The organism is Croceicoccus bisphenolivorans, assembly GCF_001634625.1.
Lineage (GTDB): Bacteria > Pseudomonadota > Alphaproteobacteria > Sphingomonadales > Sphingomonadaceae > Croceicoccus > Croceicoccus bisphenolivorans.
The window spans coordinates 1-57,312 of the sequence record NZ_LRSE01000008.1; the positions used below are offsets into that span (position 1 = coordinate 1).

52 protein-coding genes and 1 tRNA gene (1 of these 53 only partly in view) are annotated in these 57,312 nt (G+C 63.2%); 21 read left to right on the forward strand and 32 right to left on the reverse strand.

All coding sequences use genetic code 11. The annotated features are described in order from the left end of the window. Positions 1–13: 13 nt before the first annotated feature. From A7A77_RS10090 to A7A77_RS10120, 7 genes are all read right to left on the reverse strand, one after another. Positions 14–1,648: a TonB-dependent receptor gene (locus tag A7A77_RS10090; protein WP_082836048.1), complete on the reverse strand. Its 1,635-nt coding sequence runs from the start codon at positions 1,646–1,648 to the stop codon at positions 14–16. Between the two features lie 130 nt (positions 1,649–1,778). Beyond that, positions 1,779–2,204 (reverse strand): hypothetical protein, encoded by a 426-nt coding sequence (locus A7A77_RS10095; RefSeq protein ID WP_156500511.1) that lies wholly within the window; start codon positions 2,202–2,204, stop codon positions 1,779–1,781. Positions 2,205–2,260: 56 nt separating this feature from the next. Continuing rightward, complete coding sequence (locus A7A77_RS10100; protein ID WP_066557197.1) at positions 2,261–2,656, reverse strand: alpha/beta hydrolase; 396 nt, start codon at positions 2,654–2,656, stop codon at positions 2,261–2,263. Between the two features lie 236 nt (positions 2,657–2,892). Next, a complete protein-coding gene (locus A7A77_RS10105; RefSeq protein WP_066557199.1) occupies positions 2,893–4,665 on the reverse strand; it encodes an FAD-binding protein in 1,773 nt (590 codons plus the stop codon). A gap of 663 nt (positions 4,666–5,328) precedes the next feature. Next, positions 5,329–6,783: an alkaline phosphatase gene (locus A7A77_RS10110; RefSeq protein WP_066557201.1), complete on the reverse strand. Its 1,455-nt coding sequence runs from the start codon at positions 6,781–6,783 to the stop codon at positions 5,329–5,331. Positions 6,784–6,799: 16 nt separating this feature from the next. Next, complete coding sequence (locus tag A7A77_RS10115) at positions 6,800–8,485, reverse strand: alkaline phosphatase D family protein (protein ID WP_066557203.1); 1,686 nt, start codon at positions 8,483–8,485, stop codon at positions 6,800–6,802. A 133-nt stretch (positions 8,486–8,618) separates the two neighbouring features. Continuing rightward, positions 8,619–10,979, reverse strand: a complete 2,361-nt coding sequence (locus A7A77_RS10120) for a TonB-dependent receptor (RefSeq protein ID WP_066557206.1) — start codon at positions 10,977–10,979, stop codon at positions 8,619–8,621. Between the two features lie 230 nt (positions 10,980–11,209). Between A7A77_RS10120 and A7A77_RS17855 the strand changes: the two genes are divergently transcribed. Genes A7A77_RS17855 through A7A77_RS10130 form a run of 3 tightly spaced genes read left to right on the forward strand, consistent with a single transcriptional unit; the run spans position 11,210 to position 16,684 of the window. Beyond that, the gene (locus A7A77_RS17855; protein ID WP_156500512.1) at positions 11,210–11,971 is read left to right on the forward strand and encodes an ImuA family protein; all 762 of its coding nucleotides are present in this window, start codon (positions 11,210–11,212) and stop codon (positions 11,969–11,971) included. Then, on the forward strand, positions 11,862–13,451 hold the full coding sequence (locus A7A77_RS10125) for a Y-family DNA polymerase (protein ID WP_066557209.1): 1,590 nt from the start codon (positions 11,862–11,864) through the stop codon (positions 13,449–13,451). Before A7A77_RS17855 ends, A7A77_RS10125 begins: the two co-directional genes overlap by 110 nt. Further along, positions 13,448–16,684, forward strand: coding sequence for an error-prone DNA polymerase (locus A7A77_RS10130; protein WP_066557212.1), 3,237 nt, complete (start codon positions 13,448–13,450; stop codon positions 16,682–16,684). The genes A7A77_RS10125 and A7A77_RS10130 overlap by 4 nt, the downstream gene beginning before the upstream one ends. Before the next feature lie 669 nt (positions 16,685–17,353). Here the strand turns inward: A7A77_RS10130 and A7A77_RS10135 are convergent. Together A7A77_RS10135 and bcsS are read right to left on the reverse strand one after the other, a co-directional pair. Beyond that, entirely contained in the window at positions 17,354–17,659 is a 306-nt protein-coding gene (locus A7A77_RS10135) for an Hpt domain-containing protein (protein ID WP_066557216.1), read from the reverse strand. Between the two features lie 18 nt (positions 17,660–17,677). Further along, positions 17,678–18,394: a cellulose biosynthesis protein BcsS gene (gene bcsS / locus A7A77_RS10140; RefSeq protein WP_066557219.1), complete on the reverse strand. Its 717-nt coding sequence runs from the start codon at positions 18,392–18,394 to the stop codon at positions 17,678–17,680. A 127-nt stretch (positions 18,395–18,521) separates the two neighbouring features. Between bcsS and A7A77_RS10145 the strand changes: the two genes are divergently transcribed. The 3 genes from A7A77_RS10145 to A7A77_RS10155 are packed head-to-tail and all read left to right on the forward strand — an operon-like array spanning position 18,522 to position 20,465. Continuing rightward, the gene (locus A7A77_RS10145; RefSeq protein WP_216635576.1) at positions 18,522–19,748 is read left to right on the forward strand and encodes a PP2C family protein-serine/threonine phosphatase; all 1,227 of its coding nucleotides are present in this window, start codon (positions 18,522–18,524) and stop codon (positions 19,746–19,748) included. Further along, positions 19,745–20,062 (forward strand): STAS domain-containing protein, encoded by a 318-nt coding sequence (locus A7A77_RS10150; RefSeq protein ID WP_066557222.1) that lies wholly within the window; start codon positions 19,745–19,747, stop codon positions 20,060–20,062. Before A7A77_RS10145 ends, A7A77_RS10150 begins: the two co-directional genes overlap by 4 nt. Continuing rightward, complete coding sequence (locus A7A77_RS10155; protein ID WP_066557225.1) at positions 20,046–20,465, forward strand: ATP-binding protein; 420 nt, start codon at positions 20,046–20,048, stop codon at positions 20,463–20,465. Before A7A77_RS10150 ends, A7A77_RS10155 begins: the two co-directional genes overlap by 17 nt. Here A7A77_RS10155 and A7A77_RS17860 read toward each other — a convergent pair. From A7A77_RS17860 to cysD, 10 genes are all read right to left on the reverse strand, one after another. Next, positions 20,451–20,606, reverse strand: a complete 156-nt coding sequence (locus A7A77_RS17860; protein WP_156500514.1) for a hypothetical protein — start codon at positions 20,604–20,606, stop codon at positions 20,451–20,453. The two genes, A7A77_RS10155 and A7A77_RS17860, sit on opposite strands and share 15 nt — an antisense overlap. Next, complete coding sequence (locus tag A7A77_RS10160; RefSeq protein WP_066557605.1) at positions 20,603–22,441, reverse strand: glycosyltransferase; 1,839 nt, start codon at positions 22,439–22,441, stop codon at positions 20,603–20,605. Before A7A77_RS10160 ends, A7A77_RS17860 begins: the two co-directional genes overlap by 4 nt. 61 nt (positions 22,442–22,502) lie before the next feature. Beyond that, complete coding sequence (locus A7A77_RS10165; protein WP_066557228.1) at positions 22,503–22,868, reverse strand: response regulator; 366 nt, start codon at positions 22,866–22,868, stop codon at positions 22,503–22,505. Beyond that, complete coding sequence (locus tag A7A77_RS10170) at positions 22,868–24,973, reverse strand: ATP-binding protein (RefSeq protein ID WP_082836050.1); 2,106 nt, start codon at positions 24,971–24,973, stop codon at positions 22,868–22,870. Before A7A77_RS10170 ends, A7A77_RS10165 begins: the two co-directional genes overlap by 1 nt. Before the next feature lie 292 nt (positions 24,974–25,265). After that, positions 25,266–25,342: transfer RNA gene (locus tag A7A77_RS10175), tRNA-Met, on the reverse strand. Positions 25,343–25,414: 72 nt separating this feature from the next. Then, positions 25,415–25,954: a 2'-5' RNA ligase family protein gene (locus A7A77_RS10180; RefSeq protein WP_342668656.1), complete on the reverse strand. Its 540-nt coding sequence runs from the start codon at positions 25,952–25,954 to the stop codon at positions 25,415–25,417. Positions 25,955–25,973: 19 nt separating this feature from the next. Next, positions 25,974–26,705 carry a 3'(2'),5'-bisphosphate nucleotidase CysQ gene (locus A7A77_RS10185; RefSeq protein WP_066557236.1) on the reverse strand — a complete coding sequence of 244 codons (732 nt, stop codon included), beginning with the start codon at positions 26,703–26,705 and terminating at the stop codon, positions 25,974–25,976. Next, the gene (locus tag A7A77_RS10190; RefSeq protein WP_066557238.1) at positions 26,702–26,962 is read right to left on the reverse strand and encodes a DUF2061 domain-containing protein; all 261 of its coding nucleotides are present in this window, start codon (positions 26,960–26,962) and stop codon (positions 26,702–26,704) included. Before A7A77_RS10190 ends, A7A77_RS10185 begins: the two co-directional genes overlap by 4 nt. A gap of 34 nt (positions 26,963–26,996) precedes the next feature. Continuing rightward, positions 26,997–28,919 (reverse strand): sulfate adenylyltransferase subunit CysN, encoded by a 1,923-nt coding sequence (gene cysN / locus A7A77_RS10195; RefSeq protein ID WP_066557241.1) that lies wholly within the window; start codon positions 28,917–28,919, stop codon positions 26,997–26,999. Then, positions 28,919–29,830 carry a sulfate adenylyltransferase subunit CysD gene (gene cysD / locus A7A77_RS10200; protein WP_066557243.1) on the reverse strand — a complete coding sequence of 304 codons (912 nt, stop codon included), beginning with the start codon at positions 29,828–29,830 and terminating at the stop codon, positions 28,919–28,921. The genes cysN and cysD overlap by 1 nt, the downstream gene beginning before the upstream one ends. Before the next feature lie 96 nt (positions 29,831–29,926). Here cysD and A7A77_RS10205 point away from each other — a divergent pair, with 96 nt between their 5' ends. Then, positions 29,927–30,949, forward strand: a complete 1,023-nt coding sequence (locus A7A77_RS10205) for a helix-turn-helix transcriptional regulator (protein ID WP_066557244.1) — start codon at positions 29,927–29,929, stop codon at positions 30,947–30,949. A 65-nt stretch (positions 30,950–31,014) separates the two neighbouring features. On the opposite strand, the gene A7A77_RS10210 is transcribed toward A7A77_RS10205, so the two are convergent. Then, positions 31,015–31,257, reverse strand: coding sequence for a DUF2312 domain-containing protein (locus tag A7A77_RS10210; protein WP_066557611.1), 243 nt, complete (start codon positions 31,255–31,257; stop codon positions 31,015–31,017). 183 nt (positions 31,258–31,440) lie between these two features. Then, positions 31,441–31,752 carry a DUF1244 domain-containing protein gene (locus A7A77_RS10215; RefSeq protein ID WP_066557245.1) on the reverse strand — a complete coding sequence of 104 codons (312 nt, stop codon included), beginning with the start codon at positions 31,750–31,752 and terminating at the stop codon, positions 31,441–31,443. Positions 31,753–31,875: 123 nt separating this feature from the next. Here A7A77_RS10215 and pyk point away from each other — a divergent pair, with 123 nt between their 5' ends. The 3 genes from pyk to A7A77_RS10230 all read left to right on the forward strand — a co-directional run bounded on the left by pyk (position 31,876) and on the right by A7A77_RS10230 (position 35,336). Continuing rightward, positions 31,876–33,333, forward strand: a complete 1,458-nt coding sequence (gene pyk / locus A7A77_RS10220) for a pyruvate kinase (RefSeq protein ID WP_066557248.1) — start codon at positions 31,876–31,878, stop codon at positions 33,331–33,333. A gap of 75 nt (positions 33,334–33,408) precedes the next feature. Further along, positions 33,409–34,410: a threonine aldolase family protein gene (locus tag A7A77_RS10225; RefSeq protein WP_066557613.1), complete on the forward strand. Its 1,002-nt coding sequence runs from the start codon at positions 33,409–33,411 to the stop codon at positions 34,408–34,410. Then, entirely contained in the window at positions 34,407–35,336 is a 930-nt protein-coding gene (locus tag A7A77_RS10230; protein WP_082836051.1) for a DMT family transporter, read from the forward strand. Before A7A77_RS10225 ends, A7A77_RS10230 begins: the two co-directional genes overlap by 4 nt. On the opposite strand, the gene A7A77_RS10235 is transcribed toward A7A77_RS10230, so the two are convergent. Then, a complete protein-coding gene (locus tag A7A77_RS10235) occupies positions 35,289–36,095 on the reverse strand; it encodes a Rossmann-fold NAD(P)-binding domain-containing protein (protein WP_066557250.1) in 807 nt (268 codons plus the stop codon). The two genes, A7A77_RS10230 and A7A77_RS10235, sit on opposite strands and share 48 nt — an antisense overlap. A gap of 113 nt (positions 36,096–36,208) precedes the next feature. Between A7A77_RS10235 and pepN the strand changes: the two genes are divergently transcribed. Both pepN and pgeF read left to right on the forward strand, forming a co-directional pair. Continuing rightward, positions 36,209–38,860, forward strand: coding sequence for an aminopeptidase N (pepN, locus tag A7A77_RS10240; RefSeq protein WP_066557252.1), 2,652 nt, complete (start codon positions 36,209–36,211; stop codon positions 38,858–38,860). Next, positions 38,853–39,608 carry a peptidoglycan editing factor PgeF gene (pgeF, locus tag A7A77_RS10245; protein WP_066557255.1) on the forward strand — a complete coding sequence of 252 codons (756 nt, stop codon included), beginning with the start codon at positions 38,853–38,855 and terminating at the stop codon, positions 39,606–39,608. Before pepN ends, pgeF begins: the two co-directional genes overlap by 8 nt. Here pgeF and A7A77_RS10250 read toward each other — a convergent pair. The 4 genes from A7A77_RS10250 to A7A77_RS10265 all read right to left on the reverse strand — a co-directional run bounded on the left by A7A77_RS10250 (position 39,605) and on the right by A7A77_RS10265 (position 42,338). After that, positions 39,605–39,790: a hypothetical protein gene (locus A7A77_RS10250; RefSeq protein ID WP_156500515.1), complete on the reverse strand. Its 186-nt coding sequence runs from the start codon at positions 39,788–39,790 to the stop codon at positions 39,605–39,607. The two genes, pgeF and A7A77_RS10250, sit on opposite strands and share 4 nt — an antisense overlap. A gap of 117 nt (positions 39,791–39,907) precedes the next feature. Next, entirely contained in the window at positions 39,908–40,825 is a 918-nt protein-coding gene (locus A7A77_RS10255) for a dienelactone hydrolase family protein (RefSeq protein ID WP_066557259.1), read from the reverse strand. Positions 40,826–40,889: 64 nt separating this feature from the next. Continuing rightward, the gene (locus tag A7A77_RS10260; RefSeq protein ID WP_066557260.1) at positions 40,890–41,294 is read right to left on the reverse strand and encodes a VOC family protein; all 405 of its coding nucleotides are present in this window, start codon (positions 41,292–41,294) and stop codon (positions 40,890–40,892) included. A gap of 33 nt (positions 41,295–41,327) precedes the next feature. Continuing rightward, positions 41,328–42,338, reverse strand: a complete 1,011-nt coding sequence (locus A7A77_RS10265; protein ID WP_066557261.1) for an NAD(P)H-dependent flavin oxidoreductase — start codon at positions 42,336–42,338, stop codon at positions 41,328–41,330. Between the two features lie 229 nt (positions 42,339–42,567). Here A7A77_RS10265 and katG point away from each other — a divergent pair, with 229 nt between their 5' ends. The 3 genes from katG to A7A77_RS10275 all read left to right on the forward strand — a co-directional run bounded on the left by katG (position 42,568) and on the right by A7A77_RS10275 (position 47,447). Continuing rightward, a complete protein-coding gene (gene katG / locus A7A77_RS10270) occupies positions 42,568–44,769 on the forward strand; it encodes a catalase/peroxidase HPI (protein ID WP_066557262.1) in 2,202 nt (733 codons plus the stop codon). A gap of 224 nt (positions 44,770–44,993) precedes the next feature. Beyond that, entirely contained in the window at positions 44,994–45,164 is a 171-nt protein-coding gene (locus tag A7A77_RS17865; protein ID WP_156500516.1) for a hypothetical protein, read from the forward strand. A gap of 129 nt (positions 45,165–45,293) precedes the next feature. After that, complete coding sequence (locus A7A77_RS10275; RefSeq protein WP_066557265.1) at positions 45,294–47,447, forward strand: TonB-dependent receptor; 2,154 nt, start codon at positions 45,294–45,296, stop codon at positions 47,445–47,447. Positions 47,448–47,510: 63 nt separating this feature from the next. On the opposite strand, the gene A7A77_RS10280 is transcribed toward A7A77_RS10275, so the two are convergent. After that, positions 47,511–48,776, reverse strand: a complete 1,266-nt coding sequence (locus A7A77_RS10280; RefSeq protein WP_066557270.1) for an aspartate kinase — start codon at positions 48,774–48,776, stop codon at positions 47,511–47,513. A gap of 56 nt (positions 48,777–48,832) precedes the next feature. Between A7A77_RS10280 and ubiG the strand changes: the two genes are divergently transcribed. Together ubiG and A7A77_RS10290 are read left to right on the forward strand one after the other, a co-directional pair. Beyond that, positions 48,833–49,582 (forward strand): bifunctional 2-polyprenyl-6-hydroxyphenol methylase/3-demethylubiquinol 3-O-methyltransferase UbiG, encoded by a 750-nt coding sequence (gene ubiG, locus A7A77_RS10285; RefSeq protein WP_066557272.1) that lies wholly within the window; start codon positions 48,833–48,835, stop codon positions 49,580–49,582. A gap of 52 nt (positions 49,583–49,634) precedes the next feature. After that, entirely contained in the window at positions 49,635–50,264 is a 630-nt protein-coding gene (locus A7A77_RS10290) for a DUF4259 domain-containing protein (RefSeq protein ID WP_066557273.1), read from the forward strand. Positions 50,265–50,276: 12 nt separating this feature from the next. Here A7A77_RS10290 and A7A77_RS10295 read toward each other — a convergent pair whose 3' ends face one another. From A7A77_RS10295 to A7A77_RS10305, 3 genes are all read right to left on the reverse strand, one after another. Next, complete coding sequence (locus A7A77_RS10295; RefSeq protein WP_066557274.1) at positions 50,277–50,954, reverse strand: DUF2059 domain-containing protein; 678 nt, start codon at positions 50,952–50,954, stop codon at positions 50,277–50,279. 63 nt (positions 50,955–51,017) lie between these two features. Next, positions 51,018–51,827, reverse strand: coding sequence for a siderophore-interacting protein (locus A7A77_RS10300; RefSeq protein WP_066557278.1), 810 nt, complete (start codon positions 51,825–51,827; stop codon positions 51,018–51,020). A 50-nt stretch (positions 51,828–51,877) separates the two neighbouring features. After that, on the reverse strand, positions 51,878–52,225 hold the full coding sequence (locus A7A77_RS10305) for an ArsC family reductase (RefSeq protein WP_066557281.1): 348 nt from the start codon (positions 52,223–52,225) through the stop codon (positions 51,878–51,880). 106 nt (positions 52,226–52,331) lie between these two features. On the opposite strand from A7A77_RS10305, the gene aroC reads away from it, so the two are divergent. The 4 genes from aroC (at position 52,332) to A7A77_RS10325 (ending at position 56,588) form a co-directional block, all read left to right on the forward strand. Beyond that, positions 52,332–53,402: a chorismate synthase gene (gene aroC, locus A7A77_RS10310; protein WP_066557284.1), complete on the forward strand. Its 1,071-nt coding sequence runs from the start codon at positions 52,332–52,334 to the stop codon at positions 53,400–53,402. A 200-nt stretch (positions 53,403–53,602) separates the two neighbouring features. Next, positions 53,603–54,169 carry an alkyl hydroperoxide reductase subunit C gene (ahpC, locus tag A7A77_RS10315; protein WP_066557292.1) on the forward strand — a complete coding sequence of 189 codons (567 nt, stop codon included), beginning with the start codon at positions 53,603–53,605 and terminating at the stop codon, positions 54,167–54,169. Positions 54,170–54,275: 106 nt separating this feature from the next. Then, entirely contained in the window at positions 54,276–55,889 is a 1,614-nt protein-coding gene (gene ahpF, locus A7A77_RS10320) for an alkyl hydroperoxide reductase subunit F (protein ID WP_066557295.1), read from the forward strand. Between the two features lie 84 nt (positions 55,890–55,973). Next, positions 55,974–56,588 carry a Pr6Pr family membrane protein gene (locus A7A77_RS10325; protein WP_066557297.1) on the forward strand — a complete coding sequence of 205 codons (615 nt, stop codon included), beginning with the start codon at positions 55,974–55,976 and terminating at the stop codon, positions 56,586–56,588. Between the two features lie 10 nt (positions 56,589–56,598). On the opposite strand, the gene A7A77_RS10330 is transcribed toward A7A77_RS10325, so the two are convergent. Both A7A77_RS10330 and mltA read right to left on the reverse strand, forming a co-directional pair. Then, on the reverse strand, positions 56,599–57,195 hold the full coding sequence (locus tag A7A77_RS10330; protein ID WP_066557301.1) for a Smr/MutS family protein: 597 nt from the start codon (positions 57,193–57,195) through the stop codon (positions 56,599–56,601). After that, positions 57,192–57,312, reverse strand: partial view of a murein transglycosylase A gene (mltA, locus tag A7A77_RS10335; protein WP_066557304.1) — the final stretch only. Its footprint extends 1,019 nt past the window's final position; the window shows 121 of its 1,140 coding nt (coding positions 1,020–1,140); the start codon falls outside the window, past its right edge; it ends in the stop codon at positions 57,192–57,194. The genes A7A77_RS10330 and mltA overlap by 4 nt, the downstream gene beginning before the upstream one ends.

Here is a 57,312-nt window from a genome sequence, read left to right on the forward strand (position 1 = left end):
CAATGGACGACTTTTACGCCGCCGTTGACATCCGGGCCGGTACGCTTTCCGATCCGAAGATGAAACCGTCGTTGAACTGAAGCTGGAAGTCTTTGTAATCGTAGTAGAACAATTCCAGATTGGCCGTCAGCATACCATCAAAGAACCGGTTCTTCGAGCCAATTGTGTAAGACGTCAATTCAGACGGACTGAGCAGAAGGCCATTCTGGTCGAAACCTGCCGAGATATAGCCGGTCTGGACCGCCGCATAGAGCAGCGAGCTGGGCGTCACCTGATAGTTTGCACCAACCTTGAAGTCGAAACGCCCGCGGCTGTCCTCGGGGAATACGTCTTGCGGATCCTCCGCTGAATTCGGCGGCAGTTCGTTGTAATTACGGCCCTTGAACTTGTCGTGGGAATAGCGCCCGCCAACCGTCAACGTCAGCGCGTCGGCAGGCCGCAGGCGATATTCCGCGAAGGCCGCATAGGACGTAACGTCGTTTTCGATGATCGTGGTTCCCAAGAACGGAACCGCGCCGCGGAGATAGTGGTTCGGCGCACGCAGGAAATACAGGCCGGCCAGCCAGTCGTCTGCCCCTTGTTGCCCGGTTAGCCTCAATTCCTGAGTATATTGCGTAACATGATGATCGAAGATCGTACCAGGTATCAGTGTCAGGAAATACAGATCCTGCCGGTCTTTGACACGGGCAAACCCAGGAACGTACGTCAGTTGAAGATTGTCGGCGATGTCGAGGTTGAAGTCACCCGTCACCAACCAGCTGTCGAATTTGTAGTTCTGGCCATAGTTGGGGATGGCCGAGTTATAAAGGTCGTTCGGATCGGGGTAGGCAGGGTTCGGAACATCGCCGGTATAAGCGATCGCGGAATTCCCGGTGCCGCCCTCATGATGCCGCTGAACCGTGATCGTACCCGTGAACGATCCGCCGTCATCGTAACCCAGCGTCGCGCGGCCAGCCCACATGTCCTGATCGTTCAGGCCGTTCGACAGGTAACCGTCATGGACCTGCTTGACCCCCGCGACGCGCATCGCGAGGCCCGAACCCAGCGGCACGTTGAGTGCACCCGTCGCCTTCACAGCGTCGTAGTTGCCCGCCTCGACATTGAAATCGACGCCGTAGCGGTCGGTCGGTTTCTTGGTAATGAAGTTGATCGCGCCGCCGGCCGCGCTGAATCCGTAAAGGGTCCCTTGCGGTCCGGGCAGAACCTCGACCCGTTCCATATCGAACAGCGGCGTAAAACCGGACTCCGACGGCAAATATACGCCGTTGAGATGCAGCGCGACAGCGGACGGGTTGTTCGGCGCGGCCTGCGTCTGCCCCACGCCGCGCAGGAACGATATGGCAAACCCGGTTTGCGCACCGATCAGCAGCCCTGGCGCGACCTTGCCGAGAGACGCTTGATCGGTCACGCCCACGACGGCAAGATTTTCGCCAGACACCGCGGTGATCGCCGCAGGAATTTTCTGGACACTCTCGCCGCGCTTTTGTGCGGTGACGATGATTTCGCCAAGCCCGTCCGCTTGCCCGGAAGTGGAAGCGTCAGCTAGCGTCTCTGTGTCATCACCACCGGTCGATTGCGCGAGCGCCGACATTGGCAGCGAAGTGATTGCAAGAAAACTCACCCCGCAGGCCATGAAAACCTTAGGCATCTTCCCCTCCAACTATATTTTTTTAAAAATCATACCTTCAATTTAGATCACGTAATTTACTGATATTCGCATTATGCTGCAATAACGTACAAATTTGTTCGTGCATTTATTGTATTTACCGGCACGCAACCTAATTGTCTTTCGCCCCCTGTTTGATCCATCTGTCGATGAGATCGACTTGCAAGGGGGGTAAGGCCTGCCCCCAAGGCATCCCGAATCCTCCGCCCTCCACCTGCGCGTTCTGACCCGACGTCTTGAAATGGAGGTAACTGAGATCCGGACGGCCTGGCGTGACACGCGGCATGGACGAATTCATCGATGGGGTGCTTACCAGATTGGCATATGCGGCATCGGGGGTCAGATCGAGCGCACCCATCGGCATTGCCGGTTGATGGCACATGGTGCAGCTGTCTCGAAAGATCGGCACGATATCCCGTTCGAAACTGACAGTCGTCGGCGTCCCGCCTGCACGGTCGCCCGGTCCCGACTGTTCGGAGCCCGCTTCCTCAATATTGCCCGAGCCGTCTTGCGTACCGGCGATAACGGCACTCGTCATCAACATCAGGCATGTCGCAGCCCCGCATATGCTTCGAGCCAATATTCCTTGCATAATCATCTCCTGGAGTTCGCGGACAGCCACTGCCTGCAGGCATCGGCAAGTACGGGTCCGGCTTCGGCGGAGGCGATCTCGCTAACGGCCGCTCCCCTTTGCGTTAGACAATCGCTCAAACCATCCCATCCACCGGCCAGCAGAACGGGAGTTCGCGGCATTGCCAGATCGGGCGGTTGCCAACCCGGCACCTTCGGCCACATCGCGCCGATTGCGATCACAGCGGAAAACAGTTCCGGCCAGATGGCGGCAAGGACCAGCGCCATGGAACCGCCCTGTCCGACGCCGACCAGTACGCACCCTCCGGCCGGTTGCGCGCTGACTTCGTCCAGCGTCAAAGCTTCAAGCTGGATCAATGCGTCGCCGAAACCGACAGGCTCTACCGTCGGAGGGGACACACTGGAAAACCAGCTGTATCGCCCTCCACGTCCATGGGCAGACCATCGCGCCGATCGCGGGGCAACGATCCGTCGCCCACCCCCTATCAGCCGCAAAAAGGGCAATACCTCCGAAGCCGTAGAATGCGCATCGTGCAACCCTATCAGCACGCCTGACGACGGGTGCCCGCGGTCTTCGACTAATCGTTCCAACACGCAGACTGAGAGGCTTGCAGCCGCTGACATCGACGGCTGACCTAAATCGACCCGCCACGACCGCAGGCGTGCCTCGCCGCGATATAGCCGAAGGTCATGGCCGGGCCCAGCGTTCCGCCCATACCCCAATAGGCGTCGTGGCTTGGGCTGGCGATGCAGTTGCCAGCCCCATAGAGACCTGCAATCGGTTGTCCGTCGTGGCGCAGAACCTGTGCATCGGCGTTAACGACCGGGCCACCGTTGGTGTCGAGCACGCCCGGCGCGAGAATGACCGCGTAATACGGGCCTTTCGCCTGCATCGGGAACATCGACGGATTCTTGCCAATGGCCGCACCCCAGCGCGTATTCGTTCTGGGCAGGCCGTACATCGGTTCCGTCTCGATCTCGTAAGGCGAATTGCCGCGCTGGAAATCCTCGTCCTGTCCGGACTGTGCGAAACGGTTGAAGCGTTCCAGCGTGTTCGCCAGTTCGTTTTTGAAACCCGAATCCAGCCTGACACCTCCCGTATCGCCCGCAAGTTCGGCCAACCGCTCGTCCAGACGGTCCGCCAGTTCATCCCATGTCGCGCCGACGATGATCGAAGGCGCACCGGTCGGCAGGTCGGGTATCGGGTGTATCCCGGCCCACATGTCGGCGACACGCTGGTCGTAGAGCATGAACATCAACTGGTTCGGAAATTCCCAGCGATTGGCATCGTATCCCAGAGTGGCTCGCGTCCGATCCTGATAGTTGCGCTTTTCGTTGACAGCGCGGCGGCCATATTTGTTGACCATGACCATGCTGTCGCCCGGGGGGCTCCAGATATCGGCTGGAACCGTGACATACTGCAGCGCCTCCTCCAGCACGATCTGCGCGCGCCATGCACTCGCCATGTTGCCGAACTGGGCGCCCACCGTGCCCGCGATCCCGACAAAGTCGCCAGTGTTCGTCGGCACGCCGCATCCGCCAAAGACCGGCGCCAGGTGATGCCGGTTCAGCAGTTCGCGATTGTAGGCAAAGCCACCAGTGCCGAAAATCACGCCCTTTCTGCCGCGAAAGCGCAATTTCCGGTCGCCGCTCGTCGCTTCCACACCGATAATGCCGCCGTCGCTGTCAACGATTGCTGCGGTAACGCGATGCCCTGTCAGGCGCGGCAATTGAATTCGTTCGAACTTCACGTTGAACTGTCGGATCATTTCGGCACCGAAGCCGGGCGATCCATCCGGTTTGCGCACCCCCAGACAACGTCCGCGCGGCGCCTTGTTCCAGCCGTCCAGTGGACCGTAATCAGGGATTCCGTCACCGTCCTGCGACGGATCCATCACGAAGAACGGACCGATGTCGAGCGTACCAGAGCGGCGCAGGAAGTCGGTCATGTCTGCGCCGTTGGCATAGAATGCCTCAAGCAGGGCGAAATCGTTGGCCGGCAGCCCCATCGTTTTCGATGCCGGATTGAAAAGATGCGGGAAAGAATACGATGCGACGTATTGAAGGAACGGGATGCGTTCATCCACCAAGCCCTTTTCGCGCATTCGAAAATTGTTGGCGATCCAGAACCCGCCGCCCGATTTGGCAGTCGTACCCCCGAGGACGGGCGACTTTTCGAGCATCATTACTGATGCCCCCAGATCATGCGCCGTGATCGCAGCCGTCGATGCCGCGGCCCCGGAACCGATCACCAGGATGTCGGCTTCGCCGTCCCAGGTGGTAACCGACGAGCCACTGATTGCCGGCGTTGCGGCACCAGCCACCATCGAAACACCAACGCCAGCGCCACCCGCGATGACGAAATCACGCCTGGATAGCCGCGATGCCATTTTCGGCGCGTCGCCCATATTCAACCCCTCTTTCCAAACCAATCTTCTTACGGAAATAATACCATCGATAAGTATTTTTCATTTTATTGATTTATACATAATATTATTTTTATATTTATATCATAAAGGAATATTTCCCATATATAATATGCGAAATTATATGATATATCGATTTCATTATTTCAGATGAGAAGTTATCTCATGCAAATTCATCTGACAATAACGCACTTTTTTGTACGTGCCGTTGGTCGGCTCTGTCTTTCGTCGCAAGCGGACATGAGCAGCTTCCACTGGTATCGGGACACGAAGGTTGTCCGGATGAATTGCTCTAAAAACTGCCGAAGAACCAAAGCACCGCCCGCTACGCCATCGTTACCGACGGACTGCACTTACATCCAACGGCATTGAAAATGCCGGGTCGTATCGATCTGCCGCCCTTGCAGGATGGAATTCTACGTCAGTCGCCGGGACATAAGATTTCAGCTTCGGGCCCGGTCTCACCGCGCGTTGGTTACCCTGACAAGATCTGTGTCTGCTATTGCAGCGTGAAGTGACGTGTTCGGGCACTCGCAAGCCCACCGTCAATTGACGTGACGATATCCCGTCAACGAATGAAGTAACGGAGCGAGCTGGGCTTGCGGGCGCGCGCCATGGCGCCGCCCCTACCCACCCGGTCGCATTTCAATCAGATGATGTTGCTGGGGCAGCACCAATCGCGCCAAGCATGATCTCGTGGATGCGGTTCTGCTCGATCACGCCGTGCACCCCCTCTGCGCCCGGCCCTGTGGCATAGAGCGCAACATCCTCGCCACCGTGGGTTTCGGCGAGGTTGAGTGTGCCGTTGAAGATATCGCCAGTGGGCACCAGCGACTGTTGTGCCGCCTTTGGATCGGTAGGGGGAGCAGAGCGCGCGCCGCGCACGGCGCCCGGCCCGTTCTGATAGCCCAAAGTCGTGTAGGAAAAGCCATCGGCGGCCAGAGCCGGCGTGCCGGTCGGATCGCCGCGTTCGTCGTTGTTCATGACGAGACCGAGAATCGGATTACCGCGCGTGGCATAGCCGGCAATGGTCATCACATGGCTATGGTCCGCCGTGACCATGACCAGCGTATCGGCCGGATCGACCTTGTCCATCGCAACCTTGACGGCACGCGCGAATTCCTGCGTTTCGGAAAGGGCATAGGCGGCCTTTCCGTCGTGATGGCCGTGATCGATCCGCCCCCCCTCGACCATCAGGAAATAGCCGTTCTTTTCACTCGAAAGACGATCGATCGCCTCAGCGGTCATCACGCTCAATGTTGGTTCGCTCGTACCGGACGAACGATCAAGCATGTAGGTCATGTGGCTCGGCGAAAAGAGGCCAAGAACCGGCTTTCCGTCCCGCGGTACGGCGCCAAGCCCAGCAGCACTCGTCACGTAGTGCCCGCCCGTGGCCTCTTTCCATCCTGCCGTCAGGTCGGCGGCGGCGTCGAGCCGCTTGCCGCCATGGTCTGCGCCGAAGAATTCGCGCGAACCGCCGCCCATGGCGACATCGAACGGGAATGCGACGAGTTGCGCGGCGATGTCGCTGCACCCTGCGACACGTTGATCGGATGGAATATCGGAATCGGCCTCCCAGTCGCGTTCCGGCGTGTGGGCATAGACTGCCGCTGGCGTCGCATGGGTGATCCGGGTGGTTGTAACGATGCCGATGGCCTTACCGCGGTCGGCCAGTTCCTCAGCGATCAGCGGGAGGTGGTTCGCGAGACTTTCCGCGCAATCGCCACGGTGCGCAGCGGGGCCGATGCCGATCACGCCCGCACGCGTCTTGGTGCCGCTGTTCATCGCCGTCGCGGTACCCGCACTGTCGGGTACCTGCTGGTTTGTATTGTAAGTCTTGACCAACGCGACATTTGGGAAATGTTCGAACGAGAGCAGGTTTTCCTCACCCGTCTCGCCCTGCGACTGCCCGTCATAGATGCGCGCGGCAGTTACCGTCGACACGCCCATGCCGTCACCGATAAAGAGGATAACGTTCTTTGCGTGCGGGGCGGCGGTTTCGGCCTTCGGCGCGGCGGCGATCTGCGCCACAGGCAGGGTGCGCGCGCAGGCTCCACACGCAAGCAGAAGGGACAGGGCGGCAAGGCGAATGACGGTCATGAAATCGTCCTGTCCGTCACGCAAGGGTCAAGCCGTCATCGCTGCGCAGCATTGTCGCGCGGCGGATTTCGAAGGTGCGATAACGCGGGTCAAGCACCGTATCGACGCCGATGAAGACCGCCTCGCCACTCTGATGCGTCAGCTCCACGCGAACGTAACCCTGGTGCATATTGTCGGTCCACACGACCTGCGGGTTGTGATCGGCGAAGGCTTTATCGAGCCGGGGAGAAATCTTGGGGCCGAAGCCGCTTTCCATGAAGTCGCCGGGCGACGAAATGCCCGCAGTGCCGATCTCGATCCCGGCCGGTTGCCCTGCAGCATCGATAAGGTCGTTGAGCCAGAAGCTGTGGCTGTCGCCAGTCAGGAAAATGAGATCGCCCGCCCCGGCATCACGGCTTAGCTTGTACAGGCGCTCCTTGGCCCAGAGATAACCATCCCATGTGTCGGTATAGAACGGCAGGTTCCACTTGCCCTTCCACGCCAACGCCTTGGCAGCATCGGAAATGTCCGGATTGGCGACCGGATCGGGAACAAGACCAAGCGCCACGACATCGGGCACGCGCGTTTCGGCAATGGGCATCGGGTTGCCGATCAAGCGCCACGGCTGCCCGGCCTTCACCGAGGCGGAAAGCGCGGCGGACAAGTCGTCTTCCAACGCCGAAGCCAGCATCGTGCGGCCCGGTGCTCCGATCACGTTGTCGACCAAGTGCCGCGCGTCCGCATCGGTCTTCACCTTGTCGGCCCACGCCATATAGTCGATTTGCTCAGCCCGCGCGGTGTGCCGCGTTTCCAGCGTGTGCAACATCGCAAGATCGCCAAAGCTGTAGGCGCGCCAGAATTGCATCTGGTTGCGGCCCTTCACCGCCAGCCACTCCGGCTCGCGCACCGGCATCCATTCGTAATAGGCCCGGATCGAGGCGACACGGCGGGCGTTCCAGTCGCCCTCCGCCTCCGACTGGTGGTTCTGGGCCCCGCCGGTCCAAGGGTTGTTGGCGCTCTCGTGATCGTCCCAGCAGGCGAGCAGCGGATGCGCTGCCAGCATGGCTTGAGAACCATGATCCGTCTTGTACTGGGCGTGGCGCTGGCGATAATCGGACAGGCTGACGATCTCGTGCGCGGGTTGGTGAACCCGGCCGATCACCCTGGCGATTTCTGCCCCCCAGCCATCGGCGCCATATTCGTAGATGTAGTCGCCAGTGTGGAGTACGAAATCGATCGCCGGATCGCGCGCGATCGCTTCGTATGCATTGAAGAAGCCGAACGGATAGTTCGAGCAAGAGGCCAGCGCGATGCCCAGCCGTTCTACATGGCCGGTCGGCAAGGTGCGGGTCCGCCCGGTGGCCGACTTCGCGGCATCCATCGTAAAGCGGTAGTAATAGGTCTCTCCCGGCTTCAGCGCATCGGCCAGCACTTTGACCGTATGGTCGCGCTCCGGCCCGGTTTCGACCGTGCCTTCCTGTACGATTTCGGCGAAATCGATGTCGCGTGCCACTTCCCAGCCGACCTGCCGCTGCCCCTCAGCCGTAACGCGGGTCCACAAGACGACCGATGTCGCGTCGGGATCGCCGCTGGCCACACCATGGCGGAACGCAGGGTTGACCGCGATGTCGTGTGCGCGAACGCGAAACGGCATGGTGGCAAGCGCGCTTGATGCGGCAAGACCAGCAAGAACGCGGCGGCGGTTGGCGGTAAATGGACTCATGGGGAGACTCGCTCGAACAGGAAAAGGAAATGCCCGCCCTGACTGGCAGACCTGTGTTGCAGCGGTGCGAAGGGCGGCCCGGAATAATCCGGACCGCCCCCGCGAAGTGCTCATCCAAACGGGATGAACCCGATCAGAAGTCCATCGTTGCGGTAAACACCGCAGTACGCGGCGCGCCGATCCAGGCTCCGCCACCGGAGATGCCGCCAAGGTAATCCTCGTCGAACACGTTATTGATGACGATGCTGAGGTCCACGCCCTTCAACATGTCGCTCAACGCCTCGCCATGGACGCCAATATTGGCATCTACGGTGAAGTAGCCGTCGGCAACGAACGAATTGCCGATATCGACGAAGCGATCGTCCGTATACTTGCCGGAAATACCGGCACGGAAACGGCTGTCGTTATAATCGAGTGCGGCAACGAACATGTTCTTGGCGATGCCAGTCACCCGGTTGCCCGGAACGATACCCACCGCTTCGTCGACCAACGGATCACCGGTGCCTTTGTAGGTCGCATCGATGTAGGTATATGAAGCATAGGCCGACAGTGAGGGCAGGATGCGCGCATTGACGAGCAGTTCGAACCCTTCCGAATCGATGCCCCCGGCATTGAAGTAGGTACCGTTGGTGCCGATTAGGTAATCCGGCCCCGCATCGGTGTTCGCCGCGAGGAAGATGATCCGATTGTCGAACTTCGTGTTGAAGTAGACAGCCGAGGCCTGGATCGAATTGCGACTATAGCGCACGCCAGCTTCCCAGTTCTCGCTGGTTTCCGGCTCAAGCGTATCGAGATCGGCGTCGGGGCGTTCGAGAATCTCGTCGCCCAGTGCCTTGTAGTTCTCGGCATAGCCACCGAACACGTCGAGGCCCGGCAGCGGGGTGACCTGAATACCGCCCGAGAACAGCAAGTCCGAGGTGGTGTTGAGGGTCGCGCCCGTGCTGTCGTCGAAATTGTCCTTGCGCTCCAGCTCGTTGTGGAACTGCTTTACGCCGAAAGTGGCCTTCACGATCGAGAATTCGACCGAGTCCTCAATGAACCACTTGATGGTGCTCTGCGGATACTTGCGGCTGTACTGGACCCAGTAAGGCGGGCTCTCGTACTCATAGCCCACGCGGGTGTCGACGATCTGATGCCAGTCGCGCCATTCCTTGCGGGTCGTGTCTTCATACCACAGGCCACCACGCAGCGTATTGGTTACCATGCCAAACTGCGCTTCCCACGATCCGTCGGCTGTAAAGCCGAGGCGATCCTTGGCATAGTGCGTGTGGCGATAGGACTGTGCACCGATCGCACCAGCGGCATAGCAGGCCGGGTCGTAATCCGGACCGGCGCCGCCGTAGGGGAACGTGATCGACGAAACGCAACCGTCCGCAGCCGCAAGTGCCACGCCCGAACCGTCCACGAAGTAGATGCGACCCAGTGCTGGCCCACCGTAAACGGTGCCGTTGCCCACGATCTCGCTTTCCGGCCCGCCCATGTCGTCGGTCACGTTGACGATGTAGGGCGGCACCCAGTCACCGCGGCCATTGTTCTTGTGATAATAGGCCGCGCCACTCAGTTCGACCGAACCGAGGTCGGCGTCCGCCTTCAGGTAAGTGAAGAAGTTCTTGCGCAGGGTTGCCCAGCCCTTGCGGTAGCTCTGGTCGATGTAGGGGATGCCCGACCATTCGGCGGTCAGCTGATCCCATTCGGGATAAGCGGCGAAATCCGCGGCGCTGAAGACGCGCTGATAGTTGTTTTCGTGCGTGTCGTCATAGCTGGCATAGCCTGTGATACGCAGCAGGCCGGGCTCGGCCACGAACTTGGCGGCGACATGGTCGCGGTTGTTTTCGGCCGACTTGTTGATCCAGTCGGTCGCTTCCTGATGAGACGCGGAAATCCACGCCTTCACGCCGCCCAGATCACCGGTGTCGTAACGAGCGTAATAACGCAGCGCGTCGAACTCACCCAGCGAGGCCGAGAAACGGACGCGGCGTTCGTCCAGCGGATTGGCGGTAGTGAAGTCGAGCGTACCGCCAAGGGCCTCGTTGGAAAGAGAACCGATGTCGGCTGTGCCCTGGCTGACACTGACGCCGCCGATATTCATCGTATCGATGTAGCGATTGGCCTTGGCCCCGCCGCCGTAGTTCGAGCCACCGTTCGGCAGCCCGTCGATGGTGATGCCCACCTGCTGCTCGTCAAGGTTGGTCTGGAAGCCGCGAAGCGCAACCGTGGTCGACCAGTCGTCAAAGCCGAAGCTATCGCCTTCCTGCACCTGCACGCCCGGCAGGTTGTCGACCAGTGCTAGCGCCGACGTGATCGGCGACTGCAACTCGATCATGGGTTCGGTGGCGCTGTTGTTGTTGAACGTGGTCCGCGCGCCGGTAACGACGATGGCAGATTCAGCTTCGACAGCTTCGGCGGCGGTCTGGGCGAAAGCCGGTGCCGCATAAACAAGCGAAGTGGCGCTGACGGTCAGCAGGCTGACCGCCCGGGTAATGGTAAATCGCATTGGAACATGCCCCTCATGGTTTGTTCCGTGGGGCTATGACGTGCAATTGCGAAAGGATTTTTTCATTGTAATTAAATTTGAAAGACAATGTTTCGCTGCAATTGCGAAATATTGACGGTGGCGTGAACATGTCGACGGTGCGGTGCCGTCAGCCCTTGATCCGACAACACCCACGCAGAATCTCATAAAGATCCCTTGATCCCGCAAAGGTTGGAACATAATAAGAACATATGAGAATCATACCCGGCCTCTCCCATCCCATCAGGTTATCGGAAGTACAGCGCTGGGACAGCGGGGTCAGCTCGCTGAATACAGTTTTGGGAGGTGGTCTGGCGGGTGGGTGCGTACATGAGGTCTATACCGGGGAAACCGGTGATGCCGCCGCCGCCGCAGGTTTTGCCGTGGCCCTGACGGCGGGCATGGCGAGTACGGGGCGGGAAGTGATGTGGCTTCGCTTGCGTCGCTTGCAGGGAACAGCGGGCTGCATCCAGGCCAGTGGCTGGGCCGAACTGGGCGGTATGCCCGGCTGTGGCCTGATAGCGGTGTTGCCGGATGCCATGGCATTGCTGCACGCCGCCGTCGATGCACTGCGCAGCCCTTCACTGGGTGCAGTGATCGTCGAGAGCTGGGGCCCGATGCGTGAGCTTGACCTGACCGTCAGTCGCCGTCTTGCCCTTGCCGCTGAAAAATCAGGCGTGCCGCTCCTCCTGCTGCGCATCGATGCAGCGCCTGTGCCAAGCGCGGCGCAAACGCGCTGGCAGGTTACCGCCGCGCCTTCGCGGGCCTTGCCCGGCAACGCGCCGGGATCGCCCTGTTTCGACGTAACCTTGCTGCGCCAGCGATCCGGCCCTTGTGGCCTTTCCTGGCGACTGGAGTGGGACCGTGACCAATGTCGCTTCCGTGAAGCGCCGCTATCTGGCGCTGTGGTTCCCGTTTCTGCCGGCCGACCGGCTGCGGATCGAACAGGCGAAACATCACGAGAGGCCGCATGACACGGCGTCCGGTCCACCATGTGTGCTTGTCTCCACGGTTCGAGGCGCCCTGCGACTAGGCGCGGTGGATGCCGCGGCCCAGGCGTTGGGCCTCACGCCCGGCATGACGCTGGCCGATGCGCGCGCCGTGCAACCCGACCTTGTCGTTGCCGACATGAACGAAGCGGCGGACCGGCACTGCCTGCAACGGCTGGCGCGGCGCTGCATCGCCTGGTCACCGCTCGTCGCTCCGGCCCCACCGGACGGGATCGTACTGGACATCGCCGGGGTTGAGCATCTCTTCGGTGGCGAAGGCGGACTGATCGCGCAGATCGAAGAGGCGATGATATCGATCGGGATGGCCGTGCGCCTGGCCCCGGCCACCACGCCCGAGGCGGCCCAGGCGCTCGCCCGCCATGCCCGCTTGCCGATCGAGGACGAGCGCGAGGCCATCCACGCGCTGCCGATTGCCGCGCTGGGGTTGGAGGAAGCATCCGGCACCGCGCTGCGCCGGGCTGGCCTCAAGACCATAGGGAATGTCGCGACGCGATCGTCCGCCGCCATCGCCGCGCGTTTCGGCATGGAAGCAGTCATCGCACTGCGTCGTCTGTTGGGCGAGGAGCGGGCGCCAATCGAGCCGCTGATGAGCTCCGCGCCACTCCATTTCGAACGCCGCTTCGCCGAACCGATCGCGCTGCAGGCCACGATCGCCGCCTGCTTCGGCGATCTGCTGCACGAGGCGGCGCGGGTGCTGGAAGAGCGCGACCTGGGCGGCCGGCGCTTTGCGCTGACGCTGTTCCGCAGCGATGGCGCGCTCCACCGGCTGGACATCGAAACGGGACGGCCCACGCGCGACATCGCGCTGGTGCTGCGCCTGTTCGACGAGCGCATCGCCGCATTGGCCGATCCGCTCGATCCCGGCTTCGGCTATGACCGGATCACGCTGTTCCTGTCCGTGACCGAACCGCTGATTGCCCATCAGCCCGACTTCGACAATGAAAGCAGTGCAGAGGAGAAACTGGTCGAACTCATCAACCGGCTGAGTACCCGGCTGGGGCCGAAAAACCTTGTTCGCCTGATCCCGCAGAGCAGCCACCTACCGGAACAGGCGCAACTGGCCCTGCCGGCGATCGAGTTACGCGCACCCGCACCTTGGCCCGCCCCAACGAAGGGCGAACCGCCGATGCGACCGCTGTTTCTGTTCGATCCACCTCAGCCGGTAGAGGTGATCGCCGAAGTGCCCGATGGCCCGCCGCATCGTTTTCGCTGGCGGCGCAAGCTGCACGAGGTGCGGTTCTACGAAGGGCCGGAACGGATCGCCTCGCAATGGTGGCGGCGCAAGGGAGGAGAACAACCCGGTCAAGGTGGCCTGACCCGCGACTATTACCGCGTAGAGGATGTGCGCGGGCGGCGTTACTGGATTTTCCGGCACGGCCTTTACCACGAGCGGCCGGATCCTCGGCAAGGACCGAAATGGTATATGCACGGCCTGTTTGCATGACCGTGCCACTCCCTTTTGCCGAGCCGATAGCAGCAACAAACTACAGCTTTCTGCACGGCGCGTCGCATCCGGCCGAGATGGTGCGGCAGGCCCATGCCCTGGGCATAGCGGGCATCGGCATCGCCGATCGCAACACCGTTGCCGGGGTGGTCAAGGCGCATATCGCCTGGCGCGATCTGGGCGGGATGGAAAGCGGGCTGCGGCTTGCGGTGGGCGCGCGGCTGGTCTTTGCCGACGGCACCCCGGACGTGGTCGTCTATCCCGCCACACGCCATGGCTGGGGGCGACTGACCCGGCTCCTCACACTGGGCAACCGGCGGGCGAAAAAAGGCGATTGCACACTCTACTTGTCCGATCTTGTCGCGCATGCGCAGGATATGCTGCTGATCGTGACCCGGCCCGATGAGGCCGTGTTGCAGCAATTGTCGTCCGTCTGCCCCGGTGCCGTCTGGCTGATGGTCTCGATGCTGCGCACCGGCGCCGACGCCAGAAAACTGGTCGGGGCGCAGGCCCTCTCAGCGAAGATCGAGGTGCCGCTGATCGCCTGCAACGATGCGCTCTATGCCCATGCCGATGCCCGCCCGCTACACGATGTGCTTACCTGCATCCGCGAAGGCATTACGATCCACGCCGCAGGCACGCGCATTGCCGCCAATGCCGAGCGTCACCTGAAATCGCCCGCAGAGATGGCGCGGCTTTTTCGAAGCTGCCCCGAAGCCATCGCCGCCACTACCGATCTGTTCGCGCGCATTGCCTTCACGCTGGATGACCTGCGCTACGAATATCCGCACGAACCAGTGCCCGAAGGATGGGGGCCGCAGAAATGGCTGGAGCATCTCGTGATGGAAGGCGGGCGGGAACGCTTTCCCGATGGCCTGCCGGATGCATATCACGCGGTGCTCGATCAGGAATTCGCGCTGATCCGGACCTGCAATTATGCCTATTACTTCCTGACCGTACACGACATCGTGCGCCATGCCCGCAGTCTCGACCCGCCGATCCTGTGTCAGGGCCGCGGCAGCGCCGCCAATTCGCTGGTCTGCTATTTTCTCGGCATCACGCCCATCGATCCGGTGAAGGAAAAGCTGCTCTTCACCCGCTTTCTGTCCGAGGAACGCAAAGAGCCGCCCGATATCGACGTCGATTTCGAGCATGAACGTCGTGAAGAGATCATACAGTACGTCTATCGTCGTTATGGCCGTGATCGCGCCGGAATTGCAGCCACCGTAATCCACTATCGGCCGCGCAGCACTCTGCGCGAAGTCGGCAAGGCACTGGGCCTGACAGAGGACGTGACGGCGCGGCTGGCCTCCACCGTCTGGGGCAACTGGGGTGATGACGTGCCTGCCGAGCGCGTGAAGGAGGCTGGCTTTGACCCGGCCAACCCCGCAATCGCCCGGCTGAAGGCGCTGGTCGACCAACTGCTCGGCTTTCCCCGCCATCTTTCGCAGCACGTCGGCGGTTTCGTGTTGACGGAAGGCCGGCTCGACGAGCTGGTGCCGATCCACAACGCGGCCATGCCCGACCGCACGTTCATCGAGTGGGACAAGGACGATATCGACGCACTGAAACTGATGAAAGTTGATGTGCTGGCGCTCGGCATGCTCACCTGCATTCGCAAGGCTTTCGACCTGATGCGCGAACATGATCTTGGCGATATGGAACTGGCGAATGTGCCCCGCGAGGATGGCATGACGTACGCCATGCTACGGCGCGGCGACAGCATCGGCACCTTTCAGGTCGAGAGCCGGGCGCAGATCAACATGCTGCCGCGCATGAAGCCCAGGGAACTTTACGATCTCGTCATCCAGGTCGCGATCGTGCGACCGGGGCCGATCCAGGGCGGCATGGTTCATCCCTATCTTCGACGACGCAACGGGGAGGAAGCAGTGCTCTTACCCAGTCCCGCCCCACCGCATGACAGGCATGAATTGCGCGATGTTCTGGGCAAGACGCTCGGCGTGCCGCTATTTCAGGAGCAAGCCATGAAGCTTGCCATCGTCGCCGCCGGCTTCAGCCCCGGGCAGGCCGACGGGCTGCGGCGGGCGATGGCGACCTTCCGCAATCACGGCACGGTCCACCATTACGAGCAGCTGATGATCGAGGGTATGGTAAACCGCGGCTATCAGCGCGATTTTGCGGAGCGCTGCTTCAGCCAGATCAAGGGCTTCGGGGAATATGGCTTCCCCGAAAGCCATGCGCAGGCCTTCGCCTGGCTAGCCTACGTCTCTTCCTGGCTCAAATGTCGGCACCCGGCGGTGTTCACTTGCGCGCTGCTCAATAGCCAACCCATGGGTTTCTACGCTCCGGCGCAACTCGTGCGCGATGCGCGCGAGCATGGCGTCGAAGTACGGCCCGTCGATGTCGGCGCCAGCAACTGGGACAGCACGCTGGAATACCGGGAGGATGGCGCGCTGGCGCTGCGTCTCGGTCTGTCGCGGCTCGACGGTTTTCGCAAGGAATGGGCCTTTACGCTGGAAGAAGCCCGGAACGCAGGTGCTTTTGTCTCGGCAGAAGATCTCGCTCATCGCGCACGTTTGCCCGCGCGCGCGCTTTCCCTGCTCGCCGATGCGGATGGCCTGGTTTCGCTGGGCCAGAGCCGCCGTCAGGCCGGGTGGGAGGTGCGCCGCGTCCCGTCCGAGCCCTTGCCGCTGTTCGCCTTCGCCGGAGCACCCGAGCTGGGGAAAGAGGCAGACGCGCGGCTTCCCGCAATGCCCATGGCCGAGGAAGTCGTCGCCGATTACCAGACCGCGCGTCTCTCGCTCAAAGGCCATCCGATGCAGTTCCTGCGTCCGGCGCTGGAGAAGGAAGGCGTACTGACCTGCGAAAACGCCAATGCCGCGCCCGATGGCCGCAAGGCACGCGTCGCTGGCGTCGTTCTGATCCGGCAGCGCCCCGGCAAGGGCAACGCGGTCTTCATCACGATCGAGGACGAGACCGGAGTGGTCAACGCACTGCTCTGGTCACGTGACCTCGAAAAGCAGCGCCGCGCCGTGATGGCAGCGAGGCTGATGCTGATTGAAGGCGAAATCCAGAAGAGCCAGGAAGGCGTGGTGCATCTGATGGTGAACCGCGTGATCGATCGCACCGCGATGCTGGCCCAGCTGTCGGAAGGTCCGCCTGCTCAGCCGCACATGTCGCGCAGCAACGATATCAAATACCCTCAGCCGCCCCGCACCCACAGCCATCCGCGCAATGTGCGAATTCTTCCACGCTCACGCGACTTTCACTAACCCATAACAGTTCCCGATGCTCTCTGAAGTATCGTCAATTTCTGCCCGGTTTCAAAACACCGTCTCCCCTGCCGATTGCACATGGAATCAAGCGGAAACATCAGGATACATGCAGGGACGTTGAAAATGGTAGCGGAGGAGGGACTTGAACCCCCGACACGCGGATTATGATTCCAACGGAAGCGCCGTGTAGACGCGTCAACGTAGACTTGGCCAACTCCCATTAAGCGTCTGCTTATGAATTTAACCCACCGGTCTTCTGATCTCTGTGTTGGGATGGGGAGCGGATCCCGCCTATAAGGACATGTTCTTTCCCGTCGCCACTTGGCCCACACAGACCCGACACTCGCGCAGCCATGCCGCGCGATCATGCCACTCGACCAGAGCAACCGGCCGGCGTGCTACGCATGTTTGCCGGTCGAAGGGTTGGCGTTCCTGATTGATGTGTTTGGAGACTGTGCCTGACTGGAAACGAGTATCGGACTGCTCGCTATGTTGTCATGGAACAGATTGGATCCTCCAGGTTCAGTGCAAATACATTCCAGCTGAAGAGGATCGCTTTGGCCGGGTACTCCAGCGTTTGCGAGCGAACCGGAAACCGGACATGATGAGCATCTGACGCATTGATCTCATTCTCGATGCGGTCGATCGTCCATGTCGAAAACCACCCTAGATCGCAACGGCCTCGCCCAGGGCAGCCAGTAGTGCGGCGGTATGCCCGGCGATTTCCTCCTGTGGGCGTTCATGCTCCAACGACGTTTCCAGAACACGCGCTGCATCCGACACGGCCGTGAAGCCCAGACTGCCGGAGATGCCGCATAATTTGTGGCTGCGCTCTATTGCCGCAATACGCTCGGCGCTGCCCATCTCGCTGTCCTGACTAGCCGCCGATCCTGCAAACCAGTCCAGCTCCTCGCCCAACCGCGCCTTGAACCGGGCGCGGAGGGCCACGAGCCTGCTATCGATATCGGTCATCGCACGGCCGCAAGCGCGTCAGAACAGGCGGCTTATCGCGATCGCCGCATAGCCGTCCCTGTCCCGCCCGTCGGTTTTACCCACCCCGCCCGACAGGCGAAGCTCCATGTTGCGGGCGATGGCGGTCGACGCGAACAGGCCCACGGCATGCCGATCGTAAGTCTCGTCACCCTGCAGGCTGCCTTCGACACCGATGCGGGTTTGCGAGGGCGCATCGAGCAGCGGGCCGAAACGCAGCTGCGTGTAATAAGCCTCGTCCCCGGCGCCGTAGGACCCGAACCAACCCAGCCGCCAGTTGTTGCCCAGCGCGCCATCGGTGGTCAGCGCACCGTCAACCCGCGTGCCTTCGCGCCGGTTCCCCGGGTCCGACGGATCGGTTTTCGTGTCGGTCAGACGCGGGCCTGCGGAAAAATTGGCCCAGCCCCACGAACCCGATGTCTGATAGACGAGCGCCAGTTCAGCCGACTTGTAATCCGCCTTTATCCGCGTGCCGCCGCTATCATAACGGTATTCGCCCAGCGAAACGCTGCCCCGAACGGCAAGTCCGTTGCCCAGCGAAGCGCCGGGCAGCGCGACGACCGCACCGGCATAGGCGTTGTACCCGTCGCCGACGGTAGCACCGGCATAGGCCACACCATCATCGGGCGCATCCTGCGCCATGGCAGGAGCGGCAAAACCAACGGTCGCAGCACACAGGATCGAGGCGGTGACGCCCGTCAAAACACGCAAACGCATCTGGTGGAAATCCCATCGAAAAGATCGCACTGCTCAAGAGCTTACAGCACTTTGCACTTTCGTCAGAGCATGCTGCTTCGTTATATACAGCAATATGGATGCTCGCATATCGGCAAACGCGTCGGCGATGGAAAACGGAGCCACGGCAAACGGGATCGCCGAACCGGGCGTTCTGAAGGCACTGGTTGTCGACGATGACCCGATGATGGCGGAATTTATCGCCATCGAAATGGAACGGCTGGGTTGCCGTGCCGAAACGGCGAACGACTTCGATGCCGCGCTTGGCATCGTGGCACGCGGTGTCGACATGGTCGTCACCGATTTCCAGATGCCGGGGCGCGATGGGATGGAACTGGTTGCAGCCATTCGCGGGCGCGACCAGGCGGATGCTCCCCTGCACATCGTGATGATGACCGCGCGCGGCGAGGAAGCGGTGATCCGCAGGGCCGTCGATGCCGGTGTTGACGATTTCCTCTATAAGCCGGTGGACCCGCTGCAACTGATGCTGGCCGTGGCCAGCGCGCGCCGGGCCGTGCGGCTGCACCATGTCATTCAGGAACGGAACGCGGCACTGGCCAGCGCGCACGATGCGATGCGCGACGCGCTGGCCCACTTGCAGGACGATATCGACGCGGCGGCAGGTCTTCACGAACGCCTGCTGCCCCGCCCTGAACGGTTGCCCGGCATCCGCGTCGCCCATGTCTATAAACCGGCGGCATCACTGGGCGGGGATTCCATCGGCGCATCGGATGTCGGCAACGGGCGCATCATGTTCTTCGTGATCGACGTGCAGGGGCATGGCGTGCAGTCCAGCCTCGACAGTTTCCATTTCCATCACCGGTTGAAACAGATGCGGCCCACCGGCCCCGATGAACTGGCGCAAACGCTGGCCAGCCTGAACCGCGAGATACTGGAAACGGAAAGCGAGACGTATGCCACTGTCGTTGCCGGTCTGGTCGATCCGGCGGCCGGTCAAGGCTGGCTGATATGCGCCGGACACCCCCCGGCAATCCTGTTCGATGGGAACGTGCAATCCATCGTCGAGACCGGCGGCGCCTTCCCGCTAGGCTGGTTCCCTGACAGCAGCTACACGCCGACCCCCTTCTCCTTCGGGCCGCAGGCAAGGCTCGCAGTCTATTCCGACGGACTATCGGATTGCCGCGACCGGCGCGGGCGCGAACTGGGCGACGAAGGCATCGCCCGTCTGCTGGCGGAATGCCGGACACAGCCTATCGAAACCGTTGGCAGGATGGTGGAATTGACCCTGTCGCTGCGCGATGCCGATCCATCGCTGGTGGACGACATTTCGCTGCTGGTCATCGAGCCTGATCTGGGCGATAGGCAGGCGCCATGAGCGAACCCATCCTGATCCGCGTCGATCACGCACGCCTCGATGCCGCCGTCGCGCCTGCCTTCAAGGACGAGATCTCCGCTCGTGTCACTGCCGGTGAACGGCGCGTCCTGCTGGACCTTTCGGCGGTGCAGTTCATGGATTCGACCGGACTGGGCGTGCTGGTATCTCTGCTGAAACGCATGGGCGGCGACGGGAAGATCGCCGTAGTGGGCGCCGGTCCGGCCGTGCTGAAGCTGTTGCAGCTGACCCGGCTCGACACCCTTTTCACGATCTGCGGATCGGAAGACGAAGCGCGGGATGCCCTTCAGGGCTGATCCGCAGATCCGCGTTCCGGCCACCTTACTGGCCGTTCGTGACTTGTCCGGCTTTCTGCAGAAACGCTGCGCCGACGCCGGGATCGACGATAGCATCGCGCTGGAACTGGACCTCGCACTGGTCGAGGCGGCAAACAACATCGTGCAGCACGGGCTTGGTCCCGACGAAGGCGAGATCGGCCTTTCGGTGGACTTTGCAGGCACGCAAGTAACCATGACGCTCAGCGACAATGGCCCGCCCGCACCGGAAGGATTGTTCGCAACGCCCGCTCAGGCACCGGACCACTTTGCCGAAAGCGGCCGCGGCATGATGATCATGAGCCAATGCGTGGACAGCATCGAGTATCGCCGCGAAGGCGACGTGAACGTGCTTGTCCTGAAGAAGCGCCTACTGCCCCGGTAAGGCTGCGTGTGCGGGGTGCGAACCGACCTCGTTCGTCAATGCCTCGTCCTCCAGGTTCACGACGATCACCGAAGTGACGATCATGATAGCCACGATGAGCAAGTGGCTACGCGCGCGGCGCAGTTTTTCGGAAAACTTCATGCCGGCACCGCGCCTTTCAAGTCAGCCTCGCGCTCTTCGGGCGGTTTCCAGAACGCCGCGCGCACCATCACCGACATCGCGAGAATGTTGTTGAGGCCCCACAGCCCGTTCACGATCAACCCGCCAAGGCTGTATCCCGCAATCCCCAGCGCCAACGCGCCCGCCGCCCATGCGATGGCCACAACGGTCACGATGATGACGGCAACCTGCGGCCAGACGAGCCGGATGAAATTGCCGTCCTGCCGCAACTTGGGCGTTACCGGAAAACTGATCTTCTTGCCCCGCGCCACGGCCCATAGCGCGCCCAGCGAGATCGGGAAGCTGGAGAGGTAAGTCACCTTCCCCTTGAACCCCGAAAGCCCCCAGGTGCCCAGCATGAAGGCCAGCTCGTTCAGCACGAGGAACGGCAGGGCATGGCCGAAGAAATCGCCGGTATAGGCGGCGATCGGGGGGATGGCAGTGAACAGGTAGATGACCGGCGCGACAAGGAACACCACGTTCCACAGCGCCGCGAAATAGGACCAGAACGTCGCGAGATACATGACCCGCTGGCCGAGCGACAGGCCGGGTTTCAGCACCGGGTTGTCGTGGAAGAAGATGTCGAGGCTGCCCCCTGCGTACTTGAAGCGCTGGATCGTCCAGCTTAACAGATCCTGCGGCGACAGCATCTTCGATTCCACTTGCGGATGCAGCACCGTCTTCCAGTTCCGGTCGGTATCGCGGTGAAGCACGATCGTGGAATAGATGTCCTCCGACACATGGAACTTGTACGGGGTCAGCTCCTGCTCCTGCGCGGCCTGCCAGCGGGCCAGAACGTCGCCGCCGTCACCGCGCCGCCGCAGCAGACGATCAAGGCTGGACCGTTTCTCCTTTGACGCATTGGCGATCGCGTCGGCATAGGCACGCAGGGCGACGAACATCACTGCCTCTCGCCGGTGCACCGACCCCGCCCCGCAACAGAACGCGGCATTGGCGCCATTACGGCGGCGCTGGATCACGTCGTAAAACATCGCCGGATCGTTGGCGAAAGGGTCTTCGCCGATGCGGATTTCTCCGGCCACCGCCTCGATCGCGCCGCCCAGCCCACGCCCCAGCGCACCGGCCTTGCGGCCCCAGACATCGCGCAGACGCTCTCCTTCCGGCAGGTCGTAGAACCATTGCGGGGTCTGCACGATGGCAACGTCCGGGTCGCGGAAATAACCCAGCGTGTTTTCAAGGATCGAGGGGAACGGCCGCGTGTCGGCGTCGCAAATGACGAGAAAGTCGGCGCTCGTCTGTTCCATCGCGTTGCGCAAGTTGCCCGCCTTGAACCCGGCGTTGCCCTCACGCGTGATGTAGTTCGCGCCTTCTTCCTGCGCGACGGCCTGCATCAGCGGACGGCTGCCATCGTCCAGCACGTGAACGCGGATATCGATGGGATGCGGATAAGTAATGGCCATCGCATCGCGGATGGAGAGGCGGACGATCTCCTCGTCCTCGTTATAGGTGGCGATGAAGACGTCGACCGAAATCGGCCGGTCAAGGTGCTCCTCGTCCAGCACGCAATCGGCGATATTGGCAGGGGCAGGTTCGCGCGGATAGTCGCGCACCTGCCACAGGTTCGCGGTGAACAGGATCAGGCCGAGATAGGCGCACGTCTCCGCCATGGCCAGCGGGATCGCGAACCACAAGGCATCCGGATTGAGCGATGCCGTCCAACGCCAGTGGATGTAGATGGCACCGGCAATCAGCGAACAGAGCGCCATCACCTGCCAGGCGATCTCGACCGGGCGCGAATGTTCGAGCGGTGCGGGCGGGAGGCGGTCCTCGAACTTCGTGAAGTAGTAGTCTGGCATCAAGCGATCCCGTTTCGTGCCCAAATCGATATGGTGGAAAGTGCCTGAAGGCATTGAATGTTCATGGGATGAACGCGGCGACCTGCTCTGCCAGCGTCATCGGGTCGAACGGTTTGGCCAGTACGCCAACTGCGCCCAGCGACAGGAAGTGGTCGCTTTCTCCCGGCTGCACCCGCGCGGTGATGAACACCACCGGTATCGCCGCGGTTTCAGCCATATCGCGCAGCCGGGCGAGCGTGGTCGGGCCATCCATGCCCGGCATCATTACATCAAGCAGGATGAGGTCCGGCTGCCACTCGCACGCAACCTCCAGCGCCTCTGCACCGGATGAGCAGTCGCGCACGTCCAGAGAAGGTTCCAGCTCCAGCGACAGGCAGACGATTTCGCGGATGTCGGGTTCATCATCCACGTAGAGCACCTTGGCCATCACGCCCCCTTCCGCCGCTCGGCAAGGCGGCGGTCCAGCGTGTCGACCAGCGTTGCAAGGCTCGCCCGCGATTTCACCAGCACTGCATCGGCCGGCGCCGACAGCGACGTATCGTCATCCTGGGCGGTGAACACGACAATGGGCGTGTTGCGGCCATGCAGGGTGGGTATCAGGTCCTTCCCGTCTCCATCGGGAAGAGCATAATCGAGGATCACGATGTCGAAATGCCTTTCCGCCAATGCCGCCTTTGCGCCGGCAAGGGTCTGAACCGTTTCAACGGCATAGCGATCCTGCAACGAGTCCGCGACAAGCATTAGTACGTCGGGATCGTCCTCCACGTGCAGAACTCTCGGCGCGCCGCTGCGCGGTGCATAGGGCCGCGCGGTCCATGCATTGGCGGGCAGGTCGGTATGGAACGTGGTGCCCTCCCCATCCACTGAGCTGAAGGACACCGTGCCGCCGTGACGGGTGACGATTTCCCTGACGATGGAAAGGCCAAGTCCGGTTCCGCCCTTCTGGCGACTGTCAGCCGAATCGGCCTGCGCGAACTTGCCGAAGATACGCGGACGAAATTCCTCCGGAATGCCAGCCCCCTCGTCGATGACATCTATGCGCCAGCGCCGGTCGAGCGGGGTGACGACGATCCGCACCGTCTGGCCCCGTTCGCTGAACTTGACGGCGTTGGAGACAAGGTTCGTCATCACCTGCATCAGCCGATCGCGATCGGCCATGACCGAAGCGTTCGGCGAAACCGGCGCGAGAGCAAGCGAGACACCGTGGGCATCGGCATAGCCCTGATTATCCTCCACCACCTGTTGCAGGAATGTGGCCAGAGACGTCGGCTCCAACCGCATTTCCATCTTGCCGGATTCGATCTTCTCCATGTCCAGAATGTCGTTGATCAGCCGCACCAGTCGTTCGCAATTGCCGCGCGCGATCTGGATCAGGCGCGCCGCCTTGTCCGGCAAGCTGCCCGCCGCTCCGCCCGAAAGCAGCCCCAGCGATCCGGCGATGGAGGTGAGCGGCGTGCGCAATTCGTGGCTGACTGTCGACACAAACTCGCTCTTCATCTGGTCCACCCGCTTGCGCTCCGTCGTGTCGCGAATGATCGCAACGTAGATCGGGCCACTTTCCAGCGGCACCGTGCTGACCGCCACGTCGCAGGGGAAACGCGAATCATCGGCGCGCCGGGCCCACAGTTCCATCGTGCCGCCACGCGATCCCGTTTGCTGGCGGGCAAGACGGCGAACGAATGTCTCGCCATGCCCCATGTCCGGTGCAACTTCGAACAGCAGCCCGATGTCGCGCCGCAGCAAGTCTTGCGGGGCATGCCCTGTCATCTGCCCCGCTGCGCGGTTGGCACTTTCGATTGAGCCGGACGGATTGATGGTGACGATGCCGTCCTGCGCGTTTTCGAAGATGGCTTCCTGCCGCGCGCTGATGTCACGATAACGACGCGTGGCCGCATTTCGTGCGCCGGTTGCACGAAGGCTGGTGAGCACCGCAGTGAACAACAGCACGCCGAGGAGGGCGAAGAGCGCGAAGACGATGCGCCGAACTGCCGAACGCGATGATTGCGCCGCCTTTGCCCGGTCCGCCAGCAGCTGCGCCTCCGCCGCTTCGATAGCGGCGATCTGGTCGCGAATGTCGTCCATCAGCGCCTTGCCACGCCCGTCTGCGACAAGCGCGATGGCATCGGCGCCATGACCGTCGCGGGCAAGGCCGATGGTGCGATCGACAAAGGCGAGCTTGGCATGGGAAAGTCGCTGCAACCGGTCCAGCGCCGCCGAACGTCCGGCACTTGCCTCCAACTTCCCGAACATGCCGTCGAGCCGCGAGCGGGCTTCGGAATAAGGCTCCAGAAAGTCCCGCTGACCGGTCAGCAGGTAGCCGCGCTGCCCAGTCTCCAGATCCTGGTGGATCGACAGCAGCGCCGCGATGTCGCTACGCGTTTCGATCGATTGCCGGACCAGCCGCGACAGTTCGGCATCGCGCTCGAACTCCGAAGAGACGAGCACGAAAACCGAAACGAGCGCGATCGGCGTGATCAGGATGACGGCGAGCCAGGCAGCAAGTTCGCGCTGGCCAAAAGACTGCAATCTCAACGACGATCACACGGCACGGCCCGCAGTCACCTGACGCGAAATAGCCCGACCACCTTTCCGGCACTTCTTTTAGCGCAGTTTGCGCAAAACGGTCATGAATTTAATTATTTAGTGCAACTGGCAAAATCGCTGGCGATGCACCGATGGTCCGGACAAGTACCTGAAAAGTCTCGCTATTAGCTTACAGCCCATTGAATCGCCGTGAAACGAATGGCCGATTGCCGGCCGCTCGCCGCAATTGGCACGCCGGATCACCGGTCTATGCAAACAGGAAGGCAAAGATTTGCAGGATTGGTAGCGGAGGAGGGACTTGAACCCCCGACACGCGGATTATGATTCCGCTGCTCTAACCAGCTGAGCTACTCCGCCCCAAGCGAGGCTGGCCGGTGCGGTTCGCGACCGGCAGGCGCGCCTCTTAGGCATGTGCAGGTGCGCGGTCAACTACCTGTGTGAACCACTTGCGCGAAATGGCCAGCGGCCTGCGAATTCCCATGGTCCGCCGTCGTAGAAATGCATCTCCAGCGCAGGGAAAGCGAAGATCTGCGGCGCTATCGTATCCGCCAGCTGCGCCTGCAACCGCCTTGCTTCGGGCGGCGCGACCTTGTTCTGGATCGTTACGTGCAAACGGGGGCGGTGCATGTCCTGTGCCGTCAGGGTGCCGGCAAAGCGATCGGCGATGCGATCCCTGATCGCGAGCAGCGCCCCGCTGTCGATTGCCAGTGCCGTACCGCGGCCGAGTGAGGTCACGCCCGTCAGGATGGCTTCGGGCGGCGGGCAATCGCGCGCAATGTCCGCCAACAGGCGGCGCAGTTCGGCTTCGCACGATGGCGCGATGGCGTGGAACAGGGTGACATGGGCGGCCAGATGGTTCCGTTCCGGCGGGAAATGGGCCTGCCGCAACCGGTTTGCCATCGCGAACAAGGCAGGCGGCAGCGCTGCGGTCACGATGATCGGACGCGGCTTGTTCCCCTGCTGCATCATTCGGGAACCGGGCGTCCGGTCATGCCAGCGCGGCCACCCTTGTCAGAACGTCGCTTGCGTGTTCCTTGCGGCAGATCAGAAGGTCCGGCAGGTAGGTGTCCGCCTGGTTGTAGACGATCTCGCTGCCGTCGATCCGCGAACAGTGAAGGCCATGGGCCAGCGCTACCGCGACAGGGGCGCAGCTGTCCCACTCATACTGCCCGCCCGAGTGCAGGTAGATGTCCGCTTCGCCGCGCACGATGGCCATGGCCTTGGCCCCGGCGCTGCCCATCGGGATCAGTTCGGCGCCGATCGCCTCTGACACGGCCACCGCCTCTGCGGCGGGGCGCGTGCGGCTGACCACCATGCGCAGCTTTTCGGGCGCAGGGGGTACGGCGCCGGGAACGTCCGTGCGCAGAACCGCGCCAACCCCCGGCAATGCCACCGCGCCGGTCACGGCCTTGCCATCGATGGCGAGGCCGACGTGAACTGCCCAGTCCGCACGTTCCTCGCCATATTCGCGGGTGCCGTCCACCGGGTCCACGATCCACACGCGCTGCTTCGCGAGGCGTTCGTGGGTGTCCTTGCTCTCTTCGGACAGCAACCCGTCGTCGGGCCGCTGCTGGCGCAGGGCATGGACGAGGAACTGGTTCGCGGTCTCGTCGCCGGCCTTGCCCAATGCCTTGCCATCAAACATGCCGCTGGCCCTTACCTCAAGCAGGATGCGTCCGGCGCATTCGGCAAGGTGGGCAGCAAGTTCGGCATCGGTCATCGGGTATCATCTCCGGTTTGGACAGTAACGGCCTCGCCCTGTTTCAGGCCCCAGCCGATGTTGCTCCATGCCCGTTCGTGCATGTAATAAAGCGCGATCTTGGTGATCACTTCGGTGCTGGCGATGGCGCCTGCCGCCTTCGGATTGCCGGTGAACAGCCAGCTCAGCACGAAAGTGTCGATGCTGCCCAAGGCACGCCAGGTCGCCGCCTTGATCATCGAGCGCGAGTGGGCTTCACGCCCGTTGAAAAGGAACATCCCCGTTAAACTCCCCGTCCGCTAATCCCCCCTCTTACTTCAGAGGGAGGATCTTGCGAATGATATGATCGGCCGCTTCCTCGGGCGTCATCTCGACCGTGTTGACCACGATGTCGGGTTCGACCGGGGGTTCATAGGGGCTGTCGATGCCGGTGAAGTTCTTCAGCTTGCCCTCGCGCGCCTTCTTGTAGAGGCCCTTTACGTCACGCTCTTCCGCCACTTCAAGCGGAGTGTCGACGAAGATCTCGATGAACTCGCCATCCGGGATCATCTCACGCACCATCTGCCGCTCGGCCCGGAACGGGCTGATGAAGGCGGTGAGGACGATGAGGCCGGCATCGACCATCAGCTTGGCGACTTCGCCGATGCGGCGGATGTTCTCAATCCGGTCCGCCTCGGTAAAGCCGAGATCCTTGTTGAGCCCGTGACGGATGTTGTCGCCATCCAGCAGGAAGGTGTGGCGGTTCATCAGCGCCAGCTTCTTCTCAACCTCGTTTGCGATGGTCGACTTGCCCGATCCCGACAGGCCGGTGAACCACAGCACGCGCGGCGTCTGGTTCTTCAGGCCGGCGTGGCTTTCGCGGGTGATGTCGGTCGGCTGCCAGTGGATGTTCTGCGACCGGCGCAGCGAGAAGTTCAGCATGCCCGCCGCGACCGTCGCGTTGGTGATCTTGTCGACAAGGATGAACCCGCCCAGCGTGCGGCTGTCGGCATAGGGTTCGAACACCAGCGGCTTGTCGGTGATGATCTCGGCCACGCCGATCTGGTTCAGTTCCAGCGTCTTGGCGGCGAGATGCTCCAGGCTGTTGACGTCGATCTCGTACTTCGGCTGCTGCACGGTGGCCGACACGGTCTGCGTCGCCAGCTTCAGCCAGTAACCGCGCCCGACATGCATCGCCTCGTCCGCCATCCACACGATCGTCGCCTCGAACTGGTCGGCAACTTCGGGCGGCGCGTCGGCGGCGGCAAGCACGTTGCCGCGCGAACAGTCGATCTCGTCCTCCAGCGTCAGCGTGACCGACTGGCCCGCGACGGCTTCTTCAAGGTCCCCGTCAAAGGTGACGACGGACTTCACCGTGCTCGTCTTGCCCGAAGGCAGCACGCGCACGGCATCGCCCGGCTTCACCGTACCGTTGGAGATCAGGCCGGAGAAACCGCGGAAGTCGAGGTTCGGGCGATTGACCCACTGAACCGGCATGCGGAAATACCCTTCCGCATCCAGCGAGGAGCGCACTTCCACGCTTTCGAGATGCTCGACAAGGCTGGGGCCGGAATACCACGGAGTGTTTTCCGACGGGGCAGTGGTGATGTTGTCGCCCTTGAAGCCGGAGATCGGGATCGCGGTGAAGCTCTCGATGCCGATTTCCTTCGCGAAGGCGGCATATTCCGCGACGATCGCGTCGAACGTGGCCTGATCGTAATCGACAAGATCCATCTTGTTGACCGCCAGCACGATGTTCTTGATGCCGATCAGGTGGCACAGGAACGAGTGCCGCCGGGTCTGGATCAGCACGCCCTTGCGCGCGTCGATCAGGATCACGGCCAGATCGGCGGTCGATGCGCCGGTCACCATGTTGCGGGTGTACTGTTCGTGCCCCGGACAGTCGGCAACGATGAACTTGCGCTTTTCCGTATTGAAGAAGCGGTAGGCGACATCGATGGTGATGCCCTGCTCACGCTCTGCGGCAAGGCCGTCGACCAGCAGCGCGAAGTCGATTTCCTGCCCCTGCGTGCCGACACGCTTGCTGTCGGATTCCAGCGCGGCAAGCTGGTCTTCGAAGATCATCTTCGAATCGTAGAGCAGCCGCCCGATCAGCGTCGACTTGCCATCGTCCACCGACCCGCAGGTGATGAAACGCAGCATCGTCTTGTGCTGGTGCGTTTCAAGGTACTGGTCGATATCCTCTGCGATCAGCGCTTCGGTCTTGTAGACGGGGTCGTTCATCACGTCGCTCATCAGAAATACCCCTCCTGCTTCTTCTTCTCCATGCCAGCGCCGCCCGCATCCTTGTCGATGGCGCGGCCCTGCCGCTCGCTGGTCGTCGTCAGCAGGGTTTCCTGGATCACTTCGGAAAGCGTCGCCGCCTCGCTCTCGACAGCACCCGTCAGCGGGTAACAGCCCAATGTGCGGAAACGGATCGAACGGTCCATCGGCACTTCGCCGTCCTTCAACGGGAAGCGTTCGTCGTCGACCATCAGCAACATGCCGTCACGCTCCACCGTCGGGCGTTTTTCGGCGAAATAGAGCGGAACGATCTCGATCTGCTCAAGCTGGATGTATTGCCACACGTCCAGCTCGGTCCAGTTGCTGATCGGGAAGACGCGGATGCTCTCCCCCTTGTTCTTGCGCGCGTTGTAGAGGTTCCACAGTTCGGGGCGCTGGTTCTTCGGGTCCCAGCCGTGACTGGCCGTGCGGAAGGAGAAGATGCGCTCTTTCGCGCGGCTCTTCTCCTCGTCACGGCGCGCACCGCCGAAGGCCGCGTCGAAATTCCACTTGTCGAGCGCCTGCTTCAGCCCTTCGGTCTTCCACATGTCGGTGTGCAGCGGGCCGTGATCGAACGGGTTGATCCCCCGCTCCTTCGCCTCCGGATTCTGGTAGACCAGCAAGTCCATGCCCGCATCTTTCGCCGCCTTGTCGCGCAAGTCGTACATGGCGCGGAACTTCCACGTCGTGTCGACATGCAGCAGCGGGAACGGCGGCGGCGAAGGGTAGAACGCCTTCTTGGCCAGATGCAGCATCACCGCGCTGTCCTTGCCCACGGAATAGAGCATGACCGGATTCCCGGCCTCTGCCACCACCTCGCGGATGATGTGGATCGCCTCTGCTTCCAGTCTCTGGATATGGGTCAGGGTCTTGCTGTCGGTCATGTCGGGTCCGCGTGGGGTGTAAATCGAAGGTGGGGCAGATGGCATCGCCCCCGCCCTATTGCACCTCCCATATGGTAGGTGTATTGAAAATACGCCATGCGCTTCCCCGCTCTCGACGAAACCGACCTGTTGGTGCCCCTGCACGAAGGGCAGTTCGAACAGCCCTTGTGGCAGACATTCCTCGCCCGCCTGCGCGCGGCGGGCAGCGTCGGCGGGGCTGCGATCCTGCTGCACGGCGCTGAAACGGTGGAACTGGTTTCGGGCAGCTTCCCGTCCGGCCTGCTCGGCGAAATCGCCACGGCCAATCCTGCGTTACGCGACGGGCGTGTGTACGACAGATCGGAACTGGACGGGGTCGATACGGACGTCGCGGGCCTTCGGGTCATGCGCCTCCACCCGCGCGGCGACATCGGGGCGACGCTCGCCCTGATCGACGAGAGGCCCATCGGAGCGGCGACTGGCAGCCTGCTCGCCTCGCTCGCCCCGCACTTTCGCGCCGCGCTGCGCACTTTCGCGGCACTGGAACGCGAACGCACCCGCGCGGAACTGAGCGAAGGGGTCATCGCGCGGATGAACTTCGGCTGGATCTCGCTGGACCGCCAGTGCCGCATCGTCGACCTCAACGCCCCGGCGGACCGCGTGCTGCGCCTGTCGGGCCTGCTGCGGCGCGGTGCCTACGACCGGCTGGTCCCCGCCTCCCCCGCCGCCGACCGCGAACTGGGCCAACTGGTCGCGCGCTGTGCAGAGGAACCCGACATGCGGCCCCATGCGCTCAACCTGTCGCGCGATCCGTGGATCGACTTGCTGGTAACGCCCGTACGGGTAGAGGGGCTTGGCACCGGCGGGCAGGCAGTGGCGCTGGTCTACCTGCGCGGCGATCGTTCATCACAGGCCGACCGGCAGGAACAGCTGGCCGACCTGTTCCAGCTCACCCCCAGCGAGGCGAAGCTGGCATGGTCGATGGCGCAAGGGCTGTCGATTGCGGAGGCGGCGGAAGAACACGGCCTGACGACAGAAACCGCGCGCTATTACTCGAAGAAGATCTACGCCAAGACCGGCGCGCGCGGGCAGGCCGACCTGGTCCGCCACATCCTGACCGGTGTGCTGGCGCTGGCCTAGATGTGAAACGGGGCGCGAACCCAATTGGTTCACACCCCGCATACCACCAGCCAAAACTAGCAGGATCAGATCATGCCAAGCGCAGCCATGTAGGTTTCCAGCACTGCTTCCTCGTGCTCGAAATCTTCCTTCTTCTGCTTGCGGATGCGCATGATCTTGCGCATCGCCTTCACGTCGAAACCGCGGGCCTTGGCTTCGGCGAAAACGTCCTTCACGTCCTCGGCAATGCCCTTCTTCTCTTCTTCAAGGCGTTCGGCCCGCTCGATCAGCAGGCGCAGCTCGTCAGCCGTCACATTGTTGACGCCCATCGCCTGATCCGCACCGCCGATGGTTGCGACTTCGTCTTCCATGTCTGAATCCTTCCGATTTGGGTGAGGCGAGGGTCTGCGAACAAGCGACCACTCGCGAGAATCACGAAGCGCCGCTGATAGCCGCCTGCGCGTTCACGGTGAAGTGCGGGCCGGCGATTTCCACCGACACACCGCACGGGCCTATCGCGCGTTCTTTGCCACGCTCTCTTCCATGCGGGCCAGTTGCTCCGGCGTGGCGGGCGTCTGGTAGCGCTCCTTCCACTCGTCCATCCCCATGCCATGGATCACGGCCCGCGCCTCCGCCTTGTCGCCATCGAATCCGGCATCGCGAATCCAGTCGGCAAGGCAGTTGCGGCAAAATCCCGACAGCCCCATCAGGTCGATGTTCTGGGCATCGTGGCGATGGCGCAGATGGCGCACCAGCCGCCGGAACGCCGCAGCGGCGACCGCGTCGGGCAGCGCGTCCAAAGTGTCATTTTCGCTTACGGGCATGTCGGGATCACAGGACAAGTCGTTTTGCTCCAGTTTTCATGGCGTCATCGCGGTTGCGCATAGTGCTGGCAATCAATAGGCCTCGCAACACAGCATTCCCTTCAGGCGCAGGTATCCTCACGCGTGAACAAGTTCGACCCACGGGGCCGCAAGGTCAAGATTCTCGCAACTCTCGGTCCGGCCAGCCGTGACCCGGACATGATCGAACGGCTGGTGAAGGCCGGGGCGGATGCCTTTCGCGTCAACATGAGCCATGGGGAACACGAAACCCACGCCGAAACGATTGCCGCGATCCGCGCGCTGGAAAAGAAGTCCGGTCGCCCGATCGGCATCCTGTGCGACCTTCAGGGCCCGAAACTGCGCGTCGGCAAGTTCAAGGAGGGCAAGGTCGTCATCCCGCACGGTCGCCACTTCACGCTGGACCGCAAGGACGAGCCCGGCGACGAAACCCGCGTCCAGTTGCCCCACCCCGAACTGTTTGGCCTGCTGCAAAAGGGCCAGCGCCTGCTGATCGACGACGGCAAGATCCGCCTGCGCGTGATCAAGGCGGACGAGAACGAGATTCTGTGCAGCGCCGAAGTCGGCGGTGTCATTTCCGACCGCAAGGGCGTGAACGTGCCCGACGCGGAAATCCCGATCCCCGCGCTGACCGACAAGGATCGCCGCGACCTTGCTTTCGCCGTGCAGCACAAGGCGGACTGGATCGCGCTTTCCTTCGTGCAGCGCCCCGAAGACGTGGCCGAAGCCCGCCGGTTGATGGGCGGCTACGGCGCGCTGATGGCCAAGATCGAGAAGCCGCTGGCGGTGCGCCACCTCGACGGCATCCTCGAACTGTCGGACGGGATCATGGTCGCGCGCGGTGACCTTGGCGTCGAACTGAACCCGGAAGAAGTGCCGCCGCTGCAAAAACGCATCGTCCAGCAGGCCCGCGCGGCGGGCAAACCCGTTGTCGTGGCGACGCAGATGCTGGAATCGATGATCGAAAGCCCCGCGCCGACCCGCGCGGAAGTGTCCGACGTCGCCAATGCGGTCTACGACGGGGCAGACGCGGTCATGCTCAGCGCCGAAACCGCCGCGGGCCAGTGGCCGCAGGAAGCGGTGACGATCATGGACCGGATCGCCGGACAGGTCGAAAAGGACCCCGGCTATGACGAGCGTATCCGTTTGACGGGCGTGGAGCCGGACGCGACGACATCGGACGCGCTGGCGGCGGCCTGTTCCTCGATCGCGCGAACACTCAATATTTCGGCCATCACCGTTTTCACCGGTTCCGGCAGCAGCGCGCGGCGCGTTGCGCGCGAACGCCCGCGCGTACCGCTGCTGGTGCTGACACCCGCGCTGTCCACCGCGCGCAGGCTGGCGCTCCTATGGGGTGTCCACGCGGTGCAGACGAAGGACATCGGCAGCTTCGAAGAGATGATTGCCAAGGGCAAGCGCATGGCGCTGCGCCACGGTTTCGGCACAGCTGGCGGCAAGATCATCGTGCTGGCGGGCGTTCCCTTCGGCACGCCGGGCGCGACCAACCTGCTGCATGTCGTGACGCTGTCGGGTGACGAGCTGAAACGCTACGAAGGGCAATGATGCGCGCCGGCGGTTGCAGGCGGTTTCGCTTGCAACCGCTTGACCGAATCCGCGCACACTAGCAAGGGGCTGGCCATGCAGTTCCTTTCGGACAATGCCGCCCCCGTCCATCCCGCCGTCTGGGAAGCGATGCGCCGCGCCGACGCGACCGACGCGCCTTATGACAACGATGCCCTGTCCCGTTCGCTGGACCGGGCGTTTTCGGACTTGTTCGGCATGGAATGCGCGGTGCTGTGGACCAGCACCGGCACGGCTGCCAATTGCCTTGCGCTGGCAACACTGGTGCCTCCCTTCGGCGGGATCGTCTGCCACGACGACGCGCATATCGAACAGGACGAGGCAGGCGCCCCGGAATTCTTCACCCACGGCGCGAAACTGATGCTGGCCCACGGCCCGCATGCGAAGCTGACGCCAGCCAGCATTGATGCCGTCATCGATCCGATCCGCAACGACATCCACCGCGTCCAGCCAACCGCCATCGCCATTACGCAGGCAACCGAACAGGGCTGCGTCTACTCCCCCGGCGAACTGGCGGCGCTGACCGCCCATGCAAAGGCAAAGGGGCTGAAGATCCACATGGACGGTGCGCGTTTTGCCAATGCCGTGGCGCATCTGGATTGCGCGCCGGCGGATGCTGGCCCTGCCCACGGCATCGACACTCTGTCGTTCGGCATGATCAAGAACGGCGGTATGAGCGCCGAAGCGCTCGTCCTGTTCGATCCGGCGAAAGCGGCAGAGGCAAAGCGCCGCCACAAGCGCGCAGGCCAGTTGCAATCGAAGGGGCGCTATCTGGCGGCGCAGCTGCTGGCCATGCTGGAAGGTGACGTGTGGCTGGATAACGCCCGCGCCGCCAACCTTGCCGCCGCCACGATTGCGAAGGCGGCTGGTGAACGCCTGCTCTATCCGTGCGATGCGAACGAGGTATTCGTCGCGATGTCCCCTGCCGAGCGTGAGGCGCTGCGCGCGCAAGGTTTCGGCTTCTACGACTGGGGCGCCGATGCCGCGCGGTTCGTCACCGCGTGGAACACCGATGCGACCGATGCGGACAAGCTCGCCGCCGCGATTGCCGCGCCATGACCGGGCCTGCCCATACGATCAAGCCGGCCAAACGCGAGCGGCTGCCGTTTACCGACCCGCGCGCCTTTATCCCCTTCGCCCTCGTCGCGCTGATCTGGGGTTCGACGTGGCTGGTCATAAAGGACCAGATCAGCGTGGTTCCGCCAAGCTGGACGATCACCTACCGCTTCACGATCGCCAGCCTCGCCATGCTGGGACTACTTGCCGTGCGGGGCGAAAAACTGCGGATTTCGCGGGCGGGCCTGCCGGTCGTGCTGATCGTTGCGGGTACGCAGTTCGTGATGAATTTCCACTTCGTCTACCGCGCGGAACTGACCATCACGTCGGGCATCGTCGCGCTGTTCTTCGCGCTGATCATGATCCCCAATTCGATCCTTGCGTGGGTGTTCCTGCGCGAAGGGGTGTCGCGCGGCTTCGTCGCCGGATCGGCGGTGGCCATCGCGGGCGTGTCGCTGCTGCTGGTGCACGAATTCCGGATGGTCGGCACCGGCGGGGCACTGGCAGGCGTGGTCCTTGCCGTGCTGGCCACCGTCTCCGCATCCGTCGCCAACGTGACGCAGGCGAGCGAGCGAGCACACGCGGAACCGTTTATGCCGCTGCTGGCGTTCAGCATGATGACGGGCACCGCGATCAACGCGGTGCTGGCGCTGGCGCTTGACGGCCCTCCGGTGTGGGACCCGCGCCCGGCCTACGGCCTTGGGCTTGCCTATCTCGGCATCGTGGGATCGGTCATCACCTTCCCGCTCTATTTCACGCTGATCCGCAACATGGGCGCGGGGCGCGCGGCCTATATCGGGGTGGCGACGCCAATCCTCGCCATGCTGCTGTCGACGCTGTTCGAAGGGTACGTCTGGACGATGCTGACGGTCGCGGGCTCGCTACTCGCACTCGTCGGGCTGGCCGTCGCGTTGAAGGCACGCAGCTAGCCCTTCGCGGTATGTCGGAAAGAGCGGGCGCCAGCCCAGCACCCGCTTCGCCTTGCCGTTGGCAACGCGGCGGTTCTCCGCATAGAACCCGCGCGCCATGGGCGACAGGTTCGCCTCGTCCATCGTCTGCATCGGCGGAACGGGCGCGCCCAGCATCCGGCAGGCGTGTTCGATCAGCTCGTTCTGGCTGCACGGATAGTCGTCGGCCAGGTTGTAGGCACCCGGCGGGCCATCGATGCCAAGCAGCACGCCCGATGCGATATCGTCGACATGCACACGGCTGAACACCTGCCCTGCAATATCGATCCGGTGCGCCCTGCCCTCCCGCACACGGTCAAGCGCCGAACGGCCCGGTCCGTATATCCCCGGCAGGCGGAACACCCGCGCGCCCAGCCCCAGCCAGTCTGCATCGGCATCGCTGCGCGCGGTACGGCGGCCGGTGCCGACCGGCGCGGATTCGTCCACCCACGCCCCGCCCGCATCGCCATATACGCCGGTGGAGGAAAGATATCCCAGCCACTTGCCGGAACCGGCCAGCAGATCGCCATAACGGCCAAGCACCGGATCGCCGCTATCCCGGTCCGGTGGTACGGAGGACAGCACGTGGGTCGATGCCGCCACTTCTGCCCGAACGCGACCATGGTCGCCGAAATCGACCGTGCCGCCGCGTCCCGTTCCGGCCACCGCCCAGCCGCTGGCGCGCAGCAGGGCTGCGATACGACCCGCCGAATATCCCGTTCCGAACACAAACATGCGCATGATGCATCCGCCTAACGTCACTTGCCGTGCAAATGCCACGCTTTTTCCATCGATCTGTCCAGTTTCGCCAATTCGCCCTTGCCTATGGCGGGTGAAGGCGCATCTATCGCGACATGGATATCGCAACCACACCATCGAACCCCGCCGGCAACCCGGAAATGGCGGACGCCGCCGTCGAACCACACGATCCCGCCACGATCCGGCGCAAGGATTACACTCCGCCGTCTTGGCTGGTCCCCGAAATCCGGCTGGACTTCGACCTTGGCGTCGAACTGACCAAAGTGGTCGCGACAATGCGGGTGGAACGCAATCCCGCCGGTGACGGAGACCAGACTCTGCACTTATGCGGCGACAATATCGCGGTGATGAGCCTGAAGGTCGATGGCGAATCGGCCGAAGGCTGGTCGATGAGCGGTTCCAACCTGCTGCTCCCCCTGCCCGGCGCGGCCCATACGGTGACGATCGAAACGCACCTCCATCCGGCGACGAACAGCCAGCTGATGGGTCTCTATGCCTCCAACGGGATGCTGTGCACACAGTGCGAGGCGGAGGGTTTCCGCCGCATCACCTTCTTCCCCGACCGGCCCGACGTCCTGTCGAAATACACCGTGCGGATGGAAGGACCGAAAGACCTGTTCCCGGTCCTGCTGTCGAACGGCAACCTTGCCGATCAGGGCGATAACGGCGACGGTACGCACTGGGCGCTGTGGGACGATCCCTGGCCCAAGCCCAGCTACCTCTTCGCGCTGGTTGCCGGACAGCTTGTCGCCAACCGCGACACCTTCACCACGATGGGCGGTCGCAAGGTCGACCTCGCCGTCTGGGTCCGCGAAGGCGATCTGGAGCGTACCGACCACGCGATGCGCAGTCTGATCAATTCGATGAAGTGGGACGAGGATACTTTCGGCCGCGAATACGATCTGGACCAGTTCAACATCGTCGCCGTGTCCGATTTCAACATGGGCGCGATGGAGAACAAGGGTCTCAACATCTTCAACACCCGTTACGTCCTGGCCGATCCGGAAACGGCGACCGACGGGGATTATGACGGAGTGGAGGGCGTTGTCGGCCATGAATACTTCCACAACTGGTCGGGCAACCGCGTCACCTGTCGCGACTGGTTCCAGCTGAGCCTGAAGGAAGGCTTTACCGTGTTGCGCGACCAGATGTTCAGTGCCGACATGGGCTCCGAACCGGTCAAGCGGATAGAGGATGTGCGCATCCTGCGCGCCGCCCAGTTCCCGGAGGATTCAGGACCGCTTGCGCACCCGATCCGGCCCGATTCCTATCAGGAAATCAGCAACTTCTATACCGCGACCGTCTATAACAAGGGCGCCGAAGTCATCCGCATGATGCACACGATGGCAGGAGCCGAGGCGTTCCGGAAAGGCACCGACCTCTACTTCGATCGCCACGATGGCGAAGCCGCGACTTGCGAGGATTTCATCAAGGCGATGGAGGATGGCGCGGGGCTGGATCTGGCCCAGTTCCGCCTGTGGTACGAACAGGCCGGTACGCCCAAGGTTGCGATGCGCACCACGTTTGACCAGTCGCAGGGCGCGGTCACGCTGCATCTTGAACAGAAAGTTCCGGCAACGCCCGGACAGGCGGACAAGAGGCCGATGCCCATCCCGCTGAAAATCGCGCTGTTCGACCGTGACAGCGGCTCGCACGACGGCGAGAAGCTGCTGGTGCTGGACAAGGCGAAAGACAGCTTCACTTTCGACGGTTTCACCCGACCGCCTGTCGTGTCGGTCAACCGCGGCTTCACCGCCCCGATCCAGCTCGATGCCGAAGTGCTGGACGAGGATCTGATGTTCCTTGCCGCGCACGACGACGATGCCTTTGCGCGGTACGAGGCGCTGCAGCAGCTGGTGACGCGCGAACTGCTGGGCGCGATCGAGCATGGGCCGGACGAAAAGCGCCGCGCCGCGATTGCAGAGGCGATGGGCGCGGTGCTGGACGATCCGGCCATCGACGATCTGATGCGCGGCGAACTGCTGATGCTGCCCACGATCACGTTCCTGATGGAACTGGCCGCACCGGCCGATCCGGTGGCGCTGCACATGGCGCGCGAACGGCTGAAGGCGCATATCGGCACGCGCCTGCGCGACCGCCTGATCGCCATTCACGAGCGTACTTCGGCGGTGCCCTACAGCCTTGATGCCGCCGCACGCGGCGCGCGCAAGGTGAAGACGCTCGCGCTGGTGCTGCTGACCGCCGCCGACAAGAAGGAAGCCGCCGCCCGCGCCGAAGCGCAGTACCGCGCCGCGAACAACATGACCGACCGTCAGGGCGCTTTGATGGTGCTGGCGGGCATCGACTGCCCGGCCCGCACCGAACTGCTGGCCGATTTCCATGCCCGGTTCGCGGGCAATGCGCTTGTCATCGACAAGTGGTTCGCGCTGCAGGCAGGCTCGCTCGACCCCAAGGTGCTCGACAATGTCGCGGCGCTGGCCAGCCACGCCGATTTCACGATCAAGAACCCCAACCGCGTGCGCAGCCTCTACATGACGCTGGCGGGCAATCCGGCGGCGTTCCATGACGAAAGCGGGCGCGGTTATCGCATGATCGCGGACCTCGTGCTCGCACTCGATCCGATCAACGCGCAGACGGCGGCGCGGTTCATTCCCGCACTGGGCCGCTGGCGCAAGATCGAGCCGAAGCGCGCCGCGATGATGCGCGGCGAACTGGAGCGGATTGCCGCATCGCCCACCCTGTCGAAGGACACCCGCGAACAAGTGACAAAGAGCCTCGATGGCTGACGTCGTCAAAGCTGCATCGCTGGAAGAGACTGCCCACGGCTTCCTTGGCCGGCGCGGCGGCGTTTCCACCGGCCAATACGCGTCGCTGAACGTCGGCACCGGATCGCCAGACCTGCCCCGCGCGGTGGAGGCAAACCGCACCATCGCGGCGGACGCGGTCCTGCCGGGGGCGGAACTTGCCACCGTTTACCAGGTGCATTCCGCCGATGTCGTGCGCATCGACACGCCCTTCCCCATGGATGCGCGGCCCCATGCCGACGCGATGGTGACGGACAGGCCCGGCGTGCTGCTGGGCATCCTGACAGCCGATTGCGCGCCGGTCCTGCTGGCCGATGCCGATGCAGGCGTGATCGGCGCGGCCCATGCGGGCTGGCGCGGCGCCTTTGCAGGCATATGCGCCAATACCGTCGCCGCGATGGAGGAACTGGGCGCTAACCGCGGCAATATCCGCGCAGCCATCGGCCCGTGCATCGCGCAGGCAAGCTACGAGGTGGACGAAGGGTTCTACTTGCGCTTTCTGGCAGAGGACGAGGCGTTCGAGCGTTTCTTCAAACCAGGACGCGCCGGCCACCACCAGTTCGACCTTGCCGCCTTCGTCGCGGCCGATCTGGCCAGGGCAGGCGTTTCTCGCGTCGAGATCACGGGCCTCGACACTTATGCCGATGAAGACCGCTATTTCTCCTACCGCCGCGCGACGCAGGCAGGAGAGGACGGCTACGGACGGCAGATCAGCCTGATCGGCCTCTAACCCAGGGCAGGCACGATCAGCGCGGTAAGGCAGCTTGTCGACAGCACCAGCGTGAACGCGATCCGCAGCTGTAGCAGCGATCGGGCCAGTTCGCGCGCGGGCGAAACGGCGGTGATGCTGAGCATGTAGAGCGCCGCCAGCAACAGCGGCAGGGCCGGCAACCCGCGAATGAAACTGGCCATCAGGATTTGCATCGTCTTCCCCGCTCTTGCGGAAAAGACCCTTGCGCCGGACACGTTAAGACGCATCCGGCGCGGGATAGGCAATGCTACCTAGCCGGCGGCAAACCGTGCCTTTCGTCAGTTGGCGACGATCTTCAGACCTTCGCACATCGCAAGGAAAGCGGCATAGGCACGCTCGGCCTCCGCCTTGTCGTATGCAGGGGAATCCGGAACGGTCCAGCCATGGTCGGCGGCATAGACCTCCACCTCCCCCATCGCGCCCGATGCGGCCAGCGCCTCGCGCAGCTTCGTCTTGGCCTCCGGCTCTTTCGCATCGTCGTTGCGGGCAATCGCGAACAGGTAGTTGGCCGGGCTGGTCAGCATCCGGTGCGGGCTGTCGGGCGCGTCTGTCGCCAGGCCGCCGCCATGCATCGACGCCGCAACCTTCACCCGCGAGGATGCCTTGGCAGCATAGACCGGCCATGAACCCGTCATGCAATGGCCGCGCGCACCCATCGACTGCGCCTTGTCGACCACGTCCTGCTCGTCCAGCCACGCGACGATGGCCTTGGCATCGGCCATGATCGTCTCGCTGCTGAACTTGTTCCGGTAAGGCGTGACCTTGGCGAAACCGTCGTTGCCGGCAAAGTCTGCGAAATCCTCGAACGTCGCATGGCCCTCGTCGCGCCAGTACGGGTCGGGGACGATCACGGCGTAGCCTTCGCCGGCCAGACGTTCGCCCATGGCCTTGCTTGCGGGGCGAACGCCGGCGATGTCGGGCCACATGATGACGGCAGGGTGATTGCCGGCAGAGGGGTGATAGAACCAGCCGCCCATCGTGCCGCCCGCCGTCGGGATCGCGACTTCGCCGCTCATCACCGATCCGCCGGTGGCTGCCGGGGTCGCCTCTGCATCGGTGCCGCCGCTGGCGTTGCAGGCCGCGAGCATCGCCGCGCCGCCGCCCGCGGCAATCACGCCGGAAAACTGCCGGCGATTGATGCCGCGCGCCTCACTGCTGCGTCGGGCAAATTCGGCAAGCTGTTGCTGGTCACACATAATTCGAAGCTCCTGCTCCCCCATCCACTATCGAGGATAGGGCGATGCGGGCCTCGATCAACCCTCATCCTTCGCGGAAGTTGAGTTCCAGCAACACGTTGTTGGGATCGCGCACGAATACCTGCACCAGCGAAATGCCCGATACCCCGCCGACGCGGTAATCCAGCCCCCGCGCATCCAGCCGCGCGCGCATCTCTTCCAGCCCCGTGCAATTCAGCGCGACATGATCGACCGATCCGGTCTGCCCGCCCAGCTTGTTCGCGTAAGGCCCCTTCCGGTCCATCCGCGCCCTATCGACCAGGTGGAAGATCGGTCGCCCGCCCGCATCGCACAACCACTGGACCAGATCGGGCTGCAGCGGTTCGGGCGGATCGCGCTGTTCAAGGCCGAGAACGTCGCGGTAGAACGACACCGTTCCGGCAAGATCGCCCGTGACGATGTTGACGTGATCGAGTGTCTCTACGCGCACGGGCTATCTCCCTTGGCCAGTATCCTCCGGCCCTTACCTCCGGTTCAGCGCGGCCTCGCTCTCGGCCAGGAGTTCGGCGATGATGTCTGCGACCGGTTCTTCCTTCTTCACCATGCCGACCGACTGGCCCGCCATCAGCGATCCGTTTTCCACGTCGCCGTCGATCACCGCGCGGCGCAGCGCGCCTGCCCAGTAATGTTCGATCTGCAACTGCGCCTCGCCCATGTCGATCCCCTCACCGTCCAGCAGGTTGGCAACCTCGCGTTGTTTGGCAGTGAACAGTTCGGTGCCCTTGTTCTTCAGCGCACGAACCGGAATCACCGGCAGTCGCGGATCGACCTGCACACTGGCGATCGCGTCGCGTGCGCCGGCGCGGAAGAACGCTTTCTTGAAATCGGGGTGAGCGATGGATTCGGTGGCACAGGCAAAGCGGGTGCCCAGCTGTACGCCCGCCGCCCCCATTTCGAGGTATCCGGCAATCGCCTCGCCCCGCCCGATACCGCCGGCCACGAAGACAAGGTGATCCTCTGCCAGTTCGGGCAGGAATTCCTGCGCCAGCACGCTGGTGGCGACGGGGCCGATGTGGCCGCCCGCTTCCATCCCCTCGATCACCATCGCGTCTGCGCCGGAACGCAGCAGCTTCTTGGCGAGCGCCAGCGTCGGTGCAAAGCAGATGACCTTGGCGCCTGCTTCCTTGATCTTTTCCACGCTGCCCTTGGGCGGCAAGCCGCCTGCCAGCACGACATGGCCGACGCCGTGCCTTGCGCAGACATCGATCAGGTCCATGATCTGCGGGTGCATGGTGATAAGGTTCACGCCGAAGGGCTTGGTGGTCAGCTTCTTCGTCTCGGCAATCTCGTTGTCGAGCAGGTCTGGCGTCATCGCGCCGCAGGCGATCACGCCGAAACCGCCCGCATTGCTGATCGCGGAAACGAGGTTGCGTTCCGAAACCCAGCTCATCGCGCCGCACAGGATGGCATGCTCGCTACCGAGGAATTCCGCTCCGCGCCGCATAAGCGCTTCGGTCTTGGTGTAGGTCGTCATGCGTGGGCGATTAGTGCCGCAAATGGCATGCGGCAAGTGCGAGAGCAACAATGCTGCGGATCGAGTCGCGCCATTGACGGCCATGCTGCACTGCCGTTTCGCAACACTGATCGAATTTAGCGCTGTCTGTATGCGAGATTGATCGTTTCTCCCGTTCAGTCGGAACCTGTAACCTGCGTCGCATCTTGGATGGATAAAGGTGAACTGTTTTTCGCGAGGAGGATGCGAGATGGATGTAGCAACAGGTTCGATGCCGAGCGGCAAGTGTCCGTTCAACCACAACGACGGCGGCGTCCGCGCTCTGCTGGGGCGGACCAACCGCGACTGGTGGCCCGACGCCCTGCAACTCGACATTCTCCACCAGGGCGGCGTCTCTCCCGACCCGATGGGAGAGGACTTCAACTATGCCGAGGCATTCAACACGCTGGACTACAAGGCGCTGAAGGCTGACCTGACGGCATTGATGACCGATTCCAAGCCGTGGTGGCCGGCGGACTACGGGCATTACGGCCCGTTCTTCATCCGCATGGCATGGCACGCGGCAGGGACCTATCGCACCGCGGACGGGCGCGGCGGCGCAGGTTCGGGTCAGCAGCGTTTCGCCCCGCTCAATTCGTGGCCCGATAACGCCAACCTCGACAAGGCGCGCCGCCTGTTGTGGCCGATCAAGCAGAAGTACGGAAAGCACATCAGCTGGGCCGATCTCTTCGTCCTGACCGGCAATGTCGCGATCGAATCGATGGGCGGTCCGACCTTCGGCTTCGGCGGCGGGCGGGCAGACGTGTTCGAGCCGGAAACCGACGTTTACTGGGGCACGGAAGAAGAGTGGGTGAACACCGGCGCGGAAACGCGCATCCAGCCCGACAAGGAATGGGCGCTGGAAGACCCGCTGGCCGCGATCCAGATGGGCCTCATCTACGTGAACCCCGAAGGTCCGGGCGGTGAACCGGACATCATGGGCTCCGCACGCGACATCCGCATCACGTTTGCCCGCATGGCCATGAACGACGAGGAAACCGTCGCGCTTACCGCCGGTGGCCACACCTTTGGCAAGTGCCACGGCGCTGGCGATGCAAGCCTGATCGGGGCAGACCCCGAAGGCGCCGACATCGCGTTCCAGGGCCTTGGCTGGACCAGCGGTTACAAGAGCGGCATCGGCGCGGACACGATCACCAGCGGTATCGAAGGGCCGTGGACCAACACGCCGTTCGAATGGTCGCAGAACTATTTCCGCCTGCTGTTCAAATACGATTACGAACTGACGAAGTCGCCGGCAGGCGCGAACCAGTGGACGCCGAAGAACCCCGATCCGGAGGATATGGCGCCCGATGCGTCCGATCCGTCGAAGAAGGTGCCGACGATCATGACGACGGCGGACATGGCAATGAAGACCGATCCGGAATATCGCAGGATTTCCGAACGCTTCCGCGACAATCCGGACGAATTCGCCGACGCCTTCGCCCGCGCGTGGTTCAAGCTGACCCACCGCGACATGGGTCCGAAGGCGCGCTACCTCGGCCCCGAAGTGCCCGCAGAGGACCTGATCTGGCAGGATCCGGTTCCCGCCGGATACGCTCCCTCGGGATCCGAAGTCGCGGAGCTGAAGAAGGCGATCGAGGCTAGCGGCCTTTCCACCAGCCAGCTGGTGAAGACCGCGTGGGCATCGGCCAGCACCTATCGCAAGTCGGACCATCGCGGCGGTGCCAACGGTGCGCGCATCCGCCTTGCCCCGCAAAGCGACTGGGCAGTGAACGAACCGGCCGAACTGCAGAAAGTCCTTGAAGTCTATGACGACATCAAGGGCGGCTCCAGGGTCTCCATCGCGGACCTGATCGTGCTGGGCGGGTGTGTCGGTGTCGAGCGTGCGGCAAAGGCAGCGGGCTTCGACGTCAGCGTGCCGTTCACCGGCGGGCGCGGCGATGCGAGCGAGGAGTGGACCGATGCCGAAAGCTTTGAGCCGCTGGAGCCGCAGGCCGACGCCTTCCGCAACTACCTGAAGACCAAGCTGAGCGTGAAGACAGAGGAAATCATGCTCGACCGTGCGCAACTGCTCGGCCTCTCGGCCCCGCAGATGACCGCACTGATCGGCGGGCTTCGCGTGCTGGGCGCCAACCATGGCGGCGCGAAACACGGGGTGTTCACCGACCGTGAAGGCCAGCTGACCAACGACTTCTTCGTGAACCTGCTGGACATGGATACCGCGTGGAAAGTGGTGGACGACAGCGGGGACGAGGAGTTCGTCGGATCCGACCGCGCGAGCGGCAAGGAGAAGTGGCGCGCGACGCGTACCGACCTGATTTTCGGGTCTAATTCCCAGCTGCGTGCGCTGGCCGAAGTCTATGCCGAAAGCGGCAACGAGCAAAAGTTCGTCAATGATTTCGTGGCAGCATGGACGAAAGTGATGAACGCCGATCGCTTCGATCTGAAGTGAACGACCGACGAGAAGGCCGAAGTCGCGAACCTGGATTGCCCGTCGCATCCCCCCATTAGCGGCGGGCAATCCATCCCCCAAGGTGACCCGGCCGCCTCCCCGTACTGCAAGGTGCGGGGAGGTTCTTGTATGCAAGTCAATGGCTTGCCATCATTCACCCTGTTCGTGAACTCTTTCGAAACCGCGATCTGTCACACTTCGTTGATAGATACGGGAGAGATTGAATGGTCACCCTGTCGATACTGGTCATTGCCGCAGGCGCTTTCGTGCTCTGGTTCCTGCCGCTACCCAAGGACCGGACCAAGCGCATGGCATCACAAGCGGGCGGAACGATCCTGTTCGGCCTGGGCCTGTGCGGCCTGGTTCTGCAACTGATGGGACCGGCAGCTGCCTGACGATGCCCGTCGGCCTTGACGCAGATTCCGGCCCGACTGACCTGTCACCCTGTCGTCGACACAGAGCGATCTGTCGCCGCGCAGCTGTTCGCGCTTGACCTTTGAAAGTGCATCGCTATTGGCGATGTAATGTTATATCATTCATATCGGCTTCTTATCGCCGCCGCCCTTGCCTCAACCATCGTAACCGCTTCTGCCGCATCGGCGCGGGAAGCCGATCCGAACGCAACGCAGCCCTCCTCTCGCTCCGATCCCGGTGACGACGATTTCCACGACGGCATCGTCGTCACGGCACAGGGCATCGGCAGGATCGACTTCCTTGCAGGCACGAGCGTGCTTGGCGGAACCGACCTGCAGCGCAATCTCGACGGCCAGATCGGCGAAGTGCTCGAAAGTCTGCCGGGCGTCACTGCATCGGGCTTTGCGCCGGGCGCATCGCGGCCCATCCTGCGCGGCTTTTCGGGGGACCGCGTGCGGGTGCTGGTAGACGGCATCGGATCGATCGATGCGTCCAACGCCTCTGCCGACCATGCCGTTTCGGTGGACCCGCTGACCGCCCAGCGGATCGAGGTCCTGCGCGGCCCCGCCACGCTGCTTTACGGTAGCTCGGCCATCGGCGGCGCGGTCAACGTCATCGACAAACGCATCCCACGCCGCGTACCGGAAGAGCCGGTGCACATCGACGCTCTTGCCTCTATCGACAGTGCGTCAAACACGCGGGAGGCCGGCGCCTCTATCGACCTGCCGCTGGGTAGCGGCTTCGTGGTCCACGCCGACGGTTCGTGGCGCAAGACCGACGATCTGCACGTCGCCGGTCGCCTGCTGTCCGACGACTTGCGCGCAGAAGTTCTGGCCGAAGCGGCAGAGGACGAGAGTGAAGACCCCGGCCACGCCGCCGAACTGCGCGAGATGGCGGATGCCCATAGCGTCCTGCCGAACAGTGCGACCGAAACCAAGTCGGCAGGCGCGGGCCTTGCATGGATCGGCGACCGCGCGGAAATCGGGGCCTCGGTCTCGCTCTACGATACCTACTACGGTGTCCCCACCCGCCCCGGCGTCGAACACGCCCACGGCGATGAAGGCGGGGATGAGGCCGAGATGGAGGAAGAGGAAGGCCCCGTCGCCATCGACCTGCGGCAAAAACGCGCCGACCTTCGCGCAGGGCTTCGCTTCGACAGCGGGCCGTTCGCGGAAATCAACACGCGCTGGGGCTACAGCGATTACGAACACGTCGAGATGGAAGGCGACGAAGTAGGCACCCGCTTCTTCGTTGACGGGGTCGAGGGTCGCCTGGAACTGGTCCAACGGCAAAGCGGCAACTGGAACGGCACTGTCGGCGCGCAATACTTCCGCCGCAACCTCGAAGCCATCGGCGCGGAAGCCTTCGTACCCGCCAACCGCAGTGAACAATACGCGCTGTTCGCCCTGCAGGAAGTTGGCGCCGGTCCGGTCACGATCGAATTCGCGGGCCGCTTCGAACACGGCACGGCCAAGGCGCCCGACGTCTCCCTCTCCCGCAGTTTCGATGCTGTGTCGGGCGCGATCGGCGCTTGGCATGAAACCGACCGGGGGCTTCGCTTCGGCCTCAATGCCAGCCGAACGGCTCGCATTCCGACGGCAGAGGAGCTGTTCGCCAACGGTCCGCACGCGGCGACCCAACAGTACGAGATCGGCGATCCCGATCTCGCGCTGGAAACCGCGCTGGGTCTCGAAGGCTATGTACGTGGGCAGGTGGCAGGCGTGAACCTGTCGCTCACCGGCTATGCCAGTTGGTTCGACAACTACGTCTATCTTGCCGCAACCCCCGACGAACAGGACGGCTTGCCCGTCTACGCCCAACAGCAACAGGACGCGGACTACTACGGGTTCGAGGCCGAGGCGGACATTCCAATGGGCCGCGCGGGCGCCTTCGCCATCTCCACCGAGTTGCAGGGCAGCTATACCCGCGCAACGCTTGCCGACGGGTCGCCCGTACCGCAGATTCCTCCGCTTGCGCTGGGCGGTGCTCTGGTCGGCAAATCGGAGAAACTGGACGCGCGCATCGGCGTTGAATGGAACGCGGCGCAGGAACGCGTCGCCAGTTACGAGACGGAGACCGGCAGCTTCGCCATGGTCGATGCCTCATTGGCCTGGAAGCCGATGCGCGGGGCGGAAAATTTCACCGTGATCGCCGCAGTCGAAAACCTTTTCGATGCAGAGGGCCGCCGCCACGCCAGTTTTACAAAGGATTTCGTTCCGCTGGCTGGCCGCAACTTAAAATTGAGCGCGCGGCTCAGCCTCTAGATACAAAAAGGGGCGGCCGGTCCCAATAGACCAGCCGCCCCTTCACGTGCTGTCGAATTGCGATCAGGCCGTTTCGGTCTGGTCCAGCCCATAAGCGGTGTGCAGGACGCGCACGGCCAGCTCGGTCTCGTCCTCGTCGATCAGGACGGAAACCTTGATTTCGCTGGTGCTGATCGCCTGGATGTTGATGCCGCGATCGGCCAGCGCCTGGAACATCGTGGCCGCGATGCCGGCGTGGCTGCGCATGCCGACGCCGACGCAGGAAATCTTGGCGACCTTGGGATCGGTGATGATGCGGTTGAAGCCGATCGTTTCCTTGTGCTCTTCCAGCAGCGCCTGCGTACGGACGAGGTCGGCACTGGGCACGGTGAAAGTCACGTCCGTCTCGCCCTTTTCGCGGCCGACGTTCTGGATGATCATGTCGACGTTGATGCTGGCTGCGGCCAGCGGGCCGAAGATCTGCGCCACTGCGCCCGGCTTGTCGGGCACGCGGGTCAGGATGACCTTCGCTTCGTTCTTGTCGGCAGCGATGCCGGTGATCAGCTGGCTTTCCATCTCAATTCCTTCGAGCTCTTCATCGCTCACGATAAGGGTTCCGGGCAAGTCGTCGGCAAGCGGCGCGTCATCGTCCACGAACGAGGAGAGGACCTGCACGCGCACGCCTTCCTTCATGGCAAGGCTGACCGAACGGGTCTGCAGCACTTTCGAGCCGACCGAGGCGAGTTCGAGCATTTCCTCGAACGTAACGGCCTTCAGCTTGCGGGCCTTGGCAACGATGCGCGGGTCGGTGGTGTAGACCCCGTCGACGTCGGTATAGATGTCACAGCGATCGGCCTTTACCGCCGCCGCGATCGCCACGGCGCTGGTATCCGAACCGCCACGGCCCAGCGTTGCCACGCGGCCATCTTCACCGATGCCCTGGAAACCGGGGATCACCGCGATCTCGCCCGCCTGCATCGATGCGATGACGGCGTCGGCCTCGATCTCGCCGATGCGCGCCTTGGCATGGGCATTGTCGGTGTGGATCGGCAATTGCCAGCCCAGCCACGAACGCGCCTTGCAGCCCAGCGCCTGCAGCGTGAGCGCGAGAAGGCCCGCAGTCACCTGTTCGCCGCTGGCCACGACCACGTCATATTCGGCCGGATCGTAAAGCGGGTTCGCTTCACGGCAGAAGTTGACGAGCCGGTCCGTCTCTCCCGCCATGGCGGAAACGACGACGGCAACTTCATGTCCGGCTGCCTGCTGGCGGCGCACGATATTGGCGACGCGACGGATACGTTCCGTCCCCGCCATCGAGGTGCCACCGAATTTCATCACGATGCGGGCCACTGGGCTCGCTCCCTTATCAACTGGAATCGCTTTGGGCGCGCTGTTAGGGACAGTCCATGACAAGCGCAACTGTAACTGGCGAAACCGGATCGCTCACGATCCGCCCCGAAGAGGCCGAACACTTCGGCAAGCTGGCAGCGCAGTGGTGGGACCCGAAGGGTTCGTCCGCCATGCTGCACAAGCTGAACCCGGTGCGGCTGGCATTCGTGCGCGATCATGTCGACACGCATTTCGGCACCGATGTCGCCGGGCGAAAACCGCTGGAAGGCAAGCGCGCGCTCGATGTCGGCTGCGGTGCGGGGCTGCTGTGCGAACCGCTGGCGCGGCTGGGCGCGGCCGTGACTGGCGTCGATGCCGCGCACGAGAATATCGCTGCGGCGCGGCTCCACGCCGATGGCATGGGTCTCTCGATCGATTATCACGCGGGCGAACTGGCCTCACTGCCGGCGGGGCAATTCGATCTCGTCACCTCGATGGAAGTGATCGAGCATGTCGCGGACAAGGCACTCTTCGTGCGGGAACTGGCCGCGCGGCTGGCGCCCGGCGGGTTGATGATCCTGTCCACGCCCAACCGCACCGCCGCTTCGAAACTGCTGCTGGTCGACGGGGCAGAGATGCTGGGCCACATCCCGCGCGGCACCCACGACTGGGACGATTTCATCACGCCGGAGGAGATGGGCGAGCTGCTGACAGAAGCCGGGCTGGACATGGGCACGCCCAGGGGCATTGCCTTTACCGCGATGAAAGGCCTGCACCTGTCAGACGATCTGAAGCTCAATTATATCGTCACGGCAACCCGGCAGTAACCATCATCGGCTAGGCACTTTGTCCTGATCAATCGCAAGCAGGGGAAGCGCGATGGGTGCATGGGGTGCGGGCAGTTTCGAGAATGACACGGCGCTCGACTGGGCAGACGAACTGGCAAGCGCCGACGATGTCGGGAAGGTCTTCACCGACCTGCCGCCGTTCGACGGCATGACCGATCTGGACGCAGACGATGCCAGCCGCGTGATCGCCGCTGCCGAAGCCGTCGCCACGATGATGGGGCGCATCGCCGATGACGTTCCCGAGGAGCTTCGGGAAATGCTGTCGGGCAAAGAACCTTCGCCAGACCTGATCGAGATGGCCCGCAACTGCGTATCTCGGGTGATGAGCAAGTCCGAACTGCTCGACCTGTGGAGCGAGGACGAGGCAGGCAGCGAGGAATTCGGCAGGGCGATCACCGCCCTTGTCGACAGGTTGAACCCAGACATGAGCTGGGACCGCCCCACGAAAGAAGAAGTCGAGAAGCAGGCCGGACCGATCACCCCTTGCGTCTTCTGTGACGAGGGGATGGCCGAAGGCGAGATGTTCTACCTCGGCTTTCGCGACTACTCCACGCGCGACGGCCTGTTCTCGGAACAGGGGCTTTATTGCCACCTCAAGTGCCTGAACGCGAAGCTGCACCCACGGCACATGGTCCAGAACTGGAAATTCGACCTGCGCTAGCAGGAGGGCAGATTACTCGCCCTCGACCAGCCCCATGAAGCGCTCGCGCTCTTCCTCGGTCAGGTCCTCCGGTTTGCGCGGCGGCGGCAGATGGGATGTTGCATCGCGCACCTTGCCGATCAGGGCGGGCATCGCCTCCATGATCTTCGGCATCGATTCCTGCATCTTCGCCATCATCTTCGGATCCATGAAGATCATCATGGCGTTTTCGGCATATTTCGTGCCGGTGGGCGTGGCGAAGAACGCGTTCATCTCTGCCAGTTCCGTTGCCGTGAACTTGCCGACATAGGCTTCGGCCAGCCCTTCGCGCATGGCCGGTTCCATCGTCGTCATCACGTCGACCATGCCGTTCATCATGACAGAGTTGGTAAGGGTCATCCGCTCGTCGAAATGCGGGTCGAGGATGTCCATCATCTCGCGCATCGAACCCTTGCCGATCTTCGCGAGATCTTCCTCCGGCAAGCCCATCTGCCCGACCATCTCGCGCAGCGGCATGTCCATCATGGAATCCATCATCTGCGCGGTCATCTGTTCCATCGTGCCGCGCATCATCCGTTCGTACGTCCCTTCCGGGAACAGGTAGTCGACGGTGGTTTCGGCAGCCTCTGCACTCGCGCTATCCTGCGCTGCGGCAGGCATGGCGGCGCAGGCAATGGCAAGTGCCGCCGCGCTGCGGATGATGGACTTCATGATAACTCCCCTTCGTGATCCGACGCCGGTTCTAGAGCCCAAGTCGCTAAGGGGAAATGAAAATCATCCGGCGAGTGCGGCATCCGCCTGTTTTGCGGCGCGGTGGCCATCATCGTCCGCGCCATACTTCCAGTAACTGGAAACATAGAGATGATCGCGGTCCAGCCCGCACTCGTCGCGCAGATAGGTGCGTAGCGCCTGCATCGACGCGAATTCGGACGCTGCCCAGCCATAGATTTTACCGCTGCCGCCCGCCGCGCTGGCGCCAACCGCCTCGCGCAGCGCCTCTGCCAGCAGGTCCGGGCGGGTGCCGGGATGCGGGTTCAGCAACCAGCGCAAGTCGATCCCGTCTGGATGGGCGATCGGCTGGATGTCGTCTTCGGTCTGCACCTCGATCACGGCGATGCCGCGGGCATCGGCAGGCAACCGCTCCAGGTTCACCGCGATGGCGGGGAGCGCGGTCATGTCGCCGGCGATCAGGTAACGATCCATGCCTTCGGGAAGCCGCTTGGCAGGGCCCGGGCCGCCGGCCTCGATCTCGTCACCCGGCGCGGCGACGCTCGCCCACTCCACCGCCGGTCCGGCGTGGCCGCCCTCGCCATGCACCACGAAATCGACGTCGACCGAATCGGGCCGCTGATGGCGTATGGTGTAGGAACGGACCGGCGCCTTGCCTTCGCCCCCGTCCGGAAACCGCAGCTTGAAATAACCGCCCTCACAATCCGGGGCCAGTTTCGCCATCGCGGTACCGCCCAGCGTGATGCGCAGCATGTTGGGCGTAAGCCGCTTGCGGGAAAGCACCGTGTAGGCGGCGGGGGCGGGGCGGGGTGCGCGCGCCTCGACCGGCGTGCTTGTCTTTTCGTTTTTCTCCATGCGCGACAGATGGGAAACTTGCGAACCGCTCGCAAGATAATGTGCGTAATTTATTGTATCGCCGCGCTCCACTCGCCCGCATCGAAACCCACCAGCAGGCCCCCGTCATGTTCGACCACGGGCCGCTTGATCGTGGACGGATGCGCGATCATCAGCGCCACCGCCTTTGCCGCATCGATGTCGGCCTTGTCGCCATCGTCCAGCTTGCGGAAAGTCGTGCCGCGGCGGTTCAGCACCGGCTCCCACCCCTTGTCCGCAACCCACCGGCGCAGGTTCGCTTCGGGCACGCCCTGCTTCTTGTAGTCGTGGAAGGTATAGGCAACGCCGGCCTCATCCAGCCACTTGCGCGCCTTCTTCACCGTGTCGCAATTGGGAATGCCGTAAACGGTTACGCTCATCGTCGGGCCTTTCGTAGCTTGCTCGAAACGCCCCTCTAGCAACTGGACATTTGCGCGCAATCCGCCGAATAGGCGCGCAAAGGGGCCCCGAACAGAGGGACTGGGCATGAGTTTCAACACGTTCGGCCGCGTGCTGCGGTTCACCACCTGGGGCGAAAGCCACGGACCTGCGCTAGGCGCGGTTGTCGACGGCTGCCCGCCGCAGATCGCACTGTCCGAAGCCGACATCCAGCCCTTCCTCGATGCGCGCAAGCCCGGCACCAGCCGCTTCACCACGCAGCGGCGGGAGCCGGACGAGGTGCGCATCCTTTCGGGCGTGTTCGAAGGGCAGACAACGGGCACCCCGATCAGCCTGATGATCGAGAATACCGATCAACGCTCTAAAGACTATTCCGAAGTCGCCAAGGCCTATCGCCCCGGCCATGCCGACTATGCCTATGACGCGAAGTACGGTTTGCGCGACTATCGCGGCGGCGGGCGTTCGTCCGCGCGCGAAACGGCAGCCCGCGTTGCGGCTGGCGCGGTTGCGAGGAAAATCATCCCGGGCGTGCAGATCCGCGGCTGGGTCAGCGCGATCGGCGGCGATACGATCGACGAAGCGAAGTTCGACGCGGCGCAGATCGGCCGGAACCCGTTCTTCTGCCCCGACGCCGCCGCCGCTGCCCGCTGGGAAGCACTGGTGGACGAGGCACGCAAGGCCGGCTCCTCGCTCGGCGCGGTGGTGACATGCGAAGCGACGGGCGTGCCCGCCGGATGGGGCGCGCCGCTCTATGCCAAGCTGGACGCCGATCTTGCCGCCGGCATGATGGGCATCAACGCGGTAAAGGGCGTGGAGATCGGCGACGGTTTCGCCGCCGCCGCGCTGCGCGGCGAACAGAACGCCGATCCGATGACCCCCGGCAACGACGGCCCGCAGTTCGAGGCGAACCACGCGGGCGGCATTGCGGGCGGCATCTCCACCGGACAGCCGGTGCGCGTGCGCGTCGCGTTCAAGCCGACCAGTTCGATCCTGATCCCGGTTCCCACCGTTACCCGCGACGGACACGCCAGCGAAATCGTCACAAAGGGGCGCCATGATCCCTGCGTCGGGATTCGCGGAGTGCCGGTGGTGGAAGCGATGATGGCGCTTGTGCTGGCCGATCACTTCATGCTGCACCGCGCCCAAACCGGTCGCTGATCGAATCGCCCCAATTCAGGCAGGAACCCGCCCGCTGATACAAGTGCGCGGGCAGGTCATTGATTCATCGCAAAAATCGATCATTTCGCCTTGATTGATTAAATCGATCAAACTGTTCGGCATTTGTCGTTTGGGATTTGGTGCGCCGCAACCTATCTGGTCACCGTCAACGAATTCACTCTCACAGGAGACTTTACGTAATGGGTATCATCGGCAGCAAGATCACGCCGTTCAAGGCAACCGCGTTCCAGACCGGCAAGGACTTTTTCGACGTCACCGATGCCGACATCGCGGGCAAGTGGGCGGTGTTCTTCTTCTACCCGGCCGACTTCACCTTCGTCTGCCCGACCGAGCTGGAAGACCTTGGCGAGCACTATGCAACGCTGCAGCAGATGGGCGTGGAAGTGTTCGGCGTGTCGACCGACACCCACTTCAGCCACAAGGCATGGCACGACACCTCGGAAAAGATCAACAAGATCAAGTACGCTTTCCTTGGCGACCAGCTGCACACCCTGTCGAAGGCTTTCGGCGTGCTGCGTGAAGATTCCGGCCTTGCCGATCGTGCAACCTTCGTCGTCGATCCCGATGGCGTGATCCAGATCATGGAAATCACCTGCGAAGGCGTCGGCCGCAATGCCAACGAACTCGTCCGCAAGATCCGCGCGGCACAGTACGTGCGCAACAACCCCGGCCAGGTCTGCCCGGCGAAGTGGGAAGAAGGTTCCGAAACACTCGCCCCGTCGCTGGATCTCGTCGGCAAGATCTAAGTTACAGTCTTCGTCTCTCGTCTTGAGGGGCCACGACACATGATGCGGCCCGGGGTGCATTCCCGCGCCCCGGGCCGCTTTGTCTTTTGAATACGGAGAATTTCCGATGCTCGACGCCAACCTGAAGCAGCAGCTGCAGCAGTATCTCGGCATGCTGCGCGAGCCGATCGAGCTCGTCGCCTCGCTTGGCGACGGAGCAAAATCGGCCGAAACCCGCGAACTGCTGGAACTGATCGCCGGCCTGTCCGACAAGGTCACCGCCAGCTTCGATGGCGACAACGCCCGTAAGCCCAGCTTCACCATCCGCCGCGCCGGCGACCACGATGTCGCCGTGACTTTCGCAGGCGTTCCGCTGGGCCACGAATTCACCTCTCTCGTTCTCGCCCTGCTCTGGGCCGGCGGCCACCCGCCGAAGGTAGAGGAGAAGCTGGTCGAACAGGCAAAGGCCCTTTCCAGCACGCACAACTTCGAGATGTATTTCTCCCTGTCCTGCCACAACTGCCCCGACGTCGTTCAGGCGCTGACCCTGATGAGCCTGTTCAACAAGGGCGTCACCGCCACCCTGATCGAAGGCGGCACCTTCAAGGAAGAGGTCGAGGAACGCGGCGTGCTTGCCGTTCCCGCCGTCTTCAAGGAAGGCGAGATGTGGGCCAGTGGCCGCATGGGGCTGGAAGAGATCCTTGCCAAGGTCGACACCGGCGCGGCGGACCGCATGGCGGAAGAAATGGCCAGGATTGCTCCATTCGAAACGCTGGTCGTCGGCGGCGGGCCTGCAGGCGCGGCAGCCTCGATCTACATGGCGCGCAAGGGCTTTCGCACCGGCATCGCGGCCGAGCGCATCGGCGGGCAGGTGCTCGACACGATGGGGATCGAGAACTTCATCGCGACGACCTACACCGAAGGGCCGAAACTGGCCGCGCAGCTGGAAGCGCACATCGGCGAATACGACATCGAAGTCGTGAAGCCGGTCCGCGCCAGCAAGCTGGTCCCCGCGTCGCAGCCCGGCGGCTACCACACCGTCGAGTTCGAGAACGGCGCTTCGCTGAAGGCCCGCACCCTCGTGCTTTCGACCGGCGCCCGCTGGCGTTCGCTGGGCGTGCCCGGAGAGGCGGAGTACCAGACCAAGGGCGTGGCATATTGCCCGCACTGCGACGGCCCGCTGTTCAAGGGCAAGCGCGTGGCGGTGATCGGCGGCGGCAATTCCGGCGTGGAGGCAGCGATCGATCTTGCCAATATCGTCGGCCACGTCACCCTGATCGAATTCGACGCCAAGCTGCGCGCGGACCAGGTGCTGGTGGACAAGCTGCGCAGCTTCGCCAATGTCGACATCCACGTCTCTGCCCAGACGACGGAGATCACCGGCGACGGATCGAAAGTGAACGGCCTGATCTACAAGGACCGCGAGAGCGGCGAGGAACACACCGTCCCGCTCGAAGGCGTATTCGTGCAGATCGGCCTTGTCCCCAATACCGAGTGGCTGAAGGACAGCGGCCTTGCCCTGTCGAACCGCGGCGAGATCGAGATCGACGAGCGCGCGGCCACCAACCTGCCCGGCATTTTCGCGGCAGGAGACGTGACCACGGTGCCCTACAAGCAGATCGTGATCGCGATGGGCGAAGGATCGAAGGCGGCTCTGTCCGCATTCGACTACCTGATCCGCACCGAACCGGCGGAGGAAATCGCGCAAGGCGCCGCCACGCACGAAGCGCAAGTCGCCTGACATGAAACGGGGCGGGACCGGCAACACACCGGCCCCGCCCTTTTCGCATTTGCCGGCGGCGAAGCCTGCGCTAAACCTGCGGTCATGACGCGCATCGTTCCGGCAGCCCGCATCTCGGCCAGCGTGATCGCCGCCATCGGCCTTGCGCTGTTTGCGTTGCAGATCGTGCTGAGCATCGGGAAGACCGGTTCGTTCGTCGGCGCGATGCTCGTCCTCACCCGATTCTTCACGATCCTGACCAACGCGGCGGTCGTCGTCGCGATGCTGCGTGTCGGCATCGGGCGCGTACCGGGCCATCGCTTCATGCTGGCGATGGTCACGGCGATCGCGATGGTGGGCATAGTGTACCACGCGGTACTGGCCGACCTGCAGAACCTTTCGGGGCTCGACCTGCTGACCGATCGGGGTTTCCACACCGCGATCCCATTGCTGACCGTGGTGTGGTGGGTACTGTTCGGCGGAACGCCCGGCGTCGTCTGGCGCGATCTGGCATGGGTGCTGCCGTGGCCGATTGCGTATTGCGCCTATGCGCTGGTGCGCGGCGCGATGTCCGGCATCTATCCCTATCCTTTCATCGATTTGCCGGTGATCGGCTGGGCCATGCTGATGATGAATGTCGCGGTGCTGGCGGCGATCTTCGCGGTGGTCGGCGCGGTATTCGTGGCCGTTGCCCGAACGCGCCGCCACTCGCTGGCCTAGTCGCCAAAGGTCAGCCGGCTCCCCCGCGGGTGCGGCGCAGGATCAGGTATAGCGCCCCTTCCCCGCCATGCCTTCGCTGGGCATTGCGAATGGCGGCGATATCCGATCCGTGCGGCCCTGCCGCCAGCCAGTCGAGCACCTTGGCCCTGATCGCCCCGCGCCTTTCGCCCCGGTCCGCCGGATCGACAGGGCGCGGCCGGCCCGTCACCAGCAAGACGACGCGCGCACCCATGGCCTTGGCCTGCGCCAGGCCCATGTCCAGCCGCCGGTGCGCCTGATCCAGAGTATGGCCATGCAGGTCGAGCGTGAAATCGGGCTGGAGCATCCGGCCCGACAGCCGCTTCTCCCAATGGGAATCGATGCCGGTCGATGGCGGCGGCGGAGGCGGCACGGGTGGCGCCTTGGGCGTTGGCACGCGGCCTTTCACCTTCTTTGCAGGCGGCGGTACGGGCACGACCGGCGCGACCTTGACCGGTGCGATTGCCAGTCGGGTCATCCGCTCTTTCAACGGCGTCACCGTGCTTGCCACCTTGGCCCATAGCACGGCTTCCTCTTCGCTGAGCCCGTCGGGCGTTCGGGGATGCACTATGCCTTTGGGCGGCTTCATTGCGCCAGCCGCGCCAGCGTTCCCTTCGGCAGGAAGATCAGCGCGCTGGCACTGCTGCTCATGCCGCCGGCGATCGTCTTCGCTTCCTCGCCCGCGCCCCAGAACGTGTCGAAGCGG

Bases quoted from the DNA above. Each gene is read 5' to 3' on its own strand.
- A7A77_RS10135 (WP_066557216.1), bottom strand. From the start codon at position 17,659: ATGACCGATATCGATAGCAGGCTCGTGGCCCTCCGCGCCCGGTTCAAG.
- A7A77_RS10190 (WP_066557238.1), bottom strand. From the start codon at position 26,962: ATGTTCCTTTTCAACGGGCGTGAAGCCCACTCGCGCTCGATGATCAAG.
- A7A77_RS10165 (WP_066557228.1), bottom strand. From the start codon at position 22,868: ATGGCCAAGGTGCTCTACGTGGATGATGAACCCGACATCCGCGAAATC.
- A7A77_RS10090 (WP_082836048.1), bottom strand. From the start codon at position 1,648: ATGCCTAAGGTTTTCATGGCCTGCGGGGTGAGTTTTCTTGCAATCACT.
- A7A77_RS10180 (WP_342668656.1), bottom strand. From the start codon at position 25,954: ATGATGCAGCAGGGGAACAAGCCGCGTCCGATCATCGTGACCGCAGCG.
- bcsS (WP_066557219.1), bottom strand. From the start codon at position 18,394: ATGCGTTTGCGTGTTTTGACGGGCGTCACCGCCTCGATCCTGTGTGCT.
- A7A77_RS10150 (WP_066557222.1), top strand. From the start codon at position 19,745: ATGAGCGAACCCATCCTGATCCGCGTCGATCACGCACGCCTCGATGCC.
- A7A77_RS10210 (WP_066557611.1), bottom strand. From the start codon at position 31,257: ATGGGCGTCAACAATGTGACGGCTGACGAGCTGCGCCTGCTGATCGAG.
- A7A77_RS10235 (WP_066557250.1), bottom strand. From the start codon at position 36,095: ATGCGCATGTTTGTGTTCGGAACGGGATATTCGGCGGGTCGTATCGCA.
- A7A77_RS10160 (WP_066557605.1), bottom strand. From the start codon at position 22,441: ATGCCAGACTACTACTTCACGAAGTTCGAGGACCGCCTCCCGCCCGCA.
- A7A77_RS10215 (WP_066557245.1), bottom strand. From the start codon at position 31,752: ATGCCCGTAAGCGAAAATGACACTTTGGACGCGCTGCCCGACGCGGTC.
- A7A77_RS10105 (WP_066557199.1), bottom strand. From the start codon at position 4,665: ATGGGCGACGCGCCGAAAATGGCATCGCGGCTATCCAGGCGTGATTTC.
- A7A77_RS10155 (WP_066557225.1), top strand. From the start codon at position 20,046: ATGCCCTTCAGGGCTGATCCGCAGATCCGCGTTCCGGCCACCTTACTG.
- katG (WP_066557262.1), top strand. From the start codon at position 42,568: ATGGATGTAGCAACAGGTTCGATGCCGAGCGGCAAGTGTCCGTTCAAC.
- A7A77_RS10205 (WP_066557244.1), top strand. From the start codon at position 29,927: ATGCGCTTCCCCGCTCTCGACGAAACCGACCTGTTGGTGCCCCTGCAC.
- pgeF (WP_066557255.1), top strand. From the start codon at position 38,853: ATGGCTGACGTCGTCAAAGCTGCATCGCTGGAAGAGACTGCCCACGGC.
- A7A77_RS10115 (WP_066557203.1), bottom strand. From the start codon at position 8,485: ATGAGTCCATTTACCGCCAACCGCCGCCGCGTTCTTGCTGGTCTTGCC.
- ahpF (WP_066557295.1), top strand. From the start codon at position 54,276: ATGCTCGACGCCAACCTGAAGCAGCAGCTGCAGCAGTATCTCGGCATG.
- A7A77_RS10225 (WP_066557613.1), top strand. From the start codon at position 33,409: ATGCAGTTCCTTTCGGACAATGCCGCCCCCGTCCATCCCGCCGTCTGG.
- A7A77_RS10120 (WP_066557206.1), bottom strand. From the start codon at position 10,979: ATGCGATTTACCATTACCCGGGCGGTCAGCCTGCTGACCGTCAGCGCC.
- cysD (WP_066557243.1), bottom strand. From the start codon at position 29,830: ATGACCGACAGCAAGACCCTGACCCATATCCAGAGACTGGAAGCAGAG.
- ahpC (WP_066557292.1), top strand. From the start codon at position 53,603: ATGGGTATCATCGGCAGCAAGATCACGCCGTTCAAGGCAACCGCGTTC.
- A7A77_RS17865 (WP_156500516.1), top strand. From the start codon at position 44,994: ATGGTCACCCTGTCGATACTGGTCATTGCCGCAGGCGCTTTCGTGCTC.
- A7A77_RS10255 (WP_066557259.1), bottom strand. From the start codon at position 40,825: ATGTGTGACCAGCAACAGCTTGCCGAATTTGCCCGACGCAGCAGTGAG.
- A7A77_RS10325 (WP_066557297.1), top strand. From the start codon at position 55,974: ATGACGCGCATCGTTCCGGCAGCCCGCATCTCGGCCAGCGTGATCGCC.
- A7A77_RS10110 (WP_066557201.1), bottom strand. From the start codon at position 6,783: ATGACCGTCATTCGCCTTGCCGCCCTGTCCCTTCTGCTTGCGTGTGGA.
- A7A77_RS10300 (WP_066557278.1), bottom strand. From the start codon at position 51,827: ATGGAGAAAAACGAAAAGACAAGCACGCCGGTCGAGGCGCGCGCACCC.
- A7A77_RS10130 (WP_066557212.1), top strand. From the start codon at position 13,448: ATGACCGTGCCACTCCCTTTTGCCGAGCCGATAGCAGCAACAAACTAC.
- A7A77_RS10295 (WP_066557274.1), bottom strand. From the start codon at position 50,954: ATGAAGTCCATCATCCGCAGCGCGGCGGCACTTGCCATTGCCTGCGCC.
- ubiG (WP_066557272.1), top strand. From the start codon at position 48,833: ATGACAAGCGCAACTGTAACTGGCGAAACCGGATCGCTCACGATCCGC.
- A7A77_RS10185 (WP_066557236.1), bottom strand. From the start codon at position 26,705: ATGACCGATGCCGAACTTGCTGCCCACCTTGCCGAATGCGCCGGACGC.
- pepN (WP_066557252.1), top strand. From the start codon at position 36,209: ATGGATATCGCAACCACACCATCGAACCCCGCCGGCAACCCGGAAATG.
- A7A77_RS10275 (WP_066557265.1), top strand. From the start codon at position 45,294: ATGTTATATCATTCATATCGGCTTCTTATCGCCGCCGCCCTTGCCTCA.
- A7A77_RS10330 (WP_066557301.1), bottom strand. From the start codon at position 57,195: ATGAAGCCGCCCAAAGGCATAGTGCATCCCCGAACGCCCGACGGGCTC.
- A7A77_RS17855 (WP_156500512.1), top strand. From the start codon at position 11,210: ATGAGAATCATACCCGGCCTCTCCCATCCCATCAGGTTATCGGAAGTA.
- aroC (WP_066557284.1), top strand. From the start codon at position 52,332: ATGAGTTTCAACACGTTCGGCCGCGTGCTGCGGTTCACCACCTGGGGC.
- A7A77_RS10265 (WP_066557261.1), bottom strand. From the start codon at position 42,338: ATGACGACCTACACCAAGACCGAAGCGCTTATGCGGCGCGGAGCGGAA.
- A7A77_RS17860 (WP_156500514.1), bottom strand. From the start codon at position 20,606: ATGAAGTTTTCCGAAAAACTGCGCCGCGCGCGTAGCCACTTGCTCATC.
- A7A77_RS10145 (WP_216635576.1), top strand. From the start codon at position 18,522: ATGGAAAACGGAGCCACGGCAAACGGGATCGCCGAACCGGGCGTTCTG.
- A7A77_RS10290 (WP_066557273.1), top strand. From the start codon at position 49,635: ATGGGTGCATGGGGTGCGGGCAGTTTCGAGAATGACACGGCGCTCGAC.
- A7A77_RS10095 (WP_156500511.1), bottom strand. From the start codon at position 2,204: ATGACGAGTGCCGTTATCGCCGGTACGCAAGACGGCTCGGGCAATATT.
- cysN (WP_066557241.1), bottom strand. From the start codon at position 28,919: ATGAGCGACGTGATGAACGACCCCGTCTACAAGACCGAAGCGCTGATC.
- A7A77_RS10230 (WP_082836051.1), top strand. From the start codon at position 34,407: ATGACCGGGCCTGCCCATACGATCAAGCCGGCCAAACGCGAGCGGCTG.
- A7A77_RS10305 (WP_066557281.1), bottom strand. From the start codon at position 52,225: ATGAGCGTAACCGTTTACGGCATTCCCAATTGCGACACGGTGAAGAAG.
- A7A77_RS10250 (WP_156500515.1), bottom strand. From the start codon at position 39,790: ATGGCCAGTTTCATTCGCGGGTTGCCGGCCCTGCCGCTGTTGCTGGCG.